Raw genomic sequence first — 56,283 nt, 5'->3', positions numbered from 1 at the left:
TTCCCGTGATCGCCAGGATCAATGCAATGACCCCGGCCCAAATCAGCCCCCGCCGCAACTTCGTCGTCCCCCAGTCTAGGCCTTAATGTGCAACACGCAGATCAGTGTGAAAAGCCGCCGTGCGGTTGCGAAATCGATCTCGATCTTGCCCTCCAGCCGCTCGATCAGTGTTCGCGCCGCATCGTCATGGATGCCGCGGCGTGCCATGTCGATGGTTTCGATCTGTGCGGGTGTCGCGTTGCGGATCGCCTGGAAGTAACTGTCGCAGATCGCGAAATAGTCGCGGATCGGGCGCCGGAATCGGGCGAGGCCAAGGATCAGCGTTTCCAGCAGTGCATCGTCCGTGCGCTTGATATCGAGCTGGAGCCGCCCTTCCTGCACCGATAGCGCGATACGGTACGGGCCCGCATAGGCCTCGGGATAGGCGCGCTGCGGGGCAAAACTATTCTCTTCGATCAGGTCGAAGATCGCGATCCGCCGCTCCTGTTCGATATCCGCCGAGCGCCACAGGATGGTGCGCTCGTCCAGCGTGACATCGATGATCCGCGGGTCGCTCATGCTGTGCCATCTAGGGTCCGTGCCCCGCACTCGTCCACATGTTAAACAGCCTGTTGCGGGTTGAGACGCGGACCGCACAGTGAGAGAAGGCGCGCATGGCCACGCTTGCAACCATTCCTTCCGCCCCGGCGGATGCCGCTCCACGACTTCCCCAGAATGTAGAGGCGGAAGCCGCGCTGCTCGGCGCAATGATGATCGACAACCGGTTGGCCGACGATCTGCTCGAAGTGCTGGAGGATCTGCACTTTTTCGAGCCGGTGCACGGCCGGATCTTCAAGGCGATCAAGACGCTGCGGCGAAGCGACATGCTCGCGACACCGGTCACGCTCAAACCGATGTTCGAACGGGACGAGGGGATGGGCCAGCTGGGCGGCCCCGCCTATCTCGCGCAATTGACCGGATCGGGCGCGGGCCTGATCGGTGCGCGCCAGTTCGCGCGGCAAATCTATGACCTGGCGCTGTTGCGGGAGCTGGTGACAGTCGGCCGGGAAATGGTCGACAAGGCGATCGACACCAGTGAGGACGTCAATCCGCGCGAACAGATCACCCGCGCGGAAGAGGCGTTGTTCCGGGTCGCTGCCGACGGCGGGACCGCCAACACGGTGAAGTCATTCAACGAGGCGACCAAGGTCGCACTGGAAATGGCGAAGCGCGCCCAGAGCTCGGGCACGGGTCTGGCGGGTATCACGACCGGATTCGAATCGATCAACACGCGGATCGGCGGCCTGCACCATTCGGATCTGATCATCCTGGCCGGGCGTCCGGGCATGGGCAAAACCTCGCTTGCCACCAATATTGCGTTCAACACCGCCCGGCGTTTCATGGACGACACCCGCCTTGGCATCGAACCGAAAAAGTCGGTCGGCGCAAAAGTCGCATTCTTCAGTCTCGAAATGTCGGCCGACCAGCTGGCGCTGCGCATTTTGTCTGAGCAATCGCAGATCTCGTCCGAATCGCTGCGTATGGGCCGGATCAGTCAGACGGAGTTTTCCCAGCTCGCGCGCGCCGCCGCCGATCTGGAAACGCTGCCGCTCTATATCGATGATACTGCCGGCCTGACGATCGGCGCGCTGCACAGCCGCGTGCGCCGGCTTCAGTCCAAGCACAATGGTGAGCTGGGTCTGGTCGTCGTCGATTATCTCCAGCTGCTGCAGGGCAGCGGCAACAGTCGCGACGGCAACCGCGTTCAGGAAATCTCGGAAATCAGCCGCGGCCTCAAGACGCTGGCCAAGGATATCGGCGTGCCGGTGATCGCGCTGTCCCAGTTGAGCCGCGCCGTCGAAAGCCGTGAGGACAAGCGCCCGATGCTGTCGGATCTGCGTGAATCGGGGTCGATCGAGCAGGACGCCGACATGGTGTGGTTCGTGTATCGCGAGGATTATTACGTTGCCGCGCGCGAACCCAAGCGCCCGCGTGAGGGCGATGATGCCAAGACGTTCGAAGATCACGCGAAATGGGCCGGGGACATGGAGCGCGTGTTCGGCCTCGCCGAGTTGATCATCGCCAAGCAGCGTCACGGCGCGACCGGCAAGGTGACGCTCAAGTTCGAGCCGAATATCACGCGGTTCAGCGACTATGCCGGCGATATGGGCGCGCCTTACGGCGACTGATCGCAGAAGCAAAAGTCCCAAAAGTCACACTGCCACACGCGCGCGAGCGGTTGACATAGTTGACAGATTCGGCGGGTTGTATGCGGCGGCTGTCAACCGAGGGTGATCGACGGTTCAAGGAGCGGCCGGGTTCCGGCGACGGAATTGCAGCAGGCGAAATCCAACATTGCAAGCCCGGCGTAAGCCGTCGCGGACAAGATAGTCGGGGACATTCCAAGGAATCGGCGCGCCGGGGGGCGGTACGCTGCGGCGCCCTGCCAACGGCAGGGGAAGATTGGCAGCAAAGCCGGCCGCCGCATCGCGACGGATGGCGCGCGAGACGCAGCGACCGGCGAAACCGCTTCAGAAACGTTCGTGCTGGCGTCCGTCGATCGTGTCGCAGCTTCCGTTGAAGCCGTAATTGTAGATGCCCTGAATCCGGATGCGGCCGCTGCGACGGTCGATCGTCACGCGCGGCTTGTTGGGGCCGTTGAGACGATAGGTGGCACGGATCTGGCCGCGGTCCTGAGAGACGTCGTACAGGTCCCACCAACCATCGCGCGCCGTGCCGCCTGAGTGGATCGGGGGGATCAGTGAGCGGGGCAGGCGGATGCGACCGCCGCCATCCCAGAGCTGGATCATCACGGATGCATCGAATTGCTGCGTCGTCAGCTGGGTACGATTGCCGAAATCATAGCGGCCGCTGTTCCAGTTCCACTGCCAGCCCCAGCGATTGGCAGCGGCGGGCTTTTGTCCTTCGCCGAAGCAGACCAGGCCGAGCGAGATCGGGCGGCCACCGGGCCAGTTCGGGCCGCCGCCGGGGCGGTCCGGACGGCCGGGGCGGTCATCCCAGCCTGGACGATCCGGGCGCCCGGGACGATCGTCCCAACCCGGCCGGTCGGGGCGTCCGGGGCGATCGCCGCCGCGGCAATCGGGCGCGGGGGCGGTGACGATCGAATCATAGCGGCCGTTGCGCGTCACGATCGACACGCACTGGCGACGATCGGCATTCCACCAGTTGGTCCATTTGCGGTCGCTGCCCGTCTCGGTGCGAACCGCGACATAGCCGCGCCGTTGCAACTCAGCCTCGGCCTGTCCGGCGCGGGCATAGACCATGTCGCGCAGGTCTTCGGGAATGTTCTGCGCGAGTGCGGGGGAGGCGAATGCGCCGGTGGTGATCGCGGCGGCGGCGAGAACGCTGAAACGGTTCATCGGAATGCTCCTGTGCCAACGGTAAGCGTTTGAATCTTGTCGAGTCGCGGCGATGCGACGCATGATAATCCTAGAAATGCCGAGGCAAAGGCGAAAGGTCCGGTAGCGATGAATTTCATGGCGATGCTCAAGTCGCTCGATGAGCTGCTCTACGAAGTGATGTCGTGGCTGATCTTCTATCCGGTCACGCTGTGGCGCACGTTGACCCGACCGCTCGCGATGATGGACTATTCGGACCGCGAACTGGGTCAGGCCGATGAGCAGCAATATACCGATACGCTGCGGCCGCCGCTGTTCCTGCTCCTGTCGCTACTGTTGGCGCACGGGCTGGAGCTGGTGGTGGTCGGGGACAGCCCGCTGATCGCGAGCAAGCGGGGACTGGCGGCGCTCGTCACCGACGACACCAGCCTGTTGCTGATGCGGCTGGTGATCTTCAGCATCTTTCCGCTGATCTTCGCGGCGCGGATGGTGCGGCTTCAGCGTCACGGACTGACGCGCAATTCGTTGCGCCGCCCCTTTTACGCGCAATGCTATGCCGCAGCGCCGTTCGCGCTGATGTTGAGCGTCGCCGGCATCCTGCTCCAGCTGCACCCTTTATGGGCGGGAATCACCGGGTTAGCCGTCGGCGCGGTCTCGCTGATTGCCTTTGGCGTGGTTCAGGCGCGCTGGTTCGCGCAGCATCTCAAGCGCGGGCTGCTTGCGGGATTCGGGTTTGCATCGATCGCGATGGTGGAGAGCCTGGTGGTCGTGCTGCTGACCTCGCCGCTGTTTACCTAGCTTGATTGCGGCACTGACCGGCACCGCCTCAAACGACGCTCAGAACATCGGCTGGTCGGGATCGCCGTCCGCTACGGGCGTATGGATGCCGCATTCGGTCTTGTCCCATCCGGCCCAGCGGCCCGAGCGCGCGTCCTCGCCCGGCTTCACCTTGTTGGTGCAAGGCGCGCAGCCGATCGAGGGATAGCCCTCGGCCACCAGCGGATGCGGCGGCAGATCATGCTCGACGAAATAAGCGTCGAGATCGGCCTTGGTCCAGTCGGCGAGCGGGTTGACCTTGAGCTTGCCCGCGCCGTCCACCTCGAACCGGGGGAGCGCGTTGCGGGTCGATGCCTGGAACGCCTTGCGCCCGGTGAGGCTGGCGTCGAACCCGGTCATCGCCTTCTCCAGCGGGATCACCTTGCGAATCTCGCAGCAGCCATCGGGATCGTAGGACCAGCGCAGGCCGGTTTCGTCCTTCTTCGCGATCACTTCGGCATCAGGCGTGACGATGCGCAAATTGGTAAGGCCGAGGCGCGCGACGAGCTGGTCGCGATAAGCGAGCGTCTCGGGGAAATGCTTGCCGGTATCGAGGAAGATCACCGGGACCGAGGGATCGATGCTGGCGACGAGGTGGAGGAGGACCGCGGATTCGGCGCCGAACGAGGAAACGATCGCAACATCGCCCGCCATCTGCTCGGTCAGGACGGTGCGCAGCATCTCAGTCGTGGAGACGCCGCGGAAGAGGTTGTTGAGGCGCAACGCGTCTCGCTCCGTGAAGGCCGGAGCCGTATCGATGCGGTCGATCTGGCGTGCCACGCTAGCCATGCCGCCGTTTCCATACCGGCACGGCGGGGTCGGCCGCCGCCTGATAGACATGGTCGTAGCGGGCAAGCGACGCCGCCAGCACGGCTTCGTCGACCTCTGCCTCGGGCGCGAAGCTGTCGAAGCCGCAGCGGCGCATCAGCGGGATCTGGTCGACCAGCACATCGCCCTGCGCGCGCAGCTCGCCGGTATACCCGGCTTCGCGCAGGATGCGCGCCGAGCTGTAGCCGCGGCCGTCGCGGAACTTGGGGAAGCTGACTTCGACCAACGACAGCCGGTCGAGATAGGGCAGGAGCGCGCGCGCATCCTCGCCGCTTTCGATGCGGACCGCGGTGGCGTTGGATTGGCCGAGGAACGCGTCGAGCGTCACTGCGGGCTCGTCATGCGTCTCGTCGTTGCGGAAGCGCAGGTACGAATCACCCATAGATCGCCTCCTTGAACGGGGCCATGCCGATGCGGCGATAGGTATCGACGAAGCGTTCGCCGGTCTCGCGCTGGGCGAGATAGACGTCGGTCGCCTTCTCGACCGCATCGACGATGCCGTCCTCGCTGAAGCCGGGGCCGGTGATCTGACCGAGCGACACATCCTCCGCGCCCGAACCACCGAGCGAGAGCTGGTAATTCTCGACGCCCTTCCGGTCGACGCCGAGGATGCCGATATGGCCGGCGTGGTGATGGCCGCAGGCGTTGATGCAGCCGCTGATCTTGAGCTTCAGTTCACCGAGTTCGCGCTGGCGGCCGATGTCCGAAAAGCGCGTGGCGATCTTCTGCGCGAGCGGGATCGAGCGGGCATTTGCCAACGAGCAATAATCGAGGCCGGGGCAGGCGATGATGTCGGTGATGAGATCGAGATTGGCTTCGGCCAGGCCAGCTTCGCGCAGCCGTTCCCAAATGTGGTGAAGGTCGCGCACAGCGACGTGCGGCAACACGATGTTCTGGGCGTGGGTAACGCGCAGCTCGTCGAAGCTATGCTGCTCGGCAAGGTCGGCCATCAGGTCGATCTGCGCCGAGGTGGCGTCGCCGGGGATGCCGCCGACGGGCTTCAGGCTGATGTTGACGATCGCATAACCCGGCGTCTTGTGCGCGGCGACGTTCTGGTCGAGCCAGACCGCGAAGTCGGGATCGCTGCGGTCGGCTTCGACCGGGAGGCCGGTCTCGAACGCCGGATCAGCGAAATGGGCGGCGATTCGCTGGAATTCGGCATAGGGCGGATCGATGCCGAGCTTCTTGACCTCGGCGAACTCGGCCTCGACCTCGTCGCGGTATGTGTCCGCGCCGATCTCGTGCACCAGGATCTTGATCCGCGCCTTGTACATATTGTCGCGGCGGCCGTAGCGATTGTAGACGCGCAGGCACGCTTCCATGTAGCTGACGAAGTCGTCGAAGGGCACGAAGTCCTTGATCAGCGGCGCGATCATCGGGGTGCGGCCCATGCCGCCACCGACATAGACGGCGACACCATGGACGCCGTCGCGCTCGACGATCTGAAGGCCAATATCGTGGAGGCGCATCGCGGCGCGATCCTCATCCGCGGCGATCACCGCGATCTTGAACTTGCGCGGCAAATAGCTGAATTCGGGGTGGAAAGTGCTCCACTGGCGCAGCAGTTCGGCCCAGGGGCGCGGATCGGTCAGCTCGTCCGCGGCGGCGCCGGCATATTGGTCCGACGAGATGTTGCGGATGCAGTTGCCGCTGGTCTGGATGGCATGCATCTCGACCGTCGCCAGCTCGGCGAGGATGTCGGCCGCGTCCTCGAGCTTGATCCAGTTATACTGGATATTCTGGCGCGTGGTGAAATGGCCGTAGTCACGGTCGTACTTGCGCGCGATGTGCGCCAGCATCCGCATCTGGCGGCTGTCGAGCGTGCCATAGGGCACCGCGACGCGCAGCATATAGGCGTGAAGCTGCAGGTAGAGGCCGTTCATCAGCCGCAGCGGCTTGAACTGGTCCTCGGTGATCTGGCCGGCGAGGCGGCGGTTCACCTGATCGCGGAATTCCTCGACCCGGCTTGCCACGATCGAGTGGTCATATTCGTCGTATTTGTACATTTCAGATCACCCAGCTGCCGGCGTTCGGGTCGGCGGGTTTGAGCGTCAGGTCCGGGCGCACGGTCGGGCCGAGCGCGCGGATGCGGTCCTTGATATGCGCCGGGCGCGGGCCTTCGGGGGTTACGGTCGCGTCGATCACATAGGGGCCGTTGACGCGGCGCGCGCCTTCTTCGGCATGGGCGATCGCTTCGCCCTGATCGCCGACATCGGCGGCGTCTTCGACGTGGCGCGACCAGCCATTGCCGGTCCACCAGGTGACATCGCCGCTGGCGAGATCGTTTCCGGTGAGAAGCTTCATGCGTCGAATCCGTGCATCAATTCGGCCTTCTTCGCCCAGTTGGCGAGCTTGTCCTGCGCGTCGGAGAGCGCGACCACTTCGCCCACCACGATGATCGCGGGGCTTTGCACCTTCTCGCGCTCGACCATCGGGCCGAGGTCGGCGAGCAGGGTGCGCATCGCGCGGCTCCCTTCGAGCGTGGCGCGTTCGAGCACCGCGACGGGCATGTCGGGGGCGACGCCGTCGCGCATCAGCTTTTCGGCGATGTCGGGGCAGGTCGCGACGCCCATGTAGATGACGAGGGTGCGGCCCTTGCCGGCGAGGCCCGACCAGTCCTGATCGGTCAGCCCCTTGCACTGGCCGGCGACGAAGGTGACCGCGCTCGACCAATCGCGATGGGTGAGCGGGAGCATCGCCTCAGCCGCACCGCCGAGCGCGGCGCTGACGCCCGGGATCACCTCGACGGGCAGGCCGGCGGCGCGGACCGCCTCGACCTCTTCGCCGCCGCGGCCGAAGATGAAGGGGTCGCCGCCCTTCAACCGGACGACGATCGCGCCGGTCTTCACATGCGCGATGATGAGCGCATTGATGCCGTCCTGCGGCACGGTGTGCTTCGAACGGCGCTTGGCGACGCAGATGCGGTGCGCCTGGGGGGCGAGGTCGAGCACGCGCGAATCGACAAGACCGTCATGGACGAGCACGTCGGCCGCTTTGAGCGCTTCGACGGCGTGTACGGTCAGCAGGCCCGGATCGCCCGGACCCGCGCCGACCAGAATCACGCGACCGCGCGCAGAGGGATCGAGCAGGGAAACCATGGACGGCAGATGGTCCGCAGTGACGTGTCCGGCAACCGATGGTTGCTTGGGGGGGCGGAAGGCGAACTTTGCCGGGACTGAGGACACGTGGGTAACGCGTTGTTGGTCCAAGTTATTTCTGATACCGACAAGATGTGGGGCAAGGTTCCGATCCGGCAATTCAGGTACAGCATTTCTCGACCGACGTGGTCGAGGAACATGCGCGCCGTGATCTTTGGCATTCGCGTCCGTCGTCATTCGGACGCCTGTTCGAGACGCGCGCTCACGAGACGTTTGAAACCCGCTCCCAGTCCTTTGCGCTCGGCGGGATCCAGATCGGCTTTTCGACCTTCTGCTCGCAGACCTGGGTGCGCTCGGCCGCAATGGCCCGCGCCGACGGGGTCGATTGGCTGACGGTCAATGTCCGGTTTGCCGGTGCGGCTCAGGGCGATGCCGATTGCGGCGACTTCGCCGCGGTGGACGGGAGTACGATCCTCGTCGATCTGGCCCAGCCAAGCAGCCACTTTTCCGAACGATCTGACACGGCGCTGCTGATGATCCCGCGCGCGCTGGCGGAATCGGTGCTCGGTCCGGTTCGGGGGCTGCATGGCGCGGCGATCTCCCCCGACGGATCGGCGCTGCTGCGCACGCATCTGCGCCAGTTGCAGCAATCGGTGCATGATATTCCGGTATCGCAGAGCGTGCGAATGCAAGGCGTGCTGATGGACCTGCTCGCCGTCTCGCTTGCGATGGAAGGCCGGCCGGTCGCGGTCTCCGGTGAGGCGCGGGATGACGCGGCCCGGCGGCGTGCGCTGGCGGCGATCGACGCGCGGCTGGGATCGGCGCAACTGAACACGGCGTCGCTCGCGCGCGGGCTGGGGATTTCGCGTTCGACACTTTACCGGCTGTTCAGCGCGGAGGGCGGGGTGAATGCCTATATCCGCAAGCGTCGGCTTGAGCGGGTGCATCAGTTGCTTGGCCAGCCTGCAACGCGCGAGCCGATCGCGGTGCTCGCCGAGCGCTGGGGGTTTTGCGACGCCGCGCATTTCGGCCGGCTGTTCCGCGAGACCTATGGCATGACGCCGGGCGACTATCGTGCGCTGCGCGGGGCGCTGCGCGACTCCTGATCGACTGTGACGCGACGGTCAGCGCTGCGCGGCCCCGGGGTCGTTCACCCAGTCGCCGGTGCGTGGATCCCTGGCGATCGGATGGCCGCAGCGATCGCAGCTGGCGCGCATGCGCGAACCCAGACTCCGCACGTCGCGCCGGATGCGACGATGCCCCGAAATCATGCAAATCAAACGGTGCATCGCCGCCCCACCCCCCGGTCCGGTCTGGTCGGGCTCTAGCCGGAGACGATGGCGAGGATAAGCTGCAGGGCTATTGCGTCCGCTCCACAGCCTTGTGCTGCAGGGTCAGGCGGCGAGCTCTCGAGCGCGCCGGGTCAGGCGCATGGCTTCGTCGATCAGCTCACCCGCGAAGGCGAGATCCTTTTGTGCAACCGCGAGCGTCAGGCAATTGGCGGCTTCGCGGTGAAGGCGTCGGGCACGTGCGAAACGGGAGGATGCGTCGGGGAGGAAGGTCACGCTGCGGACAATTCATGTGCACTGACGGGGTTCCGCGGTTCGTCGCAATCGCGCGGATTATCGGGTTCCGCGCCCGGTGCGTTTGTCGATGAACATTTCGGCGTCGGCGAGCTGGAGCAGCGCGGCACCGGGCCGCACGTCGTTCCCCTCCACCGTAACGGCGCCAAGGCTGCATTGGATCTGCCAGTCCGGCGCCACTTCGATCCGGTACAGCGCCGTCCGTAGCCGATCGAGAAATCCGGGCAGTTCGGACGGCGCGATCGATGGAAGCAGCAGAACGAACTCGTCCCCGCCGATCCGCGCGATCCGGTCGTCCGGCGCGGCGGTGCTGTTCAGCGCCCGCGCGGTCTCGACCAGACAGGCGTCGCCGCGGGCATGCCCCAGCACGTCGTTGATCCGCTTGAACGAATCGAGGTCGAGATAGACGAGCGTGAAGGGTGTTCCCGACACGCTTGCCTGCGCACGCACCCGCTCAAGCCGCTCGTCGAAGCCGCGGCGGTTGAGGAGCCCGGTCAGGGGGTCACGCGTCGCTTCGTGCCGGGCGCGCCGCATCTCGGTGATATCCTCGATCATCGAGATGAAATAGGCGGGCTCATCCGCCGCATCGCGGATCAGCGCGACGGTGAGCGTCACCCAGACGATCCCGCCATCGGCGCGGATATAGCGTTTCTCGATCCGATAATGTGTGCCCGCGCCCGACAGCAGCCGGGCGACCTGAATCATGTCGGATTCGAGATCGTCGGGATGGGTGATGTGCTGGAATCCGTCCGCCAGCAACGCTTCACGCGAATGGCCGGTGATCGCCGCGAACCGGGCATTGACGTCGATGAAGCTGCCGTCGGGCGCGACATGCGCGATCCCCACCGGCGCGTGGTGAAAGGTCGTTTCAAACCGGTCGTGCGCGGTGGCGGTGGTCATCGAATGCGAATGCGGCGGGCACGCGGGAACGGCGGAGTGGTACATTCCCGTCACCTAGGGGGTGACTGGTTAAGGCGGGATTGAGGCTTGTGCGGTCTAGGCGTCGCGGATGCCGACGCCCATCGACACGCGCGCCTGATCGGCCTCGGACGAGACCACCGGGTAGGCGCAATAGTCCGCGGCGTAATAGGCGCTGGGGCGGTGGTTGCCCGACCAGCCGATCCCGCCGAACGGCGCGGCAGAGCTGGCGCCGTTGGTCGGCCGGTTCCAGTTGACGATGCCCGCGCGGATGTTCGCCCAGAACTGGTCGTAGAGCTTGGGATCCTGGCTCACCAGCGACGCCGAGAGGCCGTAGCGGGTATTGTTCGCCTCCGCGATCGCCTCTTCAAAGGTCTTGGCGCGGATCACCTGGAGAATCGGGCCGAACAGTTCGAGATCGGGTTTCTCGCGTGCTTCGGTCATGTCGATCAGCGCCGGAGTCACGAAGGGGCGACCGTCGATCGGGCGTTCCATGTGGCGCAGCGGCCTTCCGCCGAGGAAGGAGAGTTCGAGGAAGCTCTCGGTGAGCAGGTCGGCGGTGTCGTTATCGATCACCGGACCCATGAAGGGCGCCGGATCTGCATGGGGTTCACCGATGATGAGGCGGGAGATCAGCTTGTTCACTTCCTCCAGCAGCGGATCGTAGAGCTTTTCGTCGACGATCAGACGGCGCGCGGCGGTGCAGCGCTGGCCCGCGGAGGTGAAGGCGGACTGGATGACGAGCACTGCGGCCGAATAGATGTCGGGCGTCGACCAGACGAGAATCGGGTTGTTGCCGCCCATTTCGAGCGCGAGGATCTTCTCGGGCCTGGACGCGAAGGCGCGATTGAGCGCGATGCCGGTGCGTGCGGAACCCGTGAACAACAGGCCGTCGATTCCGTCATGCGCAGCGAGCGCTTTGCCTTCGTCCGGCCCGCCGATCAGCAGACGGATACAGCCTTCGGGAATGCCCGCAGCGTGATAGCATTCGACGAGGAACGCGCCGGTTGCCGGGGTCTTTTCCGACGGCTTGAACACCACCGCGTTGCCCGCGAGCAGCGCGGGGACGATGTGGCCATTGGGCAAATGCGCGGGGAAATTATACGGGCCGAGTACCGCGAGCACGCCATGCGGTTTGTGCCGCAGCGCAAGGCGCGTGTTCATCGGCGCATCGATCCGGCGCTGGCCGGTCCGCTCCGAAAGGGCGGTGACCGAGATATCGACCTTGGCGATCACCGTCTCGACTTCGGTCCGTGCTTCCCAGATCGGCTTGCCGGTCTCGCGCGCGATCAGGTCGGTGAAGGCGTCGGATTTCTGCCGGACGACGTTGGCGAAGCGGCGCAGCGCCTCGATCCGGTAGGTGAGCGGGCGTGCGGCCCAGTCGGCCCAGCTGGCGCGCGCCATCGCGACCTCGGCGTCGACGTCGCCGATTTGCCTGCGCCACAGAACCGCGCCCGTTGCGGGCTCGGTCGAGATGATTTCGGACCCGGACATTTGTTCTTTCTTCGGATTGGACCCCAAGGATGAGGCCGCTCTAGCACCAAGTGACGGGGGGATTCCACCTTAGCGATATGGGTTTGCCTCAAGCGCTTCGCCCATGCGGCGGATTGCCGCGACCTTGGCTTCGAAGGCCCCCCAATCGTCGTCACGATCGATTGCGGACCAGATCGCCTCGACCTCGTCGATCAGCATCGAACAGGGGTCGGCATCGCTGAAATAGGGATGACTGCGGCCGTCGGGGAGGGGGGCATAGCCGACAAGCGCGGTGCGGACCTTGTCCCATTCCGGACCGTAGCCCGCAGGCAGCGCGCCGCCGAATGCATCGAAGAAGAAGCGGTCGATCGGCCATTGGGTCGCGATCAGCGCGTCGTCGATCGCGTCCTTGAGCACCCAGTCGCGGGTCTCGTCGGGCTCGCCCGGAGCAAGGCCGAGGCGGCGCAGCAGCGGGGCAGCGTAATGGTGACGGTAGCGCGGCTCGAATTGCTCGAGCCGCTCGATCAGCGGTGGCGCATCACTGATCAGGCGCAGCGAGACGGCGAGTTGCGCGACATTCCACAGGATCGCATCGGGCTGGCGGCCATAGGCGTAGAGGCCGTTATGGTCGAAATAGGCGGCGGTGAAGCCGGGATCGAAGGTCGGAGCGAAGCGCCACGGGCCATAGTCAAAGCTCTCGCCCATCACGTTGATATTGTCGGTGTTGAGCACGCCATGGACGAACCCCGCGACCATGTAGCTGGCGGCGAGCGCGGCGGTGCGATCGACCACCAGTTCGAGGAATTGTGCGACCGGGTCGTCGGCGGGTTCGACCCCGAACATCTCGGTCAGGCAATAGTCGACCAGCCGGCGCATATTCTCCGCGTCGCTGAGATAGGCGAGACGCTGAAAGGTGCCGATGCGGATATGGCCGAGGCTCATGCGGACCAGCACCGCAGAGCGGGTCGGCGAGGGTTCGTCGTTGCGTTGGAGGTCTTCGCCGGTTTCGATCAGCGAGAAGCTGCGCGAGGTCCGGACGCCGAGCGCCTCGAGCATCTCGGTCGCCAGCACCTCGCGCACCCCGCCCTTGAGCGTCAGGCGGCCGTCGCCGAAGCGGCTCCACGGGGTCTGGCCGGAACCCTTAGTGCCGAGCTCTAGCAGCGCGCCGTCGGTGCGGCGCATCTGGGCGAAGGTGAAACCGCGGCCGTCGCCCAGTTCGGGATTGTAGCTGCGGAACTGATGGCCGTGATAGCGCAGCGCCAGCGGTTGCGGGAGGTTGCCGGCAAGCGGTTCGAAGCGGCCGAAATGGGCGAGCCATTGTGCGTCGTTCAGGCCGCCCAGCCCGATCTCGGCTGCGGCGCGATCGTTGCGGAAGCGGAGGATGGTGCGCGGGAAGTCCGCTGCTGCGACCGCATCGTAGAAGGCGGCGCCCAGTTTGAGGATCGCGGGATCGGGATGATAGCTCGGCGCTTGCGGGAAATCGGCCATGCGGCGATATGGGGCGCGATGGCGACTGTGCGCAACCTTGTCCCTTATACCGACGGCTATTGGTGGTCGGGCGATGGCCTGAGACTTCACTATCGCGACTATCCCGGGCCGGAGGGCAAGCCGCCCTTGCTGTGTATCCCGGGCCTGACACGCAACGCACGCGACTATGAGGCGCTCGCGGCGCGGCTGGCGGGCGAATGGCGGGTGATTGCGGTCGATCTGCGCGGACGGGGCGAGAGCGCCTATGCCAAGGATCCGATGAGCTATGTGCCGCTCACCTATTTGCAGGATATCGAGGCGCTGATCGTCGAGCTCAAGCTCGAGCGGTTCGTCGCGGTGGGGACGTCGCTGGGCGGCATCCTGACGATGCTGATGGCGTCGACCCATCCCGAGCGGATCGCTGGCGCGGTGCTCGTCGATGTCGGACCGGAGATCGACGCGGCAGGGCTGAGCCGCATCCGCGGCTATGTCGGCAAGGCCAACTGGCACCCGACCTGGATGCACGCGGCGCGCGCGCTGGCCGAAGCGAATGGCGACGTCCATCCGGGCTATGGGATCGAGGACTGGCTGGCGATGGCCAAGCGCCTTTACCGCCTCAACAGCGCCGGGCGCATCGTGCTCGACTATGACATGAAGATCGCCGAGCCGTTCCGCGTGCCGGGGAATGAGGCCGGGCCCGACATGTGGCGGGCGTTTGACGGCCTCAAGGACAAGCCGCTGCTGGTGGTGCGTGGCGCCGATTCGGACATCCTTTCCGTCAAGACCGCCGAGGCGATGCGCGCGCGCGTGAAGGGGTGCGATCTGGCGATCGTGCCTGACACCGGCCATGCCCCGACGCTCGACGAGCCCGAGGCGGTGGCAGGGATGGCGCGGCTGCTGGCGCGGGTGACCTGAACGGGCGAGGCGCGAACCCTGCCCGATCCGGTATCAATCGCCGAGCGTGGCGCGGCGCTTGAGTTCGGCCGCGGTCGGCTCGGGCAGCTCGAACGATCCGATCTCGACATCCCCCGCGCGGCGATAGCTGGCGATGATCACGCCGCTGGGCGCGACCTGCGAGTCGACCATCTCGAAGCTGGCGGGAATCGTGCCCGAGCCGAACAGGCGCTTGCCCTTGCCGAGCGTCACCGGGAAGATAAACAGCCGTAGCTCGTCAACCAGATCGGCGGCCCAGAGCGTCTGGAGCAGATCGCTCGACCCCTGCGTCAGCAGGTCCGGCCCTTCACCTTGCTTGAGCGCGCGCAGCGCATCGACGACATCGCCCTGAAGCTGCTGGCTATTCTCCCAGTCGAGGGCGAGCGGCGAGCGGCTGGCGACATATTTGGTGATGCGCCGGAACAGGCGGGCGACCTTGGCGTGATCCTCGGCATAGCCCTCAGCGCCCGGTTCGGTCGGGATGTACGGCCAGTGCGCGGCGAAGATGTCATAGGTTTTGCGGCCGAGCAGCAGGTCGACCGGGTTCACGAACATCGCGTCGATTGCGCGCCACAGCACGTCGTCGCGGCCCCAGTAGTTGGCGGTCCAGCCGCCGAATTCGAAGCCGCCGGTGGGGTCTTCCTCGGGGCCGCCGGGCGCCTGCATCACGCCGTCGAGGCTGACAAAAGCGGTCGCGTTGATCTTGCGCATGATGGTCTCCTTCGTTCGCCAGCGCTGAATCGCGCTGTCCTTCTTCCGACGAACGGAGGGCGGCTGAATCGACCGCGCCGCAGAATTTTTTCGCAAGGTGCGGGATTGGGCGCTAAGCAGCACGCCCCATATGGCTCTCAACATTCTCCATCTTCATTCAAGCTTCGACCTGGGCGGCAAGGAAGCGCGCGCGGTCCGGTTGATGAATGCGTTCGGCGACAAGGCGAAGCATGTCATCGTCTCGGGCGTCGAGGGCGCCTATGGCGCGCGCGATGCGATCGCGAAGGGCATCCGCTACGAGATCGCGCAGAACCCGCCGCCGCTGACCGGCAAGCCGTCGGTCGCGCGATACGAGGCGATCGCGAAATATATGGCGCGGTTCGATCTGGTGCTCACCTATAATTGGGGGGCGATCGACGGGGTGATGGCGAAGCGCGTGTTCGCCAAGAACATGCCCCCGGTGATCCATCATGAGGACGGCTTCAACGCCGACGAAGCAGCGCGGCTCAACCCCGTGCGCAATATGTATCGCCGGATCGCGCTGGGCGCTGCGGATGCGCTGGTGGTCCCCTCGCATTTGCTCGAGCGGGTGGCGAAGAAGGCTTGGAAACAGCCGGCGGCGCGCGTCCATCGCATTTCCAACGGCATCGACGTGGCCGCCTATGCAAGGAAGCCCGATGCGCGGGCGATCCCCGGCTTCAAGCGACTGCCGGGCCATATCGTGGTCGGTACGGTGGCGGGGCTGCGCGAGGTCAAGGACCTGCCGATGCTGGTCCGCGCGATGGGCGGCATGAAGAGCCGCGCGCAGCTGGTGATTGTCGGCGAGGGACCGGAGCGCGAGGCGATCCAGGACGCGATCGACAATATGGGGCTGGAGAAGACCGTGCTGCTGGCCGGCTTCATTCCCGAACCGCACCGGTATATGGGGCTGTTCGACATCTTCGCGCTGTCGTCAAAGAGCGAGCAGCAGCCGATCGCGGTGATGGAGGCGATGGCGGCGGGGCTTCCGATCGTATCGCCCCCGGTGGGCGATGTCGCGCAGATGATCGCGCCGGAGAATACCGCGATGCTTTCGGAGGACTGGAGTCCGGTCCAGTTGCGCGACCGGATCGAGATCCTGGCGGCGCATGCCGATTACCGCGCGCAAATGGGCAAGGCGAATCAGGTGCGCGCGCAGGCGGTGTTCGACGAAAAGACGATGATCGCCGCCTATGCTGCGCTCTATTCGGAAGCGGTCGGGCATCCGGACGTGCTGGGATAAGGTTTCGGCACCTGCCGGTGCCGCGCATGCGATCGTGGCGCCGGGATGGCCGGATGGAGGCATTGGCCCGATTCCCCTCGCTAAGCGGGGCTATCGCCGCTAAAGTTGCGCGAATTTTTCCGGAGGGACGCGTTGTTCAAGGGTTTGAAGCCGATCATCTACAATGGTCAGGAAGTCTGGCCTCTCGTGGAGGGCGGCAAGGGGGTTGCGGCGACCAATCACGCGTCGGCTGGCGCCTGGGCAGCGGCGGGCGGGATCGGTACGGTCAGCGCAGTCAATGCTGACAGCTATGATGCAGAAGGCAAGATTATCCCCCAAGTGTACAACGCGCTGAACCGGCGCGAACGGCACGAGGAGCTGATTGCCTACGCCATCGAAGGCGCGGTGCAGCAGGTCAAGAAGGCGTTCGAGATTGCGGGCGGCAAGGGCGCGATCAACATCAACGTGTTGTGGGAAATGGGCGGCGCGCAGCGGATTCTGCATGGCGTGCTCGAGCGGACGCGGGGCATGGTTGCTGGCGTCACCTGCGGCGCGGGCATGCCCTACAAGCTGTCCGAGATCACGGCGTCCTATGGCGTCAGCTATCTCCCGATCGTTTCTTCCGGCCGCGCCTTCCGCGCGCTGTGGAAGCGCGCCTATTCCAAGGCGTCGGAATGGCTGGCGGCAGTGGTCTATGAGGATCCCTGGCTCGCGGGCGGACATAACGGCCTGTCGAATGCCGAGGATCCGCGCGCGCCGCAGGATCCCTATCCGCGCGTGCGCGAGCTGCGCGCGGTGATGCGCGAGGGCGGCATCAGCGACGATGTGCCGATCGTGATGGCCGGCGGCGTCTGGTATCTGCGCGACTGGAACGACTGGATCGACAATCCCGAGCTGGGCACGATCGCGTTCCAGTTCGGTACGCGGCCGCTGCTGACGCAGGAATCGCCGATCCCGGAGGGTTGGAAATCCAAGCTGATGGAGATCGAGGAGGGCGATGTGCTCCTCCATCATTTCTCTCCGACGGGCTTTTATTCGTCGGCGGTGCGCAACCCATTCCTGCGCAACCTCGAGGCGCGGTCGGAGCGCCAGATCCCCTATTCGACCGAAGAGGCGGGCGATCACACCTTCCAGCTCGACGTGGGCGTGAAGGGCAAGAATTTCTGGGTGACGCGCAACGACCTGCTGCGCGCGCGCGAATGGGTGGGGCTGGGCTTCACCGACGGGCTCAAGACGCCCGACAACACGCTGATCTTCGTCGATACGGCGGAGAAGCAGGATATCCGCAAGGACCAGGCCGACTGCATGGGCTGCCTCAGCCAGTGCAGCTTCTCGTCCTGGGCGGATACCGAGACCAACTCGACCGGGCGTCTCGTCGACCCGCGCAGCTTCTGCATCCAGAAGACACTGCAGGACATCGCGCATGGCGGCGACACCGATCAGAATCTGATGTTCGCGGGCCATTCCGCGTACAATTTCAGGCGCGACCCCTTCTATTCCAACGGGTTCGTTCCGACGGTGAAGCAGCTGGTCGACCGCATCCTGACCGGGGACTGATCGCGTTGAGCGTAACCCGCCGCGCGATGCTCACCGGCCTGGTGTGCGGCGTGGCGGGGTACACTCTGCCGGCGGTGGCGGCACCGGGCAATGCGCGGACGCTGATCGCCGCGGCGCGGCGACAGGTCGGGGTGACGCTGCACTATGACCCGGCCTATTCGCGTATCCCCTTTCCCAATGGCGATGTGCCGCGGGCGAAGGGCGTGTGCACCGATGTGCTGATCCGCGCCTATCGCGATGCCCTGACGCTCGATCTGCAGGCGTTGCTCAACGCCGACATGCGCGCGCATTTCGGTGTGTATCCGCGTAACTGGGGTCTGCGCGGTCCGGACCGCAACATCGATCATCGCCGCGTGCCCAACCTTGCCACCTATTTTCGCCGTCGTGGTGCGACGTTGCCGGTGCCCGCGACGGTCGACGACTGGCAACCGGGTGACATCTTCACCAGTCTGATCGGCGGAAGGTTGCCGCATACCGGCATCGTTTCCGACCGGCGCGGGCCGAACGGATGGCTGGTGATCCACAATATCGGCGCGGGCACGCGCGAGGAGGACGCGCTGGCGGCACATCCGCTGACTGGGCGCTTTCGCTGGGGCCTTGCCTGATCAGGGCTCCTGAGCACGGCTTGCCGCGGGTCAAGCGAGACTAGGTTGGATCGCGCGCGACACGCGGCTAGCTCTAGGGGCATGAAGAAGGGTCTCATCATCCGCCATGTCCCGTTCGAGGGGATCGCCGGGTTCCGCCAGCCAGTGGAGGAGGCCGGCTACCAACTCGACCGGATCGACGTCACCGATCCGGACTTCGCACGGGTCAATTTCAACACCCCCGATCTGCTGATCCTGATGGGCGGGCCGATGGGCGTGTATGAGCGCGACGCGCATCCGTGGATCGATTGCGAGATCGACCGGCTGGCGAGCCGCATCTCGCTGGGCCTGCCGACGATCGGGGTGTGCCTCGGCGCGCAGATGATCGCGGCGGCGATGGAGGCGAAAGTCTATTCGGGGCCAGTCAAGGAGGTCGGCTTCGCACCGGTCGCGTTGAGCGCGGCGGGGGCGGACTCGCCGCTGCGGCATGTCGAGGGCGTGCCGGTGCTGCACTGGCATGGCGACAGCTTCCCGCTGCCCGAGGGGGTGGAACTGCTCGCGTCGACCGACGCCTATCACCATCAGGCGTTTCGGCGCGGGCCGGAGCTGCTGGCGCTGCAATTCCATGCCGAAATGGGTGAGGATCCGCGCTTCGAGGAGTGGCTGAATGGCGCCGATGCCTATGTCGGGCAGGCGGGGCTGACGCCGGACGCGCTGCGCGGCCAGCACGACCGGCATGGGCCTGCAGCCGTCGTGGCGGGGCGGGCGATGGTCGCTGAGTGGCTTGAGGGTCTCTAGCCCAACTGGCGTTTGATCGCGGCGTCGGTCTTCTTGCCATAGGGTGGCTTGAGACCCCCAAGCCCGGCGACGTCGAGCCGCGACTGTTTAAACACCGATTTGGCGTGGCTGAAGGTACGGAAGCCGGGCTCGCCATGATAGGCGCCCATGCCCGAGGGGCCGATGCCGCCGAAGGGGAGTTCCTCCATCGAGACGTGGAAGATCGTGTCGTCGAGGCTGACCCCGCCCGAGATCGTGCGGTCGAGCACGCGGCGGCGTTCGGCTTCGTCGCTCCCGAAATAATAGAGCGCGAGCGGGCGGTCGCGGCGGTTCACTTCGCCGATCGCGCCGTCGATGCTGTCATATTTGCGGACGGGCAGGACGGGGCCGAAGATCTCCTCCTGCATCACGATCATGTCGTCGGTCGCGTTGCGGACGATGTGGAGCGGGAGCTTGCGCGCGTTGGAGGCGGCAAAATCCTCGTTCGCCGGATTGACCGCGATCACTTCGGCACCCTTGGCGCGGGCATCGTCGATCGCGGCGGTGAGGCGTGCGAAATGGCGGTCGTTGATGATCGCGGTGTAATCGGGATTGGACAACAGGGTCGGGTACATCGCGGTGGCGGCGCGGACGAGGCCAGCGACCGCCTCCGCTTCCTGCTCGGCGGCGACCATCAGATAATCGGGGGCGATGCAGATCTGGCCGGCGTTGAGCATCTTGCCCATCGCCACGCGCTCGGTCGCTTGCGCCAGATTGGCCGAGCGGCCGAGGATCGCGGGCGACTTGCCGCCAAGCTCGAGCGTCACCGGCGTGAGGTTGTCGGCGGCGGCATGGAGGATGTGGCGGCCGATGCCGGTCGCGCCGGTGAAGAGGAGGTGATCGAAGGGCAGGGCGGAGAAGGCTTGCCCGACTTCGGGGCCGCCGGAGACGAAGGCGAGCTCGGCGGGGTCGAAATAGCGGGGGCACAGCTCCTCGAACAAAGCGGCGGTGGCGGGGGTGAATTCGCTGGTCTTGACCATCGCGCGGTTCCCCGCGGCGAACACGCCGGCGAGCGGCGACATGACGAGGTTCACGGGGAAGTTCCACGGCGCGATGATGCCGACCACGCCCTTGGGCTGATATTCGACCCACGCCTTGGCGCCGAGCAGGCCGAGCGGGAACATTACCGGCTTCTTTTCGCGCTTCGCCCAGCGCGCGACCATCTTTTCGGCGTGTTTAAGTGGCGATACCGACGCGACGACATCGGTGATCATCGACTGGCGCGGGCTGCGATGGCCGAAATCCTCGCTCAGCGCGTCGCAGAAGCGGGCGGCATTGTCCTTCACCAGGGCGATGGCGCGGCGGAGGCGATCCTTGCGGGTCTCGATCGAGACGGGCAGCTCCGCCATGAACGCCGCGCGCTGGCGGTCGAGAATTTCGCGCATCCTCTCAAACCCCTGTCGAATAGAGCCACGCCGGAAACGCGGCGACGGCGAGCAATGTGCCGAGCGGAAGGCGGCTCGTCATCTCCATTTTGCGGCCCGAGATGCGAGCAGCCAGCGCGACCGCGAGGCCGGTGACGCTGGCAGCGAGCAGCACCGGGGCGAGCATCGACACGCCGAGCCAAAGGCCGATGCCCGCGAACATCTTGGGATCGCCGCCGCCAAGGCCTTCGCGCCCGCGGACATGGCGATAGGTGAAGGCGACGAGCCAGAGCAAGCCGAAGCCGAACAACCCGCCTAATGCGCGATCGACCCAGTCGGGCGGGAAGAACAGGCCGTCGACGATGCCGGTCAGCGCAAGCAGGCCGGTCAGCGCGTTAGGCAGCCAGAAGGCGGCAAGGTCGAGCGCGGCGAGCGCGAGCAGGAGCCAGCCGAACACCGCGCCGGCGACTCCGTGCCAGCCGGGCGCGACCAGACCGGCGGCGATGCCGACGAGCGCGCCCGCGATCTCGACGCCGAGATGGCCCGGATGGATCGTTCCGCCGCAGGCCCGGCAGCGACCGCGCTGGAGCGCGTAGCTGAGCAGCGGAACGAGTTCATGCGCACGTAGCGGCTTGTGGCACGAATCGCATTCGGAGCGGCCGCGCAGCGCGCTGCGTCCTTCCGGCCAGCGCAAGGCGACCGTGGCGATGAAACTGCCGAAGATCAGGCCGAGCACGCCGAGTGCGGCGGGCCATATCCAGGGTTGGATCAAAAGGACTCCTTCATCTTGTACCGGCCATGCTCGTATCCTGTTTTGCAATTGCGAAATACCGCGCCTAGATCGCGGCCAGAATCAAATTCGCGGAGAGGCCGTCATGTCCACCGATCCTGTCGTCATTGTGTCTTATGCCCGTACCCCGATGGGGAGCATGCAGGGCGTGCTGTCCGATGCGACCGCGACCGAACTGGGCGCGGCGGCGGTCGGTGCGGCGGTCGAGCGCGCGGGCCTCAAGGGCGAAGCGGTCGAGCGCATCTATATGGGCTGTGTGTTGCCGGCGGGTCTCGGTCAGGCGCCGGCGCGTCAGGCTGCGCGCAAGGCGGGCCTTCCCGACCATGTCGAGGCGACCACGGTCAACAAGATGTGTGGATCGGGCATGCAGGCCGCGATCATGGGCGCGGAGGCGCTGGCGGCGGGGTCAGTCGATCTGCTGGTCGCGGGCGGGCTCGAGAGCATGACCAACGCGCCGTATTTGTCGATGAAGCATCGCGCGGGCGCGCGGATCGGGCATGACCGGCTGTTCGACCATATGTTCCTCGACGGACTTGAGGATGCGTATGAGCCGGGCCGCGCGATGGGCACCTTTGCCGAGGAAATCGCGACCGAATACCAGTTCACCCGCGAGGCGCAGGACGAATTCGCGATCGCCAGCCTGATGCGCGCGCAGAAGGCGCAGCAGACCGGCGGGTTCGATCGCGAGATCACGGCCGTCGAAATCAAGACGCGCAAGGGCGTGGTGACGGTCGACAAGGACGAGCAGCCCGCCAAGGCGGATCCGTCGAAGATCCCGACGCTCAGGCCCGCTTTTGCCAAGGACGGCACGATCACGGCGGCCAACGCTTCGTCGATCTCGGACGGTGCGGCGGCGCTGGTGCTGACGCGGGCGTCGGTGGCGGAGAAGCTCGGCCTCGACCCGATCGCGCGGATCGTGTCGCACGCGGCGCATGCACATCAGCCCGCGCGCTTCACCACCGCGCCGGTGTTCGCGATGCAAAAGGCGCTCGACAAGGCGGGCTGGGGCATCGGCGACGTCGATCTGTTCGAGGTGAACGAGGCATTCGCGGTGGTCGCGATGATCGCGATGCGCGACCTGTCGATTTCGCACGAGGTGCTCAACGTCAACGGCGGCGCCTGTGCGCTTGGCCATCCGGTCGGCGCAAGCGGTGCGCGTATTCTGGCGACGCTGTTGGCGGCGTTGCAGAATAGCGGGCAGAAGCGTGGCCTCGCGTCGTTGTGCATCGGCGGCGGCGAGGCGACGGCCATGGCGGTCGAACTGCTCAACTGAGGTCACGGTCTGCGAGGTAACGCCGTGTCGTTCGAAATCGTCCCCGCCGGCGAGGCGCACAGGGTGGCGTGGGCGGCGTTGCGGGCGGCGCTGTGGCCCGAGGGTAGCCGCGACGAGCACGCAGCCGATATCGTCGAGTTCATCGCCGAGATGACGCAGGGGCAGGGGCAGATCTGCTTCCTGGCGATGCGCGGTGACGAGGCGGTCGGCTTTGCCGAAGCTGCGATCCGGCACGACTATGTCAATGGCTGCGAGACCTCTCCCGTGGCGTTCCTGGAGGGCGTCTATGTTGCGCCATCCAGCCGCCGCGCCGGGTTGGCCGGGAGACTGCTGGCGGCCGTGGAGGCGTGGGGGCGCGACAAGGGGTGTTCGGAGCTGGGTTCGGACGCCGAGCTGACCAACCATCAAAGCCATGCCTTTCACCTCGGCCTCGGTTTCGAGGAAACCGAGCGCGTGGTCTATTTCCGCAAGGTGATGGGAGATGATGAGTGACCGCTTTCGACCCAATAGCTGCCCCATCTCACGCGACCTGTGACATCCACAGCCGTTCGCGCCTTCAGGTCGGAACGTAGCGGTAAACGAGATCCGCAGGATCCTCTCTGGGGGCCGATGAGTCGAGTGTTCCTCCAAGCCTCTCGGCCAGCATCGCAGATCGCGGATTGTCCGGCGCCATGTAGCTGACCAGCGTGGGTAACTGCAGTGTCCGGAAGGCCCAGCCACGCAGCGCACTAGCGGCCTCTATCGCGTACCCCTGACCTTCATGACCATCGTAGAGCAGCCATCCCAGCTCTTTCTCCGGAAACAGCGGGCCATGGTTGATACCCACCTGACCGATACATTCCTGGGTATCGATGCGCTCGATCATCAGTGCGCCGTGACCAAAGAAATGCCAGTTGGCCAGGTCGTGACAGAACATTCCCCACGCGGCCCTGGTGTCGAACGGCCCGCCCATTCCGGCAGATCGTTCCGATGCCAAAAACGCCTCATAGGCTGGGAAATCGGCCAAAAGTTGAGGACGGAGCCTCAGCCGCCCGGTTTCCAGGGTAATGATCTCGCCTGCCATATATCCTCTGAACGAAAGACGAAGAGCCGGTGGGCTCTATAGGCGAGTTTCGAGCACACAGACTGCCCGACAAAGGCGACGAAGTTGACAGAATGAACTGCGTTCCGCGTCACTTTGTCAACTTCCCGGCCGGCCGACGATTTCTCGAATCACCAGTGCTGGGGGTTGGCGTCTAGGACACTTCCTCGCCGGGCTCGGTCCCCCAGATGCGGTTCTGTTCGACATAGCCGCCGCGGCCTCGGACATCGAACCAGCACCAGCCGCGCTGGCATTTGCTGATCCGCCCGACCACGCCGGGCGCAGCCCGCCAGTTGACGCGGGCGTTGAGGCGGGGGCTGTCGCGCAGCTCGACGATGGTGCCGACAACGATTCCCGTGCGCTGGGCGGAGAGGAGGCCGACGAGCATCCAGCCCTGGGTGCCATCGGGATCCTCGACCTTGCGCCAGTCATTGTAGATCTCGACCACCTTGATCGGCAGATCGGCGCGACGATAGAGCCAGCTGGCGGGGTAGTTGCGGCCCGGGCCGGTGCGCATATAGGCCTGACCCGCGCTGATCGACGCGAAATAGGGCGGTGTGCGCTGCTGCGCCGAGGCGGGCGCGACGGCGCCGGTGCCGAGCGCCATCGCCACCACCATTCCGAGCACCGTCCGCAACCGCATTACTTCCCCCAAAATGAATTCGTGACGCCACTTTAGGGCGGGGTGGCGTTCCGCATCAACCGTTGACTGGCAGCGGCGGGCGGGCCATCCGGATCGGGATGGTACAAACGCCCCGACCCGCCCGGCCCCGCGTGGCCGTGACGCGCGAATTGCCCGATGCGATCGCCGCGCGGATGGGCGAGCTGTTCGATACCAGTTTCAACCAGTCCGACGAGGCGATGGACCGCGCGGCGCTGCTGGCGGCCGTCGCGGATTGCGACGTGCTGGTACCGACCGTGACCGATGCGATCGACGCCGAACTGATCGCCGCGGCCGGCGAGCGGCTCAAGCTGATCGCCAATTTCGGCGCGGGCGTGAACCATATCGACCTTAAGGCCGCACGGGTGCGCAAGATCTTCGTCACCAATACGCCCGGCGTGCTGACCGAGGACACCGCCGACATGGTGATGGCGCTGATCGTTTCGGTGACGCGGCGGCTGGCCGAGGGCGAAAAACTGGTGCGGTCGGGCCAGTGGAAGGGCTGGTCCCCCGGCGGCATGCTCGGCCACCGCATCGGTGGCAGGAAGCTGGGCATCGTCGGCATGGGCCGGATCGGTCAGGCAGTGGCGCGACGCGCGCGGACGTTCGGACTGTCGATCCATTACCATAACCGCCATCGCCTGCCCGACATGGTCGAGGCGGAGTTCGGAGCGACCTGGCACGGCGATCTGGATTCGATGCTGCGCGAGATCGACGTGCTGACGATCCACACGCCGCTCAATGACGACAGCCGCGACCTGATCGATGCGCGGCGGATCGGGCTGCTCGGGCCGCAGGTCTACCTGATCAACGCGTCGCGCGGCGGGATCGTTGACGAAGAGGCGCTGGTCGACGCGCTGGAGGCCGGACGGCTGGCCGGAGCGGGTCTCGATGTGTGGCGGTTCGAGCCGCAGATCGATCCGCGATTGCTGGCGCTGCCCAATGTCGTGATGACCCCGCATATGGGATCGGCGACCTATGAGGGGCGGCATGCGACGGGCGAGAAGGTAATCGCCAATATCCGCTTCTGGGCCGATGGCCACCGCCCGCCCGATCAGGTGCTCGAAGGCTGGATGTGATCCCGCTGTTCCATCTCGCGATTCCCGTCGATGATCTGGAGGCGGGGCGGGCGTTTTACGGCGACTTGCTCGGCTGTCCGCAGGGGCGTGAGGATCCGGGGCACTGGATCGACTTCGATTTTCGCGGGCATCAGCTGGTGCTTCATAAGGGTGAGGGCGCGGGGGTGCGGACGCGCAATGCTGTCGACGGCGACGCCGTGCCGGTGCCGCATTTCGGGCTGGTGCTCGACTGGGACGAATGGCACGCGCTGGCCGGGCGGCTGCGCGGGGCGGGGACGCAGTTCGTGATCGAACCGCATATCCGTTTTGCCGGAAAGCCCGGGGAGCAGGCGACGATGTTCTTCTTCGACCCCGCAGGCAATGCGCTGGAATTCAAGGCCTTCCGCGATATCGGGCAGTTGTTCGCGACCTGATTGCGGCGGCGAAAGGTCCCAAAAGTCACACTGCTACGCGTGCGTGAGAGCGGCGTTTCCGGCGATATCAAAGAGCCGGAAGAGGCTGGCCGGCGAATTCCAACATTACAAGCCGGACTCTTCCTGTTCGGACTCGCCCTTCGCCTCGCGGCGCTTCTTCATGGCGCGGGCGATCAGCAGACCGCCGAGGATGAAGCCGCCGGGCGCGAGTAGCACCGCGGCGGCGATCGCCGCGTTCTTTGCTGCCTTGGACCTGGGGGGCGTTTCGTCAGACAGTGAAGCTCTCACCGCAGCCGCACGCGCCCTTGGCGTTCGGGTTGTTGAAGACAAAGCCGGCGGTGAAATCGTCTTCGACCCAATCCATCGTCGAGCCGATCAGATAGAGCACCGAGCCGCCGTCGACGAACAAAGTGCCGCCCGGCGTGTCGATGCGCTCGTCCATCGGGTTGGCGGCGGTGACATAGTCGACGGAATAAGCGAGGCCCGAGCAGCCGCGGCGCGGGGTCGAGAGCTTGACGCCGATCGCGCCTTCGGGCGCGCGCGACATGAGGTCGGCGATGCGCGCCTCCGACCCGGGGGTCAGGATGATCGCAGCAGGGCGGGCGCGGGTCTTCGCTTCGGTCATCACAGCATCCCCAGTTCGAGCCGGGCCTCGTCGGTCATCTTCTGCGGGTCCCAGGGCGGGTCCCAGACGAGGTTGACCTCGGCATGGCCGACGCCGGGCACGGCGCCGACGCGCAGTTCGACCTCACCCGGCATCGACTCCGCGACGGGGCAATGCGGGGTGGTGAGCGTCATCGTCACCACAGCATGGCCCTCGCTCGTGACCTCGACATTGTAGATCAGGCCGAGGTCGTAGATGTTCACCGGGATCTCGGGATCGTAGATCTCCTTGAGCGCATCGATGATCGCATCATAGGTCGCGCCGCCGGGCTCGCCCGCGGGGAGATCGGCCGGCTTCTGCGAGAGGAAACCGTCGAGATAGTCGCGCTTGCGCGCCAAGGTTTCATGGGGCGTCTCGCGCGGCGCTTCGACCGCATCCTCGACGCGCGCACGCGCGGGCGCCTCGACCGAGGTCACTTCTTCCACTTCGATTTTCCGTTCCTCGTTCACGTCGATGCTCACCCGAAGATCCTCGTTACGCGTTCGATACCCTTGACCAGCGCGTCAATGTCCGCCGCGCCATTATAGACGCCGAAGCTGGCGCGGGCCGTGGCCGCGACGCCGAGCGAGTCCATCAGCGGCTGTGCGCAATGATGGCCGGCGCGGATCGCGACATTGGCTTCGTCCAATATGGTGGCGACATCGTGGGGATGAACCCCCTCGACCGCGAAGCTGACGATTCCGGCGCTGTCGGCGGGGCCGAAGACGCGGACGCTGTTGAGGCCCGCCAGCGCCTCACGCGCCGTCGTCACCAGGGCGGTTTCGTGCGCGTGGATGCGGTCGAGGCCGATGCCGTCGACATAGTCGATGGCGGCGTGGAGGCCGATCACGCCGGTGATATGCGGCGTTCCCGCCTCGAACCGGCCCGGGGGCGGGGCATAGGTCGTCTTCGCGAAGGTCACGCGATCGATCATCGATCCGCCACCCTGCCAGGGCGGCATCGCGTCGAGCAGATCGTAGCGGCCCCACAGCACACCGATGCCGGTCGGGCCATAGAGCTTGTGCCCCGAGAAAACGTAGAAGTCGCAATCGAGATCGGCGACATCGACGGGGAGGCGCGGAACCGCCTGGCAGCCATCGAGCAGCAGCTTCGCGCCGACCGAATGGGCGAGGGCGGCGGCGCGCTTGGCGTCCAGCACCGAGCCGAGCACGTTGGAGACATGGGCGAGTGCGACCAGCTTGTGCGCAGGCGTGAGCATCCGCTCCATCGCGTCGAGATCGATGCGATGGTCCTCGGTCAGCGGAATTACGTCGATCTGCGCGCCAGTGCGCTCGGCGACCATCTGCCACGGCACGATGTTCGAGTGATGCTCGAGCTGGCTGAGCAGGATGCGGTCGCCGGGCTTGAGGACTGTGCCCGCCCAGCATATCGCGACAAGGTTGATGCCTTCGGTCGCGCCGCGAACGAAGACGATCTCGTTCTCCTGCCCGCCGATGAACTTCGCGACGCGGCGGCGCGCAGCTTCGAACGCCAGCGTCATGTCGGCCGAGCGCTGGTACACGCCGCGATGCACGGTCGCATAGTCGCGGTCATAGGCGCGGGTGATCGCGTCGATGACGGGACGCGGCTTCTGCGACGTCGCGGCGGTATCGAGATAGGCCCAGCCCTGCGGGATCGCGGGGAAATCGGCGAGCAAATCGAGTGGGGCTATGGTGGTGGTGACGCTCACAGCGCGGCCTCCAGCCACTTCTCCGCATCGGCGGCGAACGCCTCGCGGACGGTCTCGTCGCCGATCCGGTCGAGCGCGTCGGCGACGAAGGCGCGGGTGAGCAGCGCCTTGGCCTGCGGTTCCGGGATGCCGCGCGACTGCATGTAGAACAGGGCTTTCGCGTCGAGCTCACCGACGGTGGCGCCGTGGGCGCACTTCACGTCGTCGGCGAAGATTTCCAGCTCGGGCTTCAAGTTCACCGTCGCGGTGCGCTTGAGCAGCAGGCCGCGCAGCGACTGTTCGCCATCGGTCTTCTGTGCGTGGCGCGCGACTTCGGCACGCGCGGCGAGGCTGGCGGTCGAGGCATCGGCGGCGACCGCGCGCCAGATCTGGCGGCTGGTACCCTCAATCGCGGCATGGTGGACCGCGACGGCGGCCTCCTGCTTCTGCTCGTCGCGGGTGAGCAGCGCGCCGCCCATTTCGGCATAGGCGCCGACGCCGTCGATGCGGAGGAAGCCGTCGATACGGCTGCCCATTCCGCCTGCGCCGAGGAAGGTGGAGACGTAGCTCGCGGCTTCCCCGATCTGCGCCTCGTCGCGGATCGAGACGAAGCCCTCATCCTGAAGCAGGCGGACGGCGCGCTGAAGGCGGGCGCCCTTCCCGAGCGAGGCGTGCAGGAGCCGGTTTGTCCAGCCGCGACCGGCATAGGTTTCGATCACCGTGGCGACGGCGTCGTCGGCCAGGTCGATCCGCGCGGGGACATGGTTCTCGCCGCCGGTGGCGAGATGGACGATCTGGATCGGGTCGCTTGCCGCTGCGGCGTCGAGACGCAGCACCCAGCCTTCGCCCTGCGCGTACTGGCCGAGCGGGTGATCGCCGGCCATCTCAAGCGCGGTGAGCTGGACCGGGCCGGGGCGTGAATGCGCCGGCTCGAACGCGCCATCGACAAACAGCAGGCGCGGGCCGGCGATGTCGAGGAACAGCGCGGCGGGATCGATCCCGGTCGCGGCGAGTGCGGTGTCGGCGGCGGCGCGGAGCGTGTCGAGGTCGCTCCAGCGCCACGCTTCCTCACGCGGGGAGGGAAGGGTGAGCGTGCTCATCGGTTCAGGCCGCCACCTGCGCATAGCCTTCGCGCTCAAGCTCATGCGCGAGTTCGGGGCCGCCGGTCTTCACGATGCGGCCATCGGCAAGGATGTGGACCGCGTCGGGCTTCACATAGTCGAGCAGGCGCTGATAGTGGGTGATCAGCAGCACTGCCTTGTCGGGCGCGCGCATGATGCGGTTGATTCCTTCGCCGACGATGCGCAGCGCGTCGATGTCGAGGCCGGAATCGGTCTCGTCCAGCACCGCGAACTTGGGGTTCAGGATGCCCATCTGGACCATCTCGTTGCGCTTCTTCTCGCCGCCCGAGAAGCCGACATTGACGGGGCGCTTGAGCATCTCCGCGTCCATTTCGAGGCTCGCGGCCTGAGCGCGGGCGAGCTTGAGGAACTCGGCGCCCGACAGCGGGGCTTCACCGCGCGCGCGGCGCTGGCTGTTGAGGCTTTCGCGCAGGAACTGGACGTTCGAGACGCCGGGAATTTCGACCGGGTACTGGAAGCCGAGGAACAGACCTGCGGCGGCGCGCGCGTGCGGATCGAGGTCGAGCAGATCGACGCCGTCGAAGGTAACGCTGCCTTCGGTCACCTCGTAGCCGGGGCGGCCGCCGAGGACATAGCCAAGCGTCGACTTGCCCGCGCCGTTGGGCCCCATGATCGCATGGACCTCACCCGCGTTCACGCTGAGCGAAAGGCCCTTGAGGATCGGCTTGCCGTCGACTTCGGCGTGGAGGTTTTCAATCTTGAGCATGTTACTTTCCGGTGGCGGGCGGCGTGCGGCCACCCGGATATTTGGCGTTGAGCGCGGCGAGGAATTCTTCCTCGCGGGTCTTGAGGCAGGCCTTCATCGCATCGGTGCTGACATGGCCTTCGTCGGAGCAGGCGTGCGCGGCTTCGCACCAAAAGCCGTCAAAGGCGGGGTCGCCGACGCCCTTGGTGATGCGGCAATCCTTCACCCGGCCCTTGCGGTCGAGCGTGATCCCGAATTCGACCTGACGCAGCTTGCGCGCGGCGATCGTCACTTCGTCCGCGCGCGGGTTTGACGCGGGGGGCGGGGGGATGAGCGGGCCGGTCTGGGCGAGCGCAAGCGCGAGCAGGATCATTTCGGCTCCTCCGGCTTCATCCCGCCCAAACGGATCGACGGTTCGGTGCTCTGGTCCTTGGGCGGAGGGGGAAGCTTGCTCAGGCGGTTGGGGTCTTCCTCGGCCGTGGCCGTGACCGCTGGGCCGACTGCGGGATTCTTCGGCGCCTCGGGCGTGAGCGTCACGCCAAGGCCGAAATTCGGCTGATCCGGCTTCGTCTTCGGCTCTGCCGCCATCAGCGCCATCTTGCCCTCGCCACCGCAAAATTGCTGGCCTTTGGTCGAGGTGACGCAGTCGGGAAGCGAGGTGCAGGCCTTGGCATCGATCCGGTCGACGCCGCTCGACTTGAAGACGCGGCAGTTGATCAGGCGGCCGTCGGGCGCCTTGTCGAAGACAAGCGCGACCCGGCGCGCGGTCGCAGTGACGACCACTTCCTCATATTGCGGTTCGGGCGCAGCGTCGGCCGTTTGCGACAAAGCCAGAAGCAGGAGCAAGGCAGTCATCGGCGGATGATCCGAAGTCGCGTCTTGCAGTCGGGAAGGGTGGTGGCGATGTGATCGATCCACGCGACGGTCTCGTCGTGCTCGCTGTTCCCGGGACGCTTCGCTGTGCACTGCTTTTTGCGCGTTTCCAGCGTCGAAGCCGTCGGCAGACGCGGGCGGGACATGCAATCGGCATAGGATTGCGCGGCCACCGTCACATTGCGGCCATTCAAATGGAGGGTCGCCGGACATTCCTCGGCCGTCGCGCCGAGGGCCAATCCCGCCAGCAGCGCGACGATCACCCCACGCTCCCCTCAAGGCTGATGCCGAGCAGCTTCTGCGCCTCGACCGCGAACTCCATCGGGAGCTGCTGAAGCACCTCCTTGGCGAAGCCGTTGACGATCAGGGCGACCGCGGCCTCCTGATCGAGGCCGCGCTGCATCGCGTAGAAGAGCTGGTCCTCGCTGATCTTGGACGTGGTCGCCTCATGCTCGATCTGGGCCGAGGGGTTGCGCACTTCGATATACGGGACGGTGTGCGCGCCGCACTGGTCACCCAGCAGCAGGCTGTCGCACTGGGTGAAGTTGCGGACATTCTCCGCGGTCGGGCCGACGCGGACGAGGCCGCGATAGGTGTTGTCCGAGCGGCCCGCGCTGATCCCCTTGGAGATGATCGTCGAGCGGCTGTTCTTGCCGAGATGGATCATCTTGGTGCCGGTATCGGCCTGCTGGCGGTTGTTGGTGACCGCGACCGAATAGAATTCGCCGACGCTGTTCTCGCCCGCGAGCACGCAGCTGGGGTATTTCCAGGTGATCGCACTGCCGGTCTCGACCTGGGTCCAGCTGACCTTGGAGTTCTTGCCCTGGCAGAGCGCGCGCTTAGTCACGAAATTATAGATGCCGCCGACGCCGTTCTCGTCGCCCGGATACCAGTTCTGGACGGTCGAGTATTTGATCTCGGCATCGTCGAGTGCGACGAGTTCTACGACGGCGGCGTGGAGCTGGTTCTCGTCGCGCATCGGCGCGGTGCAGCCTTCGAGATACGAGACGTAGCTGCCCTTGTCGGCGACGATCAGCGTGCGTTCGAACTGGCCGGTATTCTCGGCATTGATGCGGAAATAGGTCGACAGCTCCATCGGGCAGCGCACGCCCTCAGGAATGTAGACGAAAGTGCCGTCGGAGAAGACCGCGCAGTTCAAGGCGGCGAAATAATTGTCGTGCATCGGCACGACTTTGCCCAGCCACTTCTTCACCAACTCGGGATATTCGCGGATCGCCTCGCTGATCGAGCGGAAGATGACCCCGGCGGCTTCGAGCTCGGCGCGGAAGGTGGTGGCGACGCTGACGCTGTCGAACACCGCGTCGACCGCGACCTTGCGCGAGCCTTCGACGCCGGCGAGGACCTTCTGTTCCTCGATCGGGATGCCGAGCTTCTCATAGACGCGCAGGATCTCGGGATCGACTTCGTCGAGCGAGCCGAGCTTGGGCTTGGCCTTGGGCTCGGCGTAATAATAGGCGTCCTGATAGTCGATCGGCGGGATGCTGAGCTTGGCCCAGTCGGGCGGCGTCATCGTCAGCCAGTGGCGATAGGCCTTGAGCCGCCAGTCGAGCATCCATTCGGGCTCATTCTTCTTCGCCGAGATGAAGCGGACGGTGTCCTCGGACAGCCCCTTGGGGGCGAATTCCTGCTCGATATCCGAGCTGAAGCCCCATTCGTACTTCTTGTTGGCGGCGGCGAGCGCCTCGGCATTCTTGGTGGCCATCAGGCGGGTTCCGGGTGAGTCGAGAGGGTGGCGAGGGTGACGCCCGCGAGCGTCGAGCGGACCGCGCCGTTGACCGCGTTCCAGTGCGGCTTCACGCGGCAGCTTTCCTCGATGCAGCAGTCGTGGCGGCCCTTGTCCACGCAGGACGTCAGGGTGATCGGGCCCTCGATCGCCTCGACGATGTCGGCGAGGCTGATCGCGGCGGGCGGCCGGGCAAGGCGGAAGCCGCCACCGGTGCCGCGGGTGCTCTCAATCAGGCCGGCGGAGGAAAGGCGGCTGACCAGCTTCTGCACCGTGGGGAGGGGCAGGCCGGTCTCATCGGCCAGCAACGTCGCGTTGAGGCGTCCGCTGACGCCGCAATGGCGCGCAGCGGCGGCGAGCATCACGACGGCGTAATCTGTCTGGGCCGAGAGCTTCATGTTTCCTTCGCAGTTGCGAACGGTTCTCAAATCGGAATGATTCGTTCCGATTGGGCAGATGGGCATGTGAACCCCCTGCGTCAACCCGCTTTGACCGCAAGCGCGAGTGTGCAAAAGGCACGCGCGATGCTTTACGACCTGATCCGCCCCGCCCTCTTCCGTCTCGATGCCGAACGCGCGCACCGACTGACGATCCGCGCGCTGTCGATCGTCGGCGGTACCGGAGGCGTGCCGAAGGTGCGGCCGGTGACGATCGCCGGACTGGAATTCCCGAATCCCATCGGGCTCGCGGCGGGCATGGACAAGGATGGCGAAGCGGTCGCCGGGCTGTTCGGCCTCGGCTTCGGCGCGGTCGAGATCGGATCGCTGACCCCGCGCCCGCAGGCGGGCAACCCCAAGCCGCGGCTGTTCCGGCTGGTCGAAGATCGCGGCGTGGTGAACCGGATGGGGTTCAACAATGGCGGGATCGACGCGGCGTTGGCGCGGGTGGCGGGCGTCCGCCACGCGGGCGTGCTGGGCATCAATGTCGGGGCGAACAAGGACAGCGACGATCGCGTCGCCGACTATGCGCTGGGCGTGGGCAAGGCGGCGCGGGTTGGCGACTATGTGACGATCAACGTCAGCTCGCCCAACACGCCGGGGCTGCGCGATCTGCAGTCGCGACCGGCGCTGGACGAGTTGCTGGCGGCATCGAACGCCGCGCGGATGGTGGAGGGGAAGCGGGTGCCGCTGTTCCTCAAGGTCGCGCCGGATCTGGATAGCAAAGGGCTGGACGATGCGGTGCGCGCGGCGATCGACAATGGCGTGGATGCGCTGATCGTGGGGAATACGACGATCTCGCGGCCCGATACGCTGCGGTCGGCACAGGCCGGTGAGATGGGTGGACTGTCGGGCGCGCCGCTCAAGGCGTTGGCGCGGGCGAAGCTTGTCGAGGCGCTGGCGTCGGGCGGCGGGCAGTTGCCGGTGATCGCGGCGGGCGGGATCGACTCACCGGAAGAGGCTCTGGCGCGGCTGGAGGCTGGAGCAGCGCTGGTGCAGGTCTATTCGGCGCTGGTCTATGAAGGGCCAGGGCTGGTGCGGCGTATCCTGAAGGCCCTGTGATACCGTAGCGGCATTGCGCTTGGGCGCAGGACCGTTAGGCTTGCCTCTCAGGGGAGCGCGGGCACGAACCCGCGTCCGGGGAGTTATGGGGACAGGATGCGCAAGCTCGAACGATTCGATAATCTCGTACAGATGTTCTTCACGCGGGCGCGCGAGAAGGGCGATGCGCCGTTCCTGTGGGCCAAGTCGGGCGGCAAGTGGCAGCCGACGAGCTGGGCCGAAGCCGCGCAGCAGGTCGCGGGACTGGCAGCGGCGCTCAGGAAGCTGGGGCTTAAGCCGGGCGACCGGGTGATGCTGGTGAGCGAGAACCGGCCGGAATGGTGCATCAGCGACCTGGCGATCATGGCCGCGGGCGGCGTGACCGTGCCGACCTACACCACCAACACCGAGCGCGATCACCAGCACATCATCGACAATTCGGGCGCGTCGATGACGATCGTGTCCAACGCCAAGCTCGCCAAGACCTTACTGCCCGCGATCCTGCACACGGCGGGCAGCCACAGCCATGTGGTGATCGGGATCGAGGAGATGCGGATCAGCCAGCCGGGCGCGATCGAGTTCCACGACTGGAACGCGCTGATCGCGGCGAATCCGGCGGATGTGGCCGCGGCAGCGGCGGAAGCGGACAAGGCAAAGCGCGAGGACCTCGCCTGCATCATCTATACCAGCGGCACCGGTGGCAGCCCGCGCGGGGTGATGCAGCATCACGGCGCGATCCTGACCAATGTCGAGGGTTGTTGCGTGGTCATCTCCGAGGATTTCGGCTGGGACGACGAGGTGTTCCTGTCGTTCCTGCCGCTGAGCCACGCTTATGAGCATAGCGGCGGCCAGCATTTCCCGATCGGATTGGGCGCGCAGATCTATTATTCCGAAGGCCTCGACAAGCTCGCCTCGAATATCGAGGAGGTACGCCCGACGCTGATGGTGGTGGTGCCGCGCCTGTTTGAGGTGCTGCGCACGCGGATCACCAAGCAGGTCGAGAAACAGGGCAAGTTCGCCAATTATCTGCTCGACCGTGCGGTTTCGATCGGCGGCAAGAAGGCGGCGGGAAACAGCTCGGTGCTCGACCTGCCGATGAACCTGTTCCTCAGCCGGACGCTCAAGCCCAAGCTGGCGAAGAAGTTCGGCGGGCGGATCAAGGCGATGGTCTCGGGCGGGGCGCCGCTCAACCCCGAGGTGGGCGTGTTCTTCGAGAGCCTCGGCATCACCTTCCTGCAAGGCTATGGCCAGACCGAGGCGGCGCCGGTGATCAGCTGCAATCGGCCCAAGGCTGGACTCAAGCACGACACCGTCGGCCCGCCGCTGGAAGGGGTGGAGGTCCGGATCGCCGAGGATGGTGAGATTCTGGTGCGCGGCGAGCTGGTGATGCACGGATATTGGCGCAACGAGGTGGAGACCGCCCGCGTCCTCAAGGACGGCTGGCTGCATACCGGCGACATCGGCATGATCGACGAAAAGGGCCGGATCAAGATCACCGACCGCAAGAAGGACATCATCGTCAACGACAAGGGCGACAATGTCGCGCCGCAGAAGGTCGAGGGGATGCTGACCCTGCAGCCCGAGATCATGCAGGCGATGATCGCCGGCGATCGCAAGCCGTATATGACCGCGGTGATCGTGCCCGACCCCGAATGGACGCAGGAATGGTGCGCGAAGAACGCGGCGAAGTGCGACCTTAAGGCGCTGCGCGAGGACCATGACTATCGCGCCGCAGTAGGCGCCGCGGTGGAGCGGGTGAATAAGGACCTGTCGGTGATCGAACGCATCCGCCGCTTCATTCTGGCGGACGAGCCGTTCAGCATCGAAAACGAGCAGCTGACGCCCAGCCTGAAGATCCGCCGGCACGTGCTTAAGCAGGCGTATGGCGAGCGGCTGGACGCCCTGTACAAGAACTAGGCGGCGAACCCGTCACTTGTGTTTCGATTGAGATAGGATGGATCGATTGAGATCGGGTGGAATGCGCCGTTAGGCGTGGTACCCTCAGTCGCATGATGTTTATGGTGACCATGCTGGCCGCAGCAAGTCTCTCTCCGCCGGAGGAGCCCTTAGCCGGCCAGCTTCACGCTGCGATCTGGAACGATCTGCAACTCAACGCCATGATCGGGAATGGTAACTGGCTGGCGTCGCTTTGGTACAATGCGGGTCAGGGGGATGCCGCCGCACCCGACCTCCACATTCGGAATATGTCGTGTGGCAGCAACCGCGAGGGACATCGTTGTTCCTTTACACTGTTGCGAGAAGGCGGCGTACGAACGGTCTTCAACGAAGCGGCTCCGGACCGGCTCAAATGCACAGCGCAGTTCGTTCGCAGCGAAGAATCCGACGGGTGGATGGTAAGGCATCGACCGCCGCGCGGCCGTGGGCACAGCAGGACGGACATGCAATGCAAAGCTGTCCCTGCAAGCTGACACACTTCCGACGCGTCGTTACCCGTTTGACAAAACTGGCCGAGACCTTCCTTGCCATGGTCCAACTCGCCTCAGGCGGCTGTGGCTGCGGACTTATGAGTCTAAGAGCTGGAAAACCGCCCGGTGATGGCCGGGCGGTCTCCTTCATTCCATAGTGTCGCCGGGTGATGATCCCAGCTAGCGCTTGCCCGCTTGCGAGGATCCGGCGGGCTTTTCTTCCGGCAGCACGACCAGCGACCAGTCCTTTTGCGGCGCGAGGTATTTCGCGGCCAGCGCCTGGAGATCCTGCGGCGTGGTGGCGCCATAGTCGCGGGCGAGCGATGCGATCGCAGCGTAACGTTTCGGATCGGCGGAGCCGCCTTCGGTCTGCTGCATCCAGAACGGATTGCCGGTCGAGCGCCGCATCATCATCTGTGCGGTCGGCACCAGCGCGCGGCGCAGTTCGTCGACTTCGATCGGCTTGGCGATCAGGTCCGCCGCGATTTCGCGCGCGACGCGGAAGAACAATTCGGTCTTTTCGGGCGGGATCAGCGTGATCGCCATCACCCGTCCGCCACCCGGCTGGCCGACCGGAGACTGGCTGATGACCATCGGTGAATAGCTGGCACCCTCCGCCGAGCGAATGCGGTCGAGGATGCGGTCGCGCATCACCGCGGCGAGGATTTCGAGCTTGCGGCCCTCGGCGATGTTGTCCGATCCGCCGCCGGCTTGCCAGGCAATCACGGCTGCGGCCTGATCCGGCTGCCCGCTATGCGTGAGCGTCACGGGCGCCGCAGCGTGCGCCGGGAAGCGGGTTTCCGGCGCGAGGACCGGAGCAGGCTTGCGCGGCTTCATCGCGCCGAAGGTCATGCGCGCTGCCTCGATCGCCTTCTCGACATCGATATCGCCGAAAATCTGCACCTCGATCGGGCCGCTGGCGAGCAGCGGTGCCCAGAAGGCGCGGAAGTCCTTGGCGTTGAGCTTCTCGATGCCCTTGAGGTCGGGCCTCCCCCAGCGCGGATCGCCGGCGTGGAGCAGCCGTTCGAGATCGCGGCCGATCACCGCGTCGGGCGATGACGAGCTTGCCGCATAGCCGGAGATTGCGACGGCCCGGGCGCGTGCGACGGGATTGGGGTCCCACGCCGGCGACTGGAGTTTTGCCGCCATCAGCTTGAGCTGGTCCCCCAGATCCTCTTTACGGGTTTGGCCGGCAAGCGCGAAGGCGTCGTCGCCGATCCCGAAGGAAAGGCCGATCTGGCGGTCGCCGGTGAGCTTGTCGAGCTCCTCTTGCCCCAGCACGCCGCCGGGGGTGTCGATGCCGCTGGCGACCAGTGCGAGGTCGGCCGCCCAGGCGGGGTTGGGCCGACCGGTCTGGATCGCCTGCATCCCGCGCCCGAAGCGCACATTGACATAGACGCGGCCGACCTCGCCGGGGTTCTGGAACACCACCAGATTTACGCCGTTCGCGAAGCGCACTTCCTCGATCTTGGGATCGGGCACCGGGACCGACCGCGCGACGATCTTGCCCGGTGGGCCGAGCGGGGGGAGGTCCGCGAAGGTGACGTTGCGCGCGGCGCTGCGCGTGCCGGCAAGACCCGAGACGTCGGCCTTGAGCACTGCGGCAAGCTTGTCCTGCACGGTGGCGTCCGGCGTGCGGGTGTTGATGATCGCGCGGGTCGTGACCCCCTGAAGGACCCGCCGAGTCGAAGCGAGCACCCGGTCGGGGGTGAACATCCTGGCGTCGAGTGCGCCCTGAAGGATGTTGAAGCTCTCCTGCTCGCTCGTCGTGACCTCGTTGATATCGACCGCCTCGACCAGATTGTCGGCGCGGCGCGACCCGGCCGTCACCGGCGCGGTCGCGATGGCATTGCGCATGTCCGAGGTGACTTCCGCCAGCTCGCGGTCGATTTCCGCCTGGGTTGCCGGCGTGGCGAGCGCGTCGGCGATCACCGCGCGCGTTTCCTTGACTGCGCTCTCCCAATCCTCACCGATGGGCAGCACCTCGATGCTGGTGGCGTTGGCGCTGCGGACGTCGTCGGAGAGGCTGGCAGACACGGCGGCAAAGCTCGCGCCGCGACGTGCGCGGGTTTCCAGGCGGCGGTTGATGATCCGCAACGCGATGAAGTCGACCATCCGCTCCTGATTGAACTTCACCGTATCCTGGAACACCGTCCATGGGCGCAGCACCGTCAGGGTGACGAGCGGCGGGAGAGTCGGCTCGACCAGCGCCGCGCTGGTCGGCTTGGTCGGATCGGGCTTGCCGAAATCGGGGGTCGCCGGGTTGGGGCCAACGCCCTTCCATCCCGCGAAGTGCTTGGCGATCTGGCGTTCGAACATCGCGGGGTCGAAGTCACCGACGACGACCAGGGTCGCGCGTTCGGGCCGGTACCAGCGCTGGTGGAACGCGCGGACGCTGTCCGCGGTCGCGCCGTTCAGCGTCGCGGTCGTGCCGATCACCGGACGGTCGGCGAGGAGCTGGCCCGCGTAGAACAGCTCGCGCTGGGCATCCTGGAACCGCTGTTGCGGGCGCAGATATTCGCGCTGCTCGGCAAGCACGACCGGCCGCTCGAGGTTGAGCATGGCGGGGGTGATGCTGGGCGCCGCCATCATGTCAGCGAGGATCATCATCGACTGGTCGAGGCTGGCCTCGTTCGCGTCGGGCAGGTCGAGCTTGTAGGTGGTCGAGACCGGCGTGGTGCTGGCGTTACTGTCCGAACCGAAGGTGACGCCGAGCCGCTGCCACACGCGCTTCGATTCGCCGTCGGGCACCTTGGCCGAACCGCGGAAGGAAAGATGCTCGAGCAGATGGGCAAAGCCCAGTTCGGACTCGCGCTCCATCAGCGATCCGACGTCCATGCGCAGACGGATCGCAACCTGGCCCGGCGGAACCCCGTTCTTACGGACCGCATAGCGCAGGCCGTTGGACAGCGTGCCGAAGCGCCATTCGGGATCGTGCGGAACGTCGCTGCCCTTGTAAAGCCAGGGCGTCTTGTCGACCGCGACCTCGACTTGTGCGGGGGCGGGCGCCGTAACCTGCGCAATCGCCGGTAGAGCGGTTGCGGCGAGGAGGAGCGGAAGGGCGAATTGCTTGACGCGCGAAAACGAGGCCATTGCAGTGGAGCTTAGCGCGATTGGCAACGCATCGCCAGCCACGGCCGTTTCGCCGCAATCTGCAATGTATCGCAATGCTTTGGCGCGGGTTTCGCCATGATTTGGACCCAGACGCTGCCTAGCCCGGCCGCTGGCGCCGCTCGCCGAGTCCCGGCCGCGCGGCCAGTGCCGAAGGAATCGAGGTCAAGCGTGCGAGAGGGCATTGCGATCGAACGGGATGCGGGACGGATGCCCGAACAGGCGTTCGCGGTGGCGGAGGCGAAGCGTCCTCTGCTGATCCGTGCGGGCAAGCGGTTGCGCGGCCTTTTCGACCGGATCATCGGCGCGTCCTCGCTGGTGTCGAACGCGCCGCTGCTCGACGTGCGCGACTTTGGCTGGACTCAGCTGCTGCGCGACAATTGGGAAGCGATCCGCGACGAGGCGCTGGCCACCGCACTGGCGCGCGAGGATGCTGCGCCTTCGCTCGCGCGCATCTCGCCCGATCATCGCGCGATCGCGCCGGTGGACAAATGGCGCTCTTTCTTCCTGTGGGGCTACGGCTATCAGATAGAGGAGAATCTCGACCGCTGCCCGGTGACACGCAGCGTCGTTGCGCAGATTCCTGAGCTCAACAGCGCCTTCTTCTCGATCCTCGCGCCGGGCACGCACATCCCCGCGCATCGTGGCGTCACCAAGGGGCTGCTGACCTGTCATCTCGGGCTGATCGTGCCGCGCGACGGCGACGTGCGGATGCGCGTCAAGAACCGCATCGTCCGCTGGGCCGACGGCGAGACGCTGATGTTCGACGACACCTATGACCATGAAGTGTGGAACGACACGCAGCACACGCGTGTGGTGCTATTGATTCAGGTGCGCCGTCCGCTGCGCCAGCCGGGAAAATGGGTTGCCGACGCCTTCCTGGGCATCATCCGCCGGTCAGCGTTCGTGCAGGAGGCGCGGGCGAATGTGCTGCGGTGGAATCAGGCGATGAAGGCGCTCGATGCGTAGTCCTGAGGCGGGCCGCCCGATTGCTCGGACGGCCCCTCCCGTGCATCAGAACTTGGCCCGCAAGCCGATCGAGTAGCGCCGCTCCGATAGTGCATAACCATTGAGCGCGACCTGACCCGCGGCGCTGTATTCGGTGGTCGCCGATTCGCTCGGGATCAGATTCTGGGCCTGAAGCGAGAGCGCGATCCGTTTGGTGATATCGACGCCGATCTGTGCGTCGAGTTGCGAGCGCGGGCCGATGAAGCTCGGGCGGCCTTCGGAGAATTCGAACACCGCCTCGTCGCGATAATTATACGCCAGCCGTGCCGAGATCGGACCCTTCTCGAACAGTCCGACCAGATTGTAGCTGTTCTTGGACACCGCCACGAGCGGGAATCCGGCATTATCCTCCGAGTCCGAGAAGGTGTAGTTGGCGATGACGCCGAAGCCGTCGAATGGCGCGGGCAGGAAGTCGAAGAACTGCTGCACGCCGATCTCGAATCCCTTGATCTTCGCGCTGGCGAGGTTCTCGGGCCGCGAGAAGGTCAGCATCCGCCCCTGCGGATCGAGGGTCGTGTCGACGCCCGAAGTGACGAAGCTGGCGATGAAGTCCTGCACGTCCTTGTAGAAGAGCGCACCGGAGATCAGCGAGCTCTTACCGGTGTAGTATTCGAAGCTGATGTCCCCCTGCGTCGACATCGGCGGCTTGAGGTTGGCATTGCCGCCCGTCACCGACAGGTTTGTGGCGTTGAAGAACGTCGATGGCGCGAGATCGGCGATCGATGCGCGCTGCATGGTTTGCGACCCCGAGACGCGGACGAGGAAGTTGTCGGTGACGTTGAACGCGATGTTCGCACTGGGTAGCACGTTGGTGTAACGGTTCTTGTCGGTGCCGAGTGTGCTCACGGTGCCGACATTGCGGTACGAATCGATCGACAGGCGTGTGCTGGCGATACGGACGCCGGCATTGGCCTTGTAAGGCATCCCCAGCAACTCGCCCTCGCCCGACACCATGAGGTAACCGGCGATGGTCTTCTCGCTGAAGTCATAGTCGCGCTGGAGGTTGGGCAACAGCGTCGAAAGCCCGTTGGGGTCAGGGTTGGGCTCAGCCGCCTGCGCGCGGTTGAAGACATAGTCATAGGTCGGCGCGGTGGTGAGGAAGCCGCGCGGGAAATTGCCGGGAATGTCGGCGATGAAGCCGCTGCCGATCTGCTTGAGATAGGGTTCGAGCTCGGCGCGCGTCGGCGTGACCTGGCTGCGATAGGCGTTCGAGCGGGCGTGGAGATCGGTGTAGCGCACGCCCATCGCCAGCGTGACGCCGCTATCGAATTCATAGCTGGCGTCGAGCTTGCCGGTCCATTCCTCGAGCACGCCGATCAGCCGGTTGCTGCGCACGCCGTTGCTGGCGGGGTTGTACGAGGAGTAGGCGCCTGGATTGAAGTTACCGAGCGAGAGCGACGGAACCGTGTTGCCGCGAAAGTCGAAATTGCCGGGAACGAGCGCGGTCGCCTGAAGCGTGATGATCTGGATCGTCTGGTCGATCGTCCCCTTGCTGTAATAACCGTCGGCCTCGATCTTGAGGCCATCCTTCTCATATTTGCCGTTGAGACCGTAGAGGAAGCTTTCGGTCGGTTCATTGCGGATCTGGCCCGCTGACGTAACGGTGCCGTTGGCGGTGCCCGCAACCACCGCGCCATTCTCGACTACGCGATTGGTCACCGGGTTGGTCCCGGTCGGCAGACGGAAGGCGAAGAAGTCCTGATGCCGTCCGGTGGTCAGCTTCGAATAGAGCGCATCCGCGGTGATGGTGAGTTCCGGCGTAACCTCGAACTGCACCGCGCCGTTGAGGCCGAGGCGCGAGCGATCGACCGTGAACTGCTCGTACTGGAGCAGCACCGGGGTCGCATACACCCCCGCGCCGGTGCCGGTGTAAGTGCGGTTGAGGAAGTTGTTGCGCTCGAACGTCTGGGTCAGCGACGTGCGCTTCTGATATTCGCCCGCCAGCATGATGCCGATGCGGTTGTCGGCGAACTTGGTCGTGAAGAAGCCAGTGACCGCCGGCTCGAACTTCTCGCTATTCTCCGAATAAGTCCCCTGCACGCGTACCGACAGCGTCGTTTCTTTGAACGACAGCGGCTTGGGGGTGACGAGGTTGACCGTGCCGCCGAGACCGCCTTCGGGCTGGCTGGCGAGCGGCGACTTGCGCACCTCAAGCCGGCCGAACAGGCCCGACGGGACCGAGTCGAGGCCCGAGGAGCGGCCGAGTTGATCGTTCTCCGGTGGCGACAGGCGCGCCGACCAGCCGAGCAGGGTACGGCCATCGACCTCGACGCGGACCTGCTGAAGTCCGCGGACCGATACCGACTGACCTTCGCCGAAGACTCGGGTGATCTGGACGCCGGTGACGCGCTGGAGCGCCTCGGCGACGTTGGCGTCGGGGAGCTTGCCGACATCCTCGGCAGTGATGACGTCCATCACCTGCGGCGCGTCACGCTTTACCTGCGCGGCTTGTTGCAGCGAGTTGCGGATGCCGCTGACGATGATTTCCTGCTCCTCGCCTTCGGCGGGAGCCGCCGCCTGTTGCGCCATGGCAGGCGCCGAAACGGAGAATGCCGCGACAAGCGCGGCGGTAGCGATGCCCGACTTCAGGCGATTGGTGTTCATGCATTCCTCCCCAGGTTCGCGTGAACCGTGTTTCACGGTGCGATTCGGCTAGTCTTGCCCGGCTTTTTGGAAACCGGTGTCATGACAAGTTGTCCTACAAACCCATGGGCGTGTCAAGAAGATGTCCTACAACATTAACCGCGGGGCATGGCCTCGCGGTGGGACATCCAGTCTTTGAAATGGCTTAGGTCAGTTACCGTTATGACGGCAACGCGCCGATCCTAGCGTGCGGGGCCGGTGCTGGCACGGAGCACCAAATCATAGTCGAGCGTCAGCCGATCGCGCTTGCGATCCTCGGACAGCAGCAGATCGGCGGCGGCCCAGGCGAGTTCGCGCACCGGCTGGCGGACGGTTGTGAGCGGGGGCCAGACCGCGGCGGCGAGGTCCGAATCGTCGAAGCCTGCGATCGAGAGCTGGTCGGGCACGCCGATATCCAGCTCATGCGCCACCGCGAGCGCACCGGCGGCCATATCGTCATTGCCCGCGAAGATCGCAGTCGGGCGTGACGGGGTGTCGAGCAATCGCCGCGCGGCTTCACGGCCTGACGGGAAGCTGTAGTCGCCTGATGCGATCAGCGCGGGGTCGAAGGCGATTTCATGCGCGTCGAGCGCCGCACGATAGCCCTTGAGCCGCTCGACCGAGGAAATGTGGTTCTCCGGACCGGTGACGAACGCAATGGTGCGGTGGCCGAGGCCGATGAGATGTTCAGTGAGGTCGCGCGCGGCGGCAACGTCGTCGATCGTGGTCGACCGCCCTTCATCGCGGCGGATGCCAGGCTCAATCCGGACATAGGGCAGGCCGCGGCGGTCGAGCTCCTCGAGCAGCGCGACCGACTCGGTGACCGGCGGCGAGAGGATCAGGCCGTCAAGATGCGTCTCGTCGATCAGCGCGGCCACTTCCTGCACCAGATCAGCGGAATCGGCGACGACCGGCTGGATCAGCAGCCGGTAACCCAGCTCGTGGCAGCGCTCGAGCGCGCCGGCCTGGAGATGATAGACATAATAGGGGCTCGGGTTGTCGTAGAGCAGGGCAACCTGAAACGACTTACGGCCGGCGAGCGTGCGCGCGGCGAGGCTGGGGCGGAAGTTCAGTTCCGCCACCACCTGCTCGACGCGGCGGCGGGTTTCGTCGCTGACGTTCTTTTCGTTGTTCAGCACGCGCGAGACGGTCTTGAACGACACGCCCGCGAGTTTCGAAACTTCCTTGATCGTCGGCCTGCGCGCCATTTGCCTCCCCTGATTGGTTCAAGGCATAGGTGACAGCGTTGGCAACAGGCAAGTAATATTGGAGACGATGATGATGCGAAGGCGTGCGCTGATGATCGCGATGGCGCTTGGGGCCTTGCCGACGGCAGCGCTGGCGCAGCCGCGGGGCGAACTCAAGGTGATGAGCTTCAACGTGCGGCTGCCGGTGGCGGCGGACGGGCCGAACCGGTGGGAGGCGCGGCAGGACCTGTTCGTCGAGGCGATCCGGCGCGCGGATGCCGACATCATCGGCACGCAGGAGCTGTGGAAGATCCAGGCGGATCACCTGATCGCGAAACTGCCGAGCTATAGCTGGTTCGGGATCGACCGGCGGGGCGGGCATGCCGATGAGCATATGGGGGTGTTCTATCGTCGCGACCGGCTGAAGCTGATCGAGCTGGGCAATTTCTGGCTGTCGGATACGCCGCAGGTTCCGGCGAGCATCAGCTGGGGGAACCTGTATCCGCGCATGGCGACCTGGGGGCTGTTCGAGACGGTGCCGGGGGGCAGACGCTTCTGGTTCGTCAACACCCACTTCCCCTATCGGGCGGAGGACGAGGCGGCGCGAGAAAAGGCGGCGGGGCAGATCGCGGCGTGGATCGCGGCGCGGCCGGGCGATGCGCCGGTCGTGCTGACGGGGGACTTCAACACGGTGCCTGAGTCAGCAGCGCATCGGCTGTTGAGCGCGGGGCTGGCCGATGCATGGGACGCGGCGGCGGCGCGGAGGGGGCCGGCGGAGACCTTCCATGGCTTTATCGGCAAGGCCGACCGGCGGATCGACTGGGTGTTCGCCAAAGGCCTGACCGTGGCAAAGGCCGAGACGGTGACCTTCGGCGCGAAGGGGCGGTACCCGTCGGACCATTTCCCGGTGGTCGTGGATTATCGCTGGCCCTGACATAAAAAAGGCCCCGCCCGGGAGTGCCGGGCGGGGCCGTGAAGGCTCAGCTCAACGAAGCGGTCAGTGACCGCCCGCCAGCGCCGCGAGCAGCAGCAGCGCGACGATGTTGGTGATCTTGATCATCGGGTTCACCGCGGGACCCGCAGTGTCCTTATAGGGATCGCCGACGGTGTCGCCGGTCACCGCGGCCTTATGGGCCTCGCTGCCCTTGCCGCCGTGATGGCCGTCCTCGATATACTTCTTGGCGTTATCCCATGCGCCGCCGCCCGAGGTCATCGAGATGGCGACGAACAGCCCCGACACGATCACGCCGAGCAGCATCGCGCCCACCGCCGCGAAGGCGTTGGCCTGGCTGTCGACCGCGTTGATCACGAAGTAGAGCAGGATCGGCGAGAGCACCGGCAGCAGCGACGGGACGATCATCTCCTTGATCGCGGCGCGGGTGACGATGTCGACCGTGCGGCCATAGTTGGGACGGCTGGTCCCTTCCATGATGCCCGGATTGTCGCGGAACTGCGCACGGACGTCCTCGACCACCGCGCCCGCCGCGCGGCCGACCGCGGTCATGCCGAAGGCGCCGAACAGGTAGGGCAGCAGCGCGCCGAGCAGCAGCCCGACGATGACGAACGGATTGCTGAGCGAGAAATCGACGACGACGTCGGCGAAATAGCGCTTCAGATCCTCGGTATACGCCCCGAACAGCACCAGCGCGGCGAGCGCGGCAGAACCGATGGCATAGCCCTTGGTCACTGCCTTGGTGGTGTTGCCGACCGCATCGAGCGCGTCGGTACGGGTGCGGACGTCATCGGGCAGCCCCGCCATTTCGGCGATGCCACCGGCATTGTCGGTGACCGGACCGTAAGCGTCGAGCGCGACGACCATGCCGGCGAGCGCGAGCAGCGAGGTGGCGGCGAACGCCACGCCGATGATCCCGGCCAGCTGGAACGAGGCCACCACCGCGACGACGATCACGATTGTCGGCAGCGCGGTCGATTCAAGGCTGATCGCCAGACCCTGGATGACGTTGGTGCCGTGGCCGGTTTCCGAAGCCTTGGCGATCGAGCGGACCGGGCGATAGTTGGTGCCGGTGTAATATTCGGTGATCCACACCAGCAGCCCGGTGACGGCGAGGCCGATCATCATGCACCAGAACAGGTCCATGCCGGTATAGGCGGCATTGCCGATCGGGGCATGGAGATCGCCGAGCGTATATTGGGTCGCGAACCAGATCGCCGGGACGGCGAGGATCGCGGTGGTCCAGAAGCCCTTGTAGAGTGCGCCCATGATCGACTGGCTCTTGCCGAGGCGGACCATATAGGTGCCGAGGATCGAGGTGATGATGCACACGCCGCCGACGATCAGCGGCAGCGACATGAGGGCAAGGAGCTGTTCCGAGCTGCCTTTGATGAGCAGCGCGATCGACACCATGGTGAGGCCGATGGTGACGACATAGGTTTCGAACAGATCAGCGGCCATGCCGGCGCAGTCGCCGACATTGTCGCCGACGTTGTCGGCGATGACGGCGGGGTTGCGGGGGTCATCCTCGGGGATACCGGCTTCGACCTTGCCCACCAGATCGGCGCCGACATCGGCGGCCTTGGTGAAGATACCGCCGCCGAGACGCGCGAAGATCGAGATCAGCGAGGCGCCGAAGGCGAGCGCGGTGAGCGCGTGGATGATCTTCTCGCCATTGGGTTCTTCCCCGCCGGGGCCGACGAGATACCAGAACAGCAGCGAGATCGAGAGCAGGCCAAGGCCCGCGACGAGCATGCCGGTGATCGCACCCGAGCGGAAGGCAAGCGTGAGGCCGCCCTGAAGCGAGGTGCGCGCGGCTTCCGCCGTGCGGACATTGGCGCGGACCGAGATGTGCATACCGGCAAATCCGGCAATGCCCGAAAGCACCGCGCCGAGCACGAAGGCCGCGGTCGAGAGACCGCCGAGGGTGAAGAACAACACAATGGCTACGGCCACGCCGACGACGGCGATGGCGGTGTACTGACGGACGAGATAAGCTTTGGCGCCTTCCTGAATGGCGGCGGCGATATCCTGCATCTTCTGGTCGCCAGCCGGTGCGCGAAGCACCTGCTGCGAAGTCACCAAACCATAGAGCACGGCGAGCACGCCGCACGCGATGGCGATATAGACAATCGTCATCTGGTATCCTTCCCCTGTGAATCCCACCCGCCACCCGGCTCTGTGTCCGGTGCGGCCTGCGGTCGGGGGCGGAGCGTAGAGCGGGGCAGGGGGCTGTCAAGCGGCGCTGATTCGAGGGCGGCGGCGCATGTGGAGCGGTTGACCAAGCTGACGCGAAAGCGGGGTTTTCGGGCGGAAGCGACCGCGACGCGACAGGTTTGCGCCTGCAACGCGCCACGAACGCGCCGGTGACGCGACACTGGCGCGACGGGCGCGCGACACCAGCGCCGCAGGTGCGCGCCACCAGCGCGACGGGTTCGGACGGCAACGCGACAGGTTCGGACAGTGATGCGGCAGGTGTGCGACACATCCGCGACTGTTACGCGCGGGGTGGTGCGCATAGTTCGACGGGTGAGGGTGAGAGTCGACTTCATCGATCAGGGTAGATCAGATGAAATCCAACATTTGAAGAGGGCGTCGGGGTGACGACTTGCTATCCGTCATCTTCTGATTGTGATCGACGAGTCCTGACCTTAAGCAAAGCTGGTCTTTCAGACGCAAGGGGATGACCGAATGACCGAAGCAACGGAAAGCGACCTGGAAGTCGGTGCGGCACGCGGCGCGCTGCGCGTGATGCTGCGCGGGTTGGATCGCAAGGATCCGGTCAAATTGCTGGAAGATACCGCGCGGTTTCTGCGCGCTCAGGGCGGGAGTATTCTCGACGGCGACCCTGGCGAAGACCTCGAACTGATGTTCAAGCGCGTCGATCTCGGCGATTTCGTCATCGTCACGATCAAGGCCTAGGGTCGGGGTTTGTTGATGACAGCCAGAGGATTGCGGTAGCGTCCATCCACTTTGAGCTGATCAGCGGCAAAAGTCCGCGTCAGCCGACAGCGGCCGGACTGCTTTCGACCCCATTGCGGACAGTTGGCAGTTTGCTAATGGATGTCCCATGATGAAGTTCAAGGACGCGCTGTTTAGCCCGTTTCACGCCATTACGACTGTATTGATAGGCTGGATGGGTGCCGCGATATTTGCTTGCGATGCAATGGGATGGCTCCAACCAGATTACCAGCGAATACTTGCGGTTCTAGTCATAACTTATTGGGCCACGGTAGTCTGCGATCTCTCCGTCCGTCGTCGCCGCAGCTTCGGCAGCTAACCACCCATTTCGAGCTGTTCCGCGGTCCGGGTGATCCTGAGACCGGTCAGGCGGCAATCGTACGGATAGCAGACGCTCAAGACTCGATCGGCAAACTGCGCTGCGCGCGTTTGGGCTTGAACCTCTCGCACTTCACTTGCCGCCCGGTGGATCCCGGCACAAGGCCGCGATGACGGATTGGGCGGGCGGTCGCTTGGGCGGTTAGCCGCCGTGGCTGTAGCCGAGCTTGTCGGGGAGCGGGACAGGCGCGCTGTTCGCGGTGAGGGTCAGGCCGGTGCCCGCGCTTGCCGTGCCGATGTGGGTGGCGGGGACGGGCGGGGTGGTGTCCGCGGGCAGGGTGAAGAGCAGCTCGTAATCGTCCCCGGTGGTGGTGGCCTCGATTGCGTCGAGGTTCGGCAGCGCGAGCGGGACTGCGTTGAGATCGATGGCGATGGCGACGCTGCTCGCTTCGGCCATGCGGCGCGCGTCGATGAGGAGGCCGTCGGAGACGTCCATCATCGCGGTGGCGAGCGCGGCGATGGCCTGCCCCTCGGCGACGCGCGGCATTGGGCGGAGATAGCGGTCGAGATCGCGCGGATTGCCATCGGCGCCGAAGCCCGCGCCGCCGATGGTGCCGGTGACCCAGAGCGTGTCGCCGGGCCGGACGCCGGTGCGCAGCGGGACGTTGGGCTGAGCCTGACCGATCGCCGTCAGCGTCAGGCTGCGCGGTGCGCCGGTGGGCATCGCCACCGTGTCGCCGCCGAGCAGCGGCATGGCGAAGCGGGTGAGCGCTTCGTTCAGGCCGGCGAGAAAGGCGCGGTCCCAGTCCGCATCGCCCGACAGCGCATAGTTGAGCAGGCAACCGACCGGGGTCGCACCCTTGGCGGCGAGGTCCGACAGGTTGACCGCCGCGAGCTTCCACCCGATCGAGTCCGCCGGGTCGTGCGCGCGGTAGTGGATGCCCGCGACCATCGTGTCGCTGGTGAGGATCAGGCGGCCTGCGGGAACGTCGAGGATCGCGGTGTCGTCGGCGAGGCCCGCGGCCGCCGGATGCGTGGCGATGGCGCGCAGGGCGGTGAGGAAGGCGAATTCGTCGGACACGACCGGGTGTTAGGGGAGGATCGCGTCAGCAGCCAGCCCTGCCCCCGCTCATATGTGCTCGTCGATCCAGTCGAACAGCCGGTGGTTGCTGACGGCGGCTGCGCCTTCCTGACAGTGGAGCAGGCCGGTATCGTCCTCGTCGAACAGCATGAAGGTCTTGGGCGCGCGCAGGGCGTCGTAGAGCTTGCGCGCCTGTCCGACACTGGTGCTTTCGCCGGTGCCGTCCATCACCAAAGTGCGTGCGCGGATGTCGCGCACCACATCGACATTCGAATAGCGGCGCATATCGAGCATCAGCGCGGACGGACGCGACACGCCATGCTTGGCCATCGTGTCGCGCATATACCAGCGGATGAGATGGTGCTGCCCCATCAGGCCGATGATCGCGTCGTCGAAGGCGGCGGGGTCGCGGTCGAGCAGCGGGAGCAGGTCGGGGAAGTAATTGTTGAACTGCTCGAAGGTGGTCGCGCCCCAGTCGAGCACGCCGGGGTTGGCGACGAGCAGCTTGATCCGCCGGTCGAACGCGGCTGCGCGCGGAGTGAGCGCGCCGCCCATGCTCCAGCCGAGCAGCGCGATGCGCCGCGCATCGACCCCGGCGATGCGCACCGCGAAGTCGATGACCGGGACCACCACTTTCTCCCAGTCCGGGCGAAAGGGAAGGCCATGTTCGCGCAGCGCGAGCCCCTGTCCCGGGCTGTGGACGAACAGCGCGTGATAGCCGCGTTCGAGCGCGTCGTCGAAGATGTGCTTGCCTGCCTCCGGCCAGGCGTCGCGCCCCTGCTGGAGGATGATGAGCGGGGCATCGCCGCGCGCGATGGGCGAGCGCAGGAAATAGCCGGGAAGCACGGCGCCTTCATAGGGAATCCGCACCGGCTGCGCGGGCCAGCGCAGCAGTTGCACTGCACGGGCAAAGGCGGCGGACGAACGGCGGGCGGCGTCGAGATTGCTGGGATGCGCCGGATCGGGATGATGGATCACCGCGGCGCGATAATAGGTCGCGGCGCGCAGATACGCCTTGCCGGCGCTGATCCGGCGGTCTTCGTCCTCGCTGCGGCGCGCCATAGCCTCGACACGTTCGGCGGTGCGTACCCATTGGCGTGGCCAGCTCCAGTCGTCGCCGCCGTCGATCCGCGCGCCGGTGTCGAGCGCTTCGCCGATATCGGCGCTGCCCGAATAGGCGAGGCCGAGCTGGTGGAGCAGTTGGCTGTTCATCACGCCGTCGTCGATCAGCGCGAGATCATGCCAGGGGCGTTTGGCGGTTGGCCCGCGCTGACCGCGAAGGGGGGCGGTCAGCGCGGGCGCGGCGATGCCGCGATCGATATGGAACAGCGCGGCGGCGAGCGCCCCCGCGCGGACGAGGGTTCTGCGATCGATCGAGGCGGCCATGGCGGTTTCCTTCGGCTGGAGAGCACGAAAGCTAACCGTCCGAAGGCCGCCGCGGATAACGGGGGGATTGCGATGCGTTGCGGAATGTGACGCGCGGGACCGCGCGGATCAGACCGCCTTCAGCGCTTCCTCGAAGTCGGCGATCAAGTCGTCGGCATTTTCGACGCCGATCGAGATGCGGACGAGATTGTCGGTGATGCCGAGCGCCTTCTTGCGTGCATCCGGCACCGAGAGGTGGGTCATCGCCGCCGGGGCGGAGGCGAGCGTCTCGGTGCCGCCGAGGCTGACCGCGAGCTTGGCGATCTTGAGGCTGTCGAGGAAGGCGAACGCCTCCTTCTCACCGCCCTTGAGGTAGAGCGAGAAGGTCGAGCCGGCGCCGGTGCAGTGGCGGTCGTAAATGTCCTTCTGGCGGCTGCCTTCGGCGAGGAAACCGAGATAGCCGACGCTTTCGACCTTGGGATGGGTGCGGAGATATTCGCAGACCTTCACGGCGTTCTCGCCGGCGCGCGACATGCGCAGCTCGAGGGTTTCGAGGCTGCGCAGCAGCATCCACGCGGTGTTGGGGTCGCAGATCGTGCCGATGGTGTTGCGCATCATGCGGATGGTGTTGATGTGCGCCTTCGACCCCAGCACGCCGCCCGCGACGAGGTCGCTATGGCCGCCCGCGTACTTGGTCAGCGAGTAGACGACGAGGTCGGCGCCCTGCTGCAGCGGCTTGGCCCAGAGGGGACCCAAGAAGGTGTTGTCGATCGCGATCGGCGGCTTGTTCGCGCCGGTGAAGATCGCGTCGCGGCTGGCGGCGACGGCCTCGACATCGACCAGCGCGTTGGTCGGGTTCGCGGGGCTTTCGAGATAGATCAGCGCGACATTGCCCGAAGCGGCCTTGCCCAGCACCGCGTCGATCTCCTCGCGCGTGGCGCCGGCGGGGAAGTCGAGCCAGTGGACGCCGAACTTGCCGAGAATGCGCGCGATCAGCGTCTCGGTCGCGGCGTAGAGCGGGCCGGAGTGGACGATGGTGTCGCCGGGCTTGACCATGGCGAGGAACAGGGTGGCGATGGCGGACATGCCCGAGGAGAAGGCGAGCGCGTCCTCCGCCTCTTCCCAGATGCCGAGGCGATCCTCGAGGATTTCCTGGTTGGGGCCGTTGAAGCGCGAATAGACCAGGCCCTCGGCGCCGCCGGGGCGCTTGCCGGTCACGCCCTCGAAGTGGCGCTTGCCCGCAGCGGCGTTCGGGAAGACGAAGGTCGAGGTCGCGAAGATCGGCGGCTTCAAAGACCCTTCCGAGAGCATCGGATCATAGCCATGGCCCATCATCAGCGTGGCGGCGCTGAGCTTGCGGCCGCCGACCGTGTCGAGGTTGGCCTTTGGACGGCGGCGCGGGGTGGCGCCGGTGAGAGCGGCTTCGTCGGGGGTGACGGGCTTGTCGGTCATAATGGAGGCGCTCCGCTCTCTCGTAACGGGTGAAACTTGTTGCGCTTGCACTCGCACCAACGCTTCAACCGGTCAATGAGACCAATGTAATCTGGCGGCCATAGTCGGGTTCGCCGCGATGGGTGGCGCGGCGGAAGCTGTAGAAGCGATCGGGCTGCGAATAGGTGTCCTCGCCCAGCGCCTCGACGGTGCGCAGACCGGCGGCGGCGAGGCGGTGGACGACATAGGCCTCAAGGTCGAACTGGTGATGGCCTTCGCGGCCGGGGGTGAAGAAACGGTCGTTCGCCGGATCGAACTCGGCGAAGCGGGTGTAGAAGCCCTCGTCCACCTCGTAGCTCGCGCGGGCGATGCACGGGCCGACGGCGGCGACGATGTTTTCCCGTTTCGCGCCGAGCGTTTCCATGGCGGCGATCGTGGAGTCGGTGACGCCGCCGATCGCGCCCTTCCACCCGGCATGGGCGGCACCGATCACCCCGGCGTCCCGGTCGGCGAAGAGGACGGGCGCGCAATCGGCGGTGAGGATGCCGAGGGTGAGGTCCGGGCGGTTGGTGACGAGCGCATCGGCATGCGGGCGGAGTTCGTCGCGCCACGGTTCGATCACGGTGACGGCGTCGGCGCTGTGGACCTGATAGAGGCCGATCAGCTGCGTCCCCGGCGCGACCGCGGCGATGGCGCGGCGCTGGTTCTCGATCAGCTCGGGCGTCGGCGGGCGGCCGCGGCGGCCCATGTCGAGGCTGGCGGTCTCCCCGGTCGAGACCCCGCCGCGGCGGCCGAGAAAGCCGTGGGCGATGCCGGCAAGGGCGTGGGATCGAAGAACATCGACAGGTTCGGTCACAGCTCGAGCTTCATGATGAGGTCACGGTCGATCTTGTCGCCGACGGGGAAGGGATAGTCGCCGATATGGACGAAGCCGTACTTCGCATAGAAGGCGATGGCGCGCGCATTCTCCTCGAACACCGTGAGCAGCAGCGCGGGCGCGCCACCGGCGCGGGCGGTGGCGATGCTCCAGTCCATCAAGGTCTGGGCGATGCCCTGGCCGTGCCAATCATAATCGACATAGAGCTGGCCGAGCTGGGCTTCGTCCGGTCCCGCTTCCTTGAGCCAGGGCGGGACGAGCTTGGCATAGCCGACGATCCGCCCTTCGGCGCGCGCGACCTGCCAGGTGACTGCGGGATCGGCGAGGTGGGCGCGCAGCTTGCCGGTCGGGCCATAGGCCTCGGCCAGATAGGCCCGGAGATCGGCGGGGTTATAGCCCTGCGCGAAGGTGCGGCTCCACGATTCCTGCGCCATCGCGTCGAGCGCGTCGGCATCGTGGAGCGTCGGGGTGTCGTAGATGATCGTCGTCATTCGAATCCTGCAGGAACGGGCCAGCCCGGCGCGGTGAGGGCGATGACCTTGAACAGCTCACCCATCGCCTGTTCACCGGTCAGGCGGTCGCGCGCGACGGCGATTTCGCCTGCACGCGCGGGGGAGGTCTTTGCGAGCGCGTCGGCGCGCGGGGCGATGCCAAGGGCGTTGAGGAAGGCGCCTTGTGTGATTGGGCCGTGCGCGACGAGGCCTTCGACCTGCGCAGCGGCGATCAGGGTGCCGAAATCGACATGCGCGGTGAGATCGGCCTCGCCCGGATCCTCGAACGGATTGGCATAGGCATGGCCGCGCACCGCCTGAAGCGTGTCCCCGATCGCGGGGCCGGCATAACCATAGTCGATGATCAGCGCAGCGCCGCCCTGTGCCAGCAGCCTGGCTGCGAGCGCGCGCAGGATCGCGACGCTGGGCGGCGAGGTTTCGAGGATCGAGCCGTCGGGCGCGTCGCGGAATTCGGGCGGGATGATCGGATCGAACACGGTGTTGCCGACCACGGGGAGGAACAGGAGATCCTGGCACGCGACCAGCCGTTCGCGCCAGCCATCGGCGGTCTTGACGAGCTGGCGGATCGGAAGCGCGTCGAAGAATTCATTGGCGACGACGAGCAAGGGTGCGTCGTCGGGCAGACCGACGATGCTGACCGTCCATTCGGCGCCGGGCACCTGCTTGGCCTGCTCCGCGCGCAACGCCGGGCTGTTCTCGACGAAATGGACCGGTGGCTTGAGGCCGGCATGGCCCATTGCGCGCAGCGCATCGGCGGCGAGGGTGCCGCGGCCCGGGCCGAGCTCGACATAATGCGCGTCGGGGCGCCCGGCGCGATCCCACAGGTCGGCGAGCGCGAGGCCGACCAGTTCGCCGAACATCTGGCTGATCTCGGGCGCGGTGGTGAAATCGCCGCGTGCGCCCAGCGGATCGCGAGTCGCGTAATAATGCGTGTTCGCCGCGCCCATGAACTGAGAGAGCGGGATCGGCCCGGCCATGGTGATGGCGCGGGCGATCCGGTCGGGGAGCGGGCCGTCTTCAGTCTGCGGGTCGGACATCAGGCGATGCTGGGACCGCCTGCGAACGGCTCGACCCGCTCGCGCCGCTTCTTGGCGGTGGCGATAAGGTAGAGGCCGCCGAGGATCATCGGGACGGTGAGCAGCTGGCCCATATGCAGCCCCGGCGTCGCGAAGATCGTGTCGGTGAACTGGCGATCATATTCGCGGAAGAACTCCACGAAATAACGCGACAGGCCATAGCCGAGCAGGAAGGTGCCGACGAGCTTGCCCGGCTGGTAGCGGGCGTCGGTCTTCCAGAACAGGAACCACAGGACGAGGCCGAGCAACAGCCCTTCGAGGCCTGCTTCGTAGAGCTGGCTCGGGTGACGCGGGACGTCGCCGCCGGTGCGCTCGAACACGATCGCCCAGGGTACGTCGGTCGGGCGGCCCCACAGCTCGGCGTTCACAAAATTGGCGAGGCGGCCGAAGAACAGGCCAAAGGGCACGACGCAGGCGACATAGTCGTGGACGCGCAGCCAGTTGAGCTTTTCCCTGCGGCACAGCCACAGGATCGCGAGCGTTACGCCGATCACGCCGCCATGGAAGGACATGCCGCCGTCCCACAGCCGAAGCAGCTTCAACGGATCGAGCAGCAGCTCCGTCTGGTAGAACATCGCATAGCCGAGCCGCCCGCCGAGGATGATGCCGAGCGTCGCATAAAAGACCATGTCGTCGGCATGGCGGCGGGCCATCGGCGCGCCGGGCTGGGCGATCAGCTTGAGCAGATACCACCAGCCGATCAGGATGCCGGCGATATAGGCCAGCGAGTACCATTTGAGCTCGAAGAAGCCGATCTTGAACACGACCGGGTCGAGGCCGAGCTGGCTGAACTGAATATGGTTCGCCGTGTCGAAGACGGCGGCGGCGGTGGATAAGATCAAGCGCGTGGCTCCCGAAGGGTTCGGGGCTGTCCTATCCGCATCTCACGGCAAACCCAAGACTCTGTCGTTGTCATAGCTGGGGAGGATCGAGCCGCGACGGCAGCCCGAATGGATTCCCGCCTTCGCGGGAATGACGGAATTGAATGGGAGCAACTGACATATTCTCCGAGCCTTTCCTTCGTCACCCCGGCCTTGTGCCGGGGTCCACGGTGCGGCGAGGGCTGGGCAAGAGGGCGGAGGTTCGACCGCGCGGCGCG

General features: G+C 65.9%; 56 protein-coding genes (1 of these 56 cut by a window edge). 17 read left to right on the top strand and 39 right to left on the bottom strand.

What is annotated here, in order from left to right:
* Positions 1–22, bottom strand: the start of a protein-coding gene (locus AC07NK_RS19095; protein WP_495172205.1) for a GH25 family lysozyme. The gene continues 620 nt to the left of window position 1, outside the view; only the first 22 of its 642 coding nucleotides appear in the window; it begins with the start codon at positions 20–22; the stop codon falls past the left edge of the window.
* Between the two features lie 53 nt (positions 23–75).
* Positions 76–558 (bottom strand): UPF0262 family protein, encoded by a 483-nt coding sequence (locus tag AC07NK_RS19090; protein ID WP_495172204.1) that lies wholly within the window; start codon positions 556–558, stop codon positions 76–78.
* 95 nt (positions 559–653) lie between these two features.
* Between AC07NK_RS19090 and AC07NK_RS19085 the strand changes: the two genes are divergently transcribed.
* Positions 654–2,168: a replicative DNA helicase gene (locus AC07NK_RS19085; protein WP_495172203.1), complete on the top strand. Its 1,515-nt coding sequence runs from the start codon at positions 654–656 to the stop codon at positions 2,166–2,168.
* Positions 2,169–2,510: 342 nt separating this feature from the next.
* Here AC07NK_RS19085 and AC07NK_RS19080 read toward each other — a convergent pair whose 3' ends face one another.
* Positions 2,511–3,359, bottom strand: coding sequence for a hypothetical protein (locus tag AC07NK_RS19080; RefSeq protein WP_495172202.1), 849 nt, complete (start codon positions 3,357–3,359; stop codon positions 2,511–2,513).
* Between the two features lie 108 nt (positions 3,360–3,467).
* Between AC07NK_RS19080 and AC07NK_RS19075 the strand changes: the two genes are divergently transcribed.
* Positions 3,468–4,136, top strand: coding sequence for a hypothetical protein (locus tag AC07NK_RS19075; protein WP_495172201.1), 669 nt, complete (start codon positions 3,468–3,470; stop codon positions 4,134–4,136).
* Positions 4,137–4,175: 39 nt separating this feature from the next.
* Here AC07NK_RS19075 and AC07NK_RS19070 read toward each other — a convergent pair whose 3' ends face one another.
* The 5 genes from AC07NK_RS19070 to cobA are packed head-to-tail and all read right to left on the bottom strand — an operon-like array spanning position 4,176 to position 8,080.
* A complete protein-coding gene (locus AC07NK_RS19070; protein ID WP_495172200.1) occupies positions 4,176–4,943 on the bottom strand; it encodes a phosphoadenylyl-sulfate reductase in 768 nt (255 codons plus the stop codon).
* Entirely contained in the window at positions 4,936–5,364 is a 429-nt protein-coding gene (locus AC07NK_RS19065; RefSeq protein WP_495172199.1) for a DUF934 domain-containing protein, read from the bottom strand. Before AC07NK_RS19065 ends, AC07NK_RS19070 begins: the two co-directional genes overlap by 8 nt.
* Complete coding sequence (locus tag AC07NK_RS19060; protein WP_495172198.1) at positions 5,357–6,988, bottom strand: nitrite/sulfite reductase; 1,632 nt, start codon at positions 6,986–6,988, stop codon at positions 5,357–5,359. The genes AC07NK_RS19065 and AC07NK_RS19060 overlap by 8 nt, the downstream gene beginning before the upstream one ends.
* 1 nt (position 6,989) lies before the next feature.
* A complete protein-coding gene (locus AC07NK_RS19055) occupies positions 6,990–7,286 on the bottom strand; it encodes a DUF2849 domain-containing protein (RefSeq protein ID WP_495172197.1) in 297 nt (98 codons plus the stop codon).
* A complete protein-coding gene (gene cobA / locus AC07NK_RS19050; RefSeq protein WP_495172196.1) occupies positions 7,283–8,080 on the bottom strand; it encodes a uroporphyrinogen-III C-methyltransferase in 798 nt (265 codons plus the stop codon). The genes AC07NK_RS19055 and cobA overlap by 4 nt, the downstream gene beginning before the upstream one ends.
* A 134-nt stretch (positions 8,081–8,214) precedes the next feature.
* Here cobA and AC07NK_RS19045 point away from each other — a divergent pair, with 134 nt between their 5' ends.
* A complete protein-coding gene (locus AC07NK_RS19045; RefSeq protein WP_495172195.1) occupies positions 8,215–9,186 on the top strand; it encodes an AraC family transcriptional regulator in 972 nt (323 codons plus the stop codon).
* A 288-nt stretch (positions 9,187–9,474) separates the two neighbouring features.
* Here the strand turns inward: AC07NK_RS19045 and AC07NK_RS19040 are convergent, their stop codons facing one another.
* The 4 genes from AC07NK_RS19040 to AC07NK_RS19025 all read right to left on the bottom strand — a co-directional run bounded on the left by AC07NK_RS19040 (position 9,475) and on the right by AC07NK_RS19025 (position 13,542).
* Positions 9,475–9,645 carry a hypothetical protein gene (locus tag AC07NK_RS19040; RefSeq protein ID WP_495172194.1) on the bottom strand — a complete coding sequence of 57 codons (171 nt, stop codon included), beginning with the start codon at positions 9,643–9,645 and terminating at the stop codon, positions 9,475–9,477.
* A gap of 57 nt (positions 9,646–9,702) precedes the next feature.
* A complete protein-coding gene (locus AC07NK_RS19035; protein WP_495172193.1) occupies positions 9,703–10,563 on the bottom strand; it encodes a GGDEF domain-containing protein in 861 nt (286 codons plus the stop codon).
* A gap of 96 nt (positions 10,564–10,659) precedes the next feature.
* A complete protein-coding gene (gene astD, locus AC07NK_RS19030; RefSeq protein ID WP_495172192.1) occupies positions 10,660–12,075 on the bottom strand; it encodes a succinylglutamate-semialdehyde dehydrogenase in 1,416 nt (471 codons plus the stop codon).
* A gap of 69 nt (positions 12,076–12,144) precedes the next feature.
* Positions 12,145–13,542, bottom strand: coding sequence for a protein adenylyltransferase SelO family protein (locus AC07NK_RS19025; RefSeq protein ID WP_495172191.1), 1,398 nt, complete (start codon positions 13,540–13,542; stop codon positions 12,145–12,147).
* A gap of 18 nt (positions 13,543–13,560) precedes the next feature.
* Between AC07NK_RS19025 and AC07NK_RS19020 the strand changes: the two genes are divergently transcribed.
* Positions 13,561–14,436, top strand: a complete 876-nt coding sequence (locus tag AC07NK_RS19020; protein ID WP_495172190.1) for an alpha/beta fold hydrolase — start codon at positions 13,561–13,563, stop codon at positions 14,434–14,436.
* 33 nt (positions 14,437–14,469) lie between these two features.
* Here AC07NK_RS19020 and AC07NK_RS19015 read toward each other — a convergent pair whose 3' ends face one another.
* The gene (locus AC07NK_RS19015) at positions 14,470–15,165 is read right to left on the bottom strand and encodes a dihydrofolate reductase family protein (RefSeq protein WP_495172189.1); all 696 of its coding nucleotides are present in this window, start codon (positions 15,163–15,165) and stop codon (positions 14,470–14,472) included.
* A 130-nt stretch (positions 15,166–15,295) separates the two neighbouring features.
* On the opposite strand from AC07NK_RS19015, the gene AC07NK_RS19010 reads away from it, so the two are divergent.
* From AC07NK_RS19010 to AC07NK_RS18995, 4 genes are all read left to right on the top strand, one after another.
* Positions 15,296–16,426, top strand: coding sequence for a glycosyltransferase family 4 protein (locus AC07NK_RS19010; protein WP_495172188.1), 1,131 nt, complete (start codon positions 15,296–15,298; stop codon positions 16,424–16,426).
* 132 nt (positions 16,427–16,558) lie between these two features.
* On the top strand, positions 16,559–17,962 hold the full coding sequence (locus AC07NK_RS19005; RefSeq protein ID WP_495172187.1) for an NAD(P)H-dependent flavin oxidoreductase: 1,404 nt from the start codon (positions 16,559–16,561) through the stop codon (positions 17,960–17,962).
* A gap of 5 nt (positions 17,963–17,967) precedes the next feature.
* Positions 17,968–18,567: a DUF1287 domain-containing protein gene (locus AC07NK_RS19000; RefSeq protein ID WP_495172186.1), complete on the top strand. Its 600-nt coding sequence runs from the start codon at positions 17,968–17,970 to the stop codon at positions 18,565–18,567.
* Positions 18,568–18,648: 81 nt separating this feature from the next.
* The gene (locus AC07NK_RS18995; protein WP_495172185.1) at positions 18,649–19,344 is read left to right on the top strand and encodes a glutamine amidotransferase; all 696 of its coding nucleotides are present in this window, start codon (positions 18,649–18,651) and stop codon (positions 19,342–19,344) included.
* On the opposite strand, the gene AC07NK_RS18990 is transcribed toward AC07NK_RS18995, so the two are convergent.
* Both AC07NK_RS18990 and AC07NK_RS18985 read right to left on the bottom strand, forming a co-directional pair.
* Positions 19,341–20,747 (bottom strand): coniferyl aldehyde dehydrogenase, encoded by a 1,407-nt coding sequence (locus tag AC07NK_RS18990; RefSeq protein WP_495172184.1) that lies wholly within the window; start codon positions 20,745–20,747, stop codon positions 19,341–19,343. The two genes, AC07NK_RS18995 and AC07NK_RS18990, sit on opposite strands and share 4 nt — an antisense overlap.
* Before the next feature lie 4 nt (positions 20,748–20,751).
* Complete coding sequence (locus AC07NK_RS18985; protein ID WP_495172183.1) at positions 20,752–21,498, bottom strand: prepilin peptidase; 747 nt, start codon at positions 21,496–21,498, stop codon at positions 20,752–20,754.
* A 103-nt stretch (positions 21,499–21,601) separates the two neighbouring features.
* Between AC07NK_RS18985 and AC07NK_RS18980 the strand changes: the two genes are divergently transcribed.
* Positions 21,602–22,789 carry an acetyl-CoA C-acyltransferase gene (locus tag AC07NK_RS18980; RefSeq protein WP_495172182.1) on the top strand — a complete coding sequence of 396 codons (1,188 nt, stop codon included), beginning with the start codon at positions 21,602–21,604 and terminating at the stop codon, positions 22,787–22,789.
* Positions 22,790–22,798: 9 nt separating this feature from the next.
* Positions 22,799–23,281 carry an aminoglycoside 6'-N-acetyltransferase gene (gene aac(6') / locus AC07NK_RS18975; protein ID WP_495172252.1) on the top strand — a complete coding sequence of 161 codons (483 nt, stop codon included), beginning with the start codon at positions 22,799–22,801 and terminating at the stop codon, positions 23,279–23,281.
* Positions 23,282–23,345: 64 nt separating this feature from the next.
* On the opposite strand, the gene AC07NK_RS18970 is transcribed toward aac(6'), so the two are convergent.
* Together AC07NK_RS18970 and AC07NK_RS18965 are read right to left on the bottom strand one after the other, a co-directional pair.
* Complete coding sequence (locus AC07NK_RS18970) at positions 23,346–23,852, bottom strand: GNAT family N-acetyltransferase (protein WP_495172181.1); 507 nt, start codon at positions 23,850–23,852, stop codon at positions 23,346–23,348.
* Positions 23,853–24,024: 172 nt separating this feature from the next.
* A complete protein-coding gene (locus tag AC07NK_RS18965; RefSeq protein WP_495172180.1) occupies positions 24,025–24,513 on the bottom strand; it encodes an SH3 domain-containing protein in 489 nt (162 codons plus the stop codon).
* A gap of 98 nt (positions 24,514–24,611) precedes the next feature.
* Between AC07NK_RS18965 and AC07NK_RS18960 the strand changes: the two genes are divergently transcribed.
* Together AC07NK_RS18960 and AC07NK_RS18955 are read left to right on the top strand one after the other, a co-directional pair.
* Entirely contained in the window at positions 24,612–25,610 is a 999-nt protein-coding gene (locus AC07NK_RS18960) for a 2-hydroxyacid dehydrogenase (protein ID WP_495172179.1), read from the top strand.
* Positions 25,610–26,023 carry a VOC family protein gene (locus AC07NK_RS18955; RefSeq protein ID WP_495172251.1) on the top strand — a complete coding sequence of 138 codons (414 nt, stop codon included), beginning with the start codon at positions 25,610–25,612 and terminating at the stop codon, positions 26,021–26,023. Before AC07NK_RS18960 ends, AC07NK_RS18955 begins: the two co-directional genes overlap by 1 nt.
* Positions 26,024–26,128: 105 nt before the next feature.
* Here AC07NK_RS18955 and AC07NK_RS18950 read toward each other — a convergent pair whose 3' ends face one another.
* Genes AC07NK_RS18950 through AC07NK_RS18900 form a run of 11 tightly spaced genes read right to left on the bottom strand, consistent with a single transcriptional unit; the run spans position 26,129 to position 33,177 of the window.
* Positions 26,129–26,311: a hypothetical protein gene (locus AC07NK_RS18950; protein WP_495172178.1), complete on the bottom strand. Its 183-nt coding sequence runs from the start codon at positions 26,309–26,311 to the stop codon at positions 26,129–26,131.
* Positions 26,292–26,648, bottom strand: a complete 357-nt coding sequence (locus AC07NK_RS18945; RefSeq protein WP_495172177.1) for a HesB/IscA family protein — start codon at positions 26,646–26,648, stop codon at positions 26,292–26,294. The genes AC07NK_RS18950 and AC07NK_RS18945 overlap by 20 nt, the downstream gene beginning before the upstream one ends.
* Positions 26,648–27,136: an SUF system Fe-S cluster assembly protein gene (locus tag AC07NK_RS18940; protein ID WP_495172250.1), complete on the bottom strand. Its 489-nt coding sequence runs from the start codon at positions 27,134–27,136 to the stop codon at positions 26,648–26,650. The genes AC07NK_RS18945 and AC07NK_RS18940 overlap by 1 nt, the downstream gene beginning before the upstream one ends.
* 8 nt (positions 27,137–27,144) lie before the next feature.
* Positions 27,145–28,356, bottom strand: coding sequence for a cysteine desulfurase (locus tag AC07NK_RS18935; RefSeq protein ID WP_495172176.1), 1,212 nt, complete (start codon positions 28,354–28,356; stop codon positions 27,145–27,147).
* The gene (locus AC07NK_RS18930; protein WP_495172175.1) at positions 28,353–29,435 is read right to left on the bottom strand and encodes a SufB/SufD family protein; all 1,083 of its coding nucleotides are present in this window, start codon (positions 29,433–29,435) and stop codon (positions 28,353–28,355) included. The genes AC07NK_RS18935 and AC07NK_RS18930 overlap by 4 nt, the downstream gene beginning before the upstream one ends.
* A 4-nt stretch (positions 29,436–29,439) precedes the next feature.
* Positions 29,440–30,183 (bottom strand): Fe-S cluster assembly ATPase SufC, encoded by a 744-nt coding sequence (gene sufC, locus AC07NK_RS18925; protein WP_495163726.1) that lies wholly within the window; start codon positions 30,181–30,183, stop codon positions 29,440–29,442.
* Between the two features lies 1 nt (position 30,184).
* Complete coding sequence (locus AC07NK_RS18920) at positions 30,185–30,535, bottom strand: energy transducer TonB (RefSeq protein WP_495172174.1); 351 nt, start codon at positions 30,533–30,535, stop codon at positions 30,185–30,187.
* Positions 30,532–31,017 (bottom strand): hypothetical protein, encoded by a 486-nt coding sequence (locus tag AC07NK_RS18915; RefSeq protein WP_495172173.1) that lies wholly within the window; start codon positions 31,015–31,017, stop codon positions 30,532–30,534. Before AC07NK_RS18915 ends, AC07NK_RS18920 begins: the two co-directional genes overlap by 4 nt.
* Positions 31,014–31,298 carry a hypothetical protein gene (locus tag AC07NK_RS18910; RefSeq protein ID WP_495172172.1) on the bottom strand — a complete coding sequence of 95 codons (285 nt, stop codon included), beginning with the start codon at positions 31,296–31,298 and terminating at the stop codon, positions 31,014–31,016. Before AC07NK_RS18910 ends, AC07NK_RS18915 begins: the two co-directional genes overlap by 4 nt.
* Positions 31,295–32,758: a Fe-S cluster assembly protein SufB gene (sufB, locus tag AC07NK_RS18905; protein ID WP_495172171.1), complete on the bottom strand. Its 1,464-nt coding sequence runs from the start codon at positions 32,756–32,758 to the stop codon at positions 31,295–31,297. Before sufB ends, AC07NK_RS18910 begins: the two co-directional genes overlap by 4 nt.
* Positions 32,758–33,177, bottom strand: coding sequence for an SUF system Fe-S cluster assembly regulator (locus tag AC07NK_RS18900; RefSeq protein ID WP_495172170.1), 420 nt, complete (start codon positions 33,175–33,177; stop codon positions 32,758–32,760). Before AC07NK_RS18900 ends, sufB begins: the two co-directional genes overlap by 1 nt.
* 126 nt (positions 33,178–33,303) lie before the next feature.
* On the opposite strand from AC07NK_RS18900, the gene AC07NK_RS18895 reads away from it, so the two are divergent.
* Entirely contained in the window at positions 33,304–34,278 is a 975-nt protein-coding gene (locus AC07NK_RS18895) for a quinone-dependent dihydroorotate dehydrogenase (protein WP_495172169.1), read from the top strand.
* A gap of 96 nt (positions 34,279–34,374) precedes the next feature.
* Positions 34,375–36,174 (top strand): AMP-dependent synthetase/ligase, encoded by a 1,800-nt coding sequence (locus AC07NK_RS18890; RefSeq protein WP_495172168.1) that lies wholly within the window; start codon positions 34,375–34,377, stop codon positions 36,172–36,174.
* Positions 36,175–36,863: 689 nt separating this feature from the next.
* Here the strand turns inward: AC07NK_RS18890 and AC07NK_RS18885 are convergent.
* Positions 36,864–39,776, bottom strand: a complete 2,913-nt coding sequence (locus tag AC07NK_RS18885) for a M16 family metallopeptidase (protein WP_495172167.1) — start codon at positions 39,774–39,776, stop codon at positions 36,864–36,866.
* Positions 39,777–39,965: 189 nt separating this feature from the next.
* On the opposite strand from AC07NK_RS18885, the gene AC07NK_RS18880 reads away from it, so the two are divergent.
* Entirely contained in the window at positions 39,966–40,763 is a 798-nt protein-coding gene (locus AC07NK_RS18880; RefSeq protein WP_495172166.1) for an aspartyl/asparaginyl beta-hydroxylase domain-containing protein, read from the top strand.
* A gap of 45 nt (positions 40,764–40,808) precedes the next feature.
* Here AC07NK_RS18880 and AC07NK_RS18875 read toward each other — a convergent pair whose 3' ends face one another.
* Together AC07NK_RS18875 and AC07NK_RS18870 are read right to left on the bottom strand one after the other, a co-directional pair.
* On the bottom strand, positions 40,809–43,406 hold the full coding sequence (locus AC07NK_RS18875; protein ID WP_495172165.1) for a TonB-dependent receptor: 2,598 nt from the start codon (positions 43,404–43,406) through the stop codon (positions 40,809–40,811).
* A gap of 221 nt (positions 43,407–43,627) precedes the next feature.
* Positions 43,628–44,632, bottom strand: a complete 1,005-nt coding sequence (locus AC07NK_RS18870) for a LacI family DNA-binding transcriptional regulator (protein WP_495172164.1) — start codon at positions 44,630–44,632, stop codon at positions 43,628–43,630.
* 73 nt (positions 44,633–44,705) lie between these two features.
* Here AC07NK_RS18870 and AC07NK_RS18865 point away from each other — a divergent pair, with 73 nt between their 5' ends.
* Positions 44,706–45,545, top strand: coding sequence for an endonuclease/exonuclease/phosphatase family protein (locus AC07NK_RS18865; protein WP_495172163.1), 840 nt, complete (start codon positions 44,706–44,708; stop codon positions 45,543–45,545).
* 63 nt (positions 45,546–45,608) lie between these two features.
* Here the strand turns inward: AC07NK_RS18865 and AC07NK_RS18860 are convergent, their stop codons facing one another.
* A complete protein-coding gene (locus AC07NK_RS18860) occupies positions 45,609–47,702 on the bottom strand; it encodes a sodium-translocating pyrophosphatase (protein WP_495172162.1) in 2,094 nt (697 codons plus the stop codon).
* A 552-nt stretch (positions 47,703–48,254) separates the two neighbouring features.
* On the opposite strand from AC07NK_RS18860, the gene AC07NK_RS18855 reads away from it, so the two are divergent.
* A complete protein-coding gene (locus tag AC07NK_RS18855; protein WP_495172161.1) occupies positions 48,255–48,485 on the top strand; it encodes a hypothetical protein in 231 nt (76 codons plus the stop codon).
* Positions 48,486–49,044: 559 nt separating this feature from the next.
* Here AC07NK_RS18855 and thiL read toward each other — a convergent pair.
* The 7 genes from thiL to lgt all read right to left on the bottom strand — a co-directional run bounded on the left by thiL (position 49,045) and on the right by lgt (position 56,026).
* A complete protein-coding gene (gene thiL, locus AC07NK_RS18850; RefSeq protein WP_495172160.1) occupies positions 49,045–49,923 on the bottom strand; it encodes a thiamine-phosphate kinase in 879 nt (292 codons plus the stop codon).
* 48 nt (positions 49,924–49,971) lie between these two features.
* The gene (locus AC07NK_RS18845; RefSeq protein ID WP_495172159.1) at positions 49,972–51,309 is read right to left on the bottom strand and encodes an alpha/beta hydrolase family protein; all 1,338 of its coding nucleotides are present in this window, start codon (positions 51,307–51,309) and stop codon (positions 49,972–49,974) included.
* A gap of 108 nt (positions 51,310–51,417) precedes the next feature.
* The gene (locus AC07NK_RS18840; RefSeq protein WP_495172158.1) at positions 51,418–52,740 is read right to left on the bottom strand and encodes a cystathionine gamma-synthase family protein; all 1,323 of its coding nucleotides are present in this window, start codon (positions 52,738–52,740) and stop codon (positions 51,418–51,420) included.
* Between the two features lie 64 nt (positions 52,741–52,804).
* Positions 52,805–53,575, bottom strand: a complete 771-nt coding sequence (gene pgeF / locus AC07NK_RS18835; protein WP_495172157.1) for a peptidoglycan editing factor PgeF — start codon at positions 53,573–53,575, stop codon at positions 52,805–52,807.
* A complete protein-coding gene (locus tag AC07NK_RS18830; RefSeq protein ID WP_495172156.1) occupies positions 53,572–54,087 on the bottom strand; it encodes a GNAT family N-acetyltransferase in 516 nt (171 codons plus the stop codon). The genes pgeF and AC07NK_RS18830 overlap by 4 nt, the downstream gene beginning before the upstream one ends.
* Positions 54,084–55,145, bottom strand: a complete 1,062-nt coding sequence (locus AC07NK_RS18825) for a class I SAM-dependent methyltransferase (protein WP_495172155.1) — start codon at positions 55,143–55,145, stop codon at positions 54,084–54,086. Before AC07NK_RS18825 ends, AC07NK_RS18830 begins: the two co-directional genes overlap by 4 nt.
* On the bottom strand, positions 55,145–56,026 hold the full coding sequence (gene lgt / locus AC07NK_RS18820) for a prolipoprotein diacylglyceryl transferase (RefSeq protein ID WP_495172154.1): 882 nt from the start codon (positions 56,024–56,026) through the stop codon (positions 55,145–55,147). Before lgt ends, AC07NK_RS18825 begins: the two co-directional genes overlap by 1 nt.
* Positions 56,027–56,283: the final 257 nt, after the last annotated feature.

The sequence above is a fragment of the Sphingomonas sp. GW821-FHT09B04 genome, assembly GCF_059418285.1.
Note: the sequence above shows the minus strand (reverse complement) of the source record. Positions and strands in the feature narration are given on the sequence as shown.

Bases quoted from the DNA above. Each gene is read 5' to 3' on its own strand.
- AC07NK_RS19090 (WP_495172204.1), bottom strand. From the start codon at position 558: ATGAGCGACCCGCGGATCATCGATGTCACGCTGGACGAGCGCACCATC.
- AC07NK_RS19085 (WP_495172203.1), top strand. From the start codon at position 654: ATGGCCACGCTTGCAACCATTCCTTCCGCCCCGGCGGATGCCGCTCCA.
- AC07NK_RS19080 (WP_495172202.1), bottom strand. From the start codon at position 3,359: ATGAACCGTTTCAGCGTTCTCGCCGCCGCCGCGATCACCACCGGCGCA.
- AC07NK_RS19075 (WP_495172201.1), top strand. From the start codon at position 3,468: ATGAATTTCATGGCGATGCTCAAGTCGCTCGATGAGCTGCTCTACGAA.
- AC07NK_RS19070 (WP_495172200.1), bottom strand. From the start codon at position 4,943: ATGGCTAGCGTGGCACGCCAGATCGACCGCATCGATACGGCTCCGGCC.
- AC07NK_RS19065 (WP_495172199.1), bottom strand. From the start codon at position 5,364: ATGGGTGATTCGTACCTGCGCTTCCGCAACGACGAGACGCATGACGAG.
- AC07NK_RS19060 (WP_495172198.1), bottom strand. From the start codon at position 6,988: ATGTACAAATACGACGAATATGACCACTCGATCGTGGCAAGCCGGGTC.
- AC07NK_RS19055 (WP_495172197.1), bottom strand. From the start codon at position 7,286: ATGAAGCTTCTCACCGGAAACGATCTCGCCAGCGGCGATGTCACCTGG.
- cobA (WP_495172196.1), bottom strand. From the start codon at position 8,080: ATGGTTTCCCTGCTCGATCCCTCTGCGCGCGGTCGCGTGATTCTGGTC.
- AC07NK_RS19035 (WP_495172193.1), bottom strand. From the start codon at position 10,563: ATGACCACCGCCACCGCGCACGACCGGTTTGAAACGACCTTTCACCAC.
- astD (WP_495172192.1), bottom strand. From the start codon at position 12,075: ATGTCCGGGTCCGAAATCATCTCGACCGAGCCCGCAACGGGCGCGGTT.
- AC07NK_RS19025 (WP_495172191.1), bottom strand. From the start codon at position 13,542: ATGGCCGATTTCCCGCAAGCGCCGAGCTATCATCCCGATCCCGCGATC.
- AC07NK_RS19020 (WP_495172190.1), top strand. From the start codon at position 13,561: ATGGCGACTGTGCGCAACCTTGTCCCTTATACCGACGGCTATTGGTGG.
- AC07NK_RS19015 (WP_495172189.1), bottom strand. From the start codon at position 15,165: ATGCGCAAGATCAACGCGACCGCTTTTGTCAGCCTCGACGGCGTGATG.
- AC07NK_RS19010 (WP_495172188.1), top strand. From the start codon at position 15,296: ATGGCTCTCAACATTCTCCATCTTCATTCAAGCTTCGACCTGGGCGGC.
- AC07NK_RS18995 (WP_495172185.1), top strand. From the start codon at position 18,649: ATGAAGAAGGGTCTCATCATCCGCCATGTCCCGTTCGAGGGGATCGCC.
- AC07NK_RS18990 (WP_495172184.1), bottom strand. From the start codon at position 20,747: ATGCGCGAAATTCTCGACCGCCAGCGCGCGGCGTTCATGGCGGAGCTG.
- AC07NK_RS18980 (WP_495172182.1), top strand. From the start codon at position 21,602: ATGTCCACCGATCCTGTCGTCATTGTGTCTTATGCCCGTACCCCGATG.
- AC07NK_RS18970 (WP_495172181.1), bottom strand. From the start codon at position 23,852: ATGGCAGGCGAGATCATTACCCTGGAAACCGGGCGGCTGAGGCTCCGT.
- AC07NK_RS18965 (WP_495172180.1), bottom strand. From the start codon at position 24,513: ATGCGGTTGCGGACGGTGCTCGGAATGGTGGTGGCGATGGCGCTCGGC.
- AC07NK_RS18960 (WP_495172179.1), top strand. From the start codon at position 24,612: ATGGTACAAACGCCCCGACCCGCCCGGCCCCGCGTGGCCGTGACGCGC.
- AC07NK_RS18945 (WP_495172177.1), bottom strand. From the start codon at position 26,648: ATGACCGAAGCGAAGACCCGCGCCCGCCCTGCTGCGATCATCCTGACC.
- AC07NK_RS18930 (WP_495172175.1), bottom strand. From the start codon at position 29,435: ATGAGCACGCTCACCCTTCCCTCCCCGCGTGAGGAAGCGTGGCGCTGG.
- sufC (WP_495163726.1), bottom strand. From the start codon at position 30,183: ATGCTCAAGATTGAAAACCTCCACGCCGAAGTCGACGGCAAGCCGATC.
- AC07NK_RS18920 (WP_495172174.1), bottom strand. From the start codon at position 30,535: ATGATCCTGCTCGCGCTTGCGCTCGCCCAGACCGGCCCGCTCATCCCC.
- AC07NK_RS18915 (WP_495172173.1), bottom strand. From the start codon at position 31,017: ATGACTGCCTTGCTCCTGCTTCTGGCTTTGTCGCAAACGGCCGACGCT.
- sufB (WP_495172171.1), bottom strand. From the start codon at position 32,758: ATGGCCACCAAGAATGCCGAGGCGCTCGCCGCCGCCAACAAGAAGTAC.
- AC07NK_RS18900 (WP_495172170.1), bottom strand. From the start codon at position 33,177: ATGAAGCTCTCGGCCCAGACAGATTACGCCGTCGTGATGCTCGCCGCC.
- AC07NK_RS18895 (WP_495172169.1), top strand. From the start codon at position 33,304: ATGCTTTACGACCTGATCCGCCCCGCCCTCTTCCGTCTCGATGCCGAA.
- AC07NK_RS18890 (WP_495172168.1), top strand. From the start codon at position 34,375: ATGCGCAAGCTCGAACGATTCGATAATCTCGTACAGATGTTCTTCACG.
- AC07NK_RS18885 (WP_495172167.1), bottom strand. From the start codon at position 39,776: ATGGCCTCGTTTTCGCGCGTCAAGCAATTCGCCCTTCCGCTCCTCCTC.
- AC07NK_RS18875 (WP_495172165.1), bottom strand. From the start codon at position 43,406: ATGAACACCAATCGCCTGAAGTCGGGCATCGCTACCGCCGCGCTTGTC.
- AC07NK_RS18870 (WP_495172164.1), bottom strand. From the start codon at position 44,632: ATGGCGCGCAGGCCGACGATCAAGGAAGTTTCGAAACTCGCGGGCGTG.
- AC07NK_RS18865 (WP_495172163.1), top strand. From the start codon at position 44,706: ATGCGAAGGCGTGCGCTGATGATCGCGATGGCGCTTGGGGCCTTGCCG.
- AC07NK_RS18860 (WP_495172162.1), bottom strand. From the start codon at position 47,702: ATGACGATTGTCTATATCGCCATCGCGTGCGGCGTGCTCGCCGTGCTC.
- AC07NK_RS18855 (WP_495172161.1), top strand. From the start codon at position 48,255: ATGACCGAAGCAACGGAAAGCGACCTGGAAGTCGGTGCGGCACGCGGC.
- AC07NK_RS18845 (WP_495172159.1), bottom strand. From the start codon at position 51,309: ATGGCCGCCTCGATCGATCGCAGAACCCTCGTCCGCGCGGGGGCGCTC.
- AC07NK_RS18840 (WP_495172158.1), bottom strand. From the start codon at position 52,740: ATGACCGACAAGCCCGTCACCCCCGACGAAGCCGCTCTCACCGGCGCC.
- AC07NK_RS18830 (WP_495172156.1), bottom strand. From the start codon at position 54,087: ATGACGACGATCATCTACGACACCCCGACGCTCCACGATGCCGACGCG.
- AC07NK_RS18825 (WP_495172155.1), bottom strand. From the start codon at position 55,145: ATGTCCGACCCGCAGACTGAAGACGGCCCGCTCCCCGACCGGATCGCC.